At 68.7% G+C, this 57,671-nt stretch carries 53 protein-coding genes and 1 riboswitch (1 of these 54 running past the window's edge); of the genes, 14 read left to right on the forward strand and 39 right to left on the reverse strand.

Going from position 1 to position 57,671, the window contains the following annotated elements; translation table 11 throughout:
* Positions 1-284: 284 nt before the first annotated feature.
* From JOD27_RS42435 to JOD27_RS42445, 3 genes are all read right to left on the reverse strand, one after another.
* A complete protein-coding gene (locus tag JOD27_RS42435) occupies positions 285-659 on the reverse strand; it encodes a polysaccharide lyase domain-containing protein (RefSeq protein WP_204768057.1) in 375 nt (124 codons plus the stop codon).
* 104 nt (positions 660-763) lie between these two features.
* The gene (locus tag JOD27_RS42440; protein ID WP_204768058.1) at positions 764-2,110 is read right to left on the reverse strand and encodes a polysaccharide lyase 6 family protein; all 1,347 of its coding nucleotides are present in this window, start codon (positions 2,108-2,110) and stop codon (positions 764-766) included.
* Positions 2,111-2,154: 44 nt separating this feature from the next.
* Positions 2,155-2,589: an NUDIX domain-containing protein gene (locus JOD27_RS42445; protein ID WP_204768059.1), complete on the reverse strand. Its 435-nt coding sequence runs from the start codon at positions 2,587-2,589 to the stop codon at positions 2,155-2,157.
* Between the two features lie 74 nt (positions 2,590-2,663).
* Between JOD27_RS42445 and JOD27_RS42450 the strand changes: the two genes are divergently transcribed.
* From JOD27_RS42450 to rpsT, 4 genes are all read left to right on the forward strand, one after another.
* Positions 2,664-3,593: an SPFH domain-containing protein gene (locus JOD27_RS42450; protein WP_204768060.1), complete on the forward strand. Its 930-nt coding sequence runs from the start codon at positions 2,664-2,666 to the stop codon at positions 3,591-3,593.
* The gene (locus JOD27_RS42455) at positions 3,593-3,805 is read left to right on the forward strand and encodes a type II toxin-antitoxin system antitoxin (protein ID WP_204768061.1); all 213 of its coding nucleotides are present in this window, start codon (positions 3,593-3,595) and stop codon (positions 3,803-3,805) included. Before JOD27_RS42450 ends, JOD27_RS42455 begins: the two co-directional genes overlap by 1 nt.
* 267 nt (positions 3,806-4,072) lie before the next feature.
* A complete protein-coding gene (locus tag JOD27_RS42460) occupies positions 4,073-4,303 on the forward strand; it encodes a fibronectin type III-like domain-contianing protein (RefSeq protein WP_204768062.1) in 231 nt (76 codons plus the stop codon).
* Between the two features lie 123 nt (positions 4,304-4,426).
* Positions 4,427-4,693 (forward strand): 30S ribosomal protein S20, encoded by a 267-nt coding sequence (rpsT, locus tag JOD27_RS42465; protein WP_109642775.1) that lies wholly within the window; start codon positions 4,427-4,429, stop codon positions 4,691-4,693.
* A gap of 499 nt (positions 4,694-5,192) precedes the next feature.
* Here the strand turns inward: rpsT and holA are convergent, their stop codons facing one another.
* Complete coding sequence (gene holA, locus JOD27_RS42470) at positions 5,193-6,170, reverse strand: DNA polymerase III subunit delta (protein WP_204768063.1); 978 nt, start codon at positions 6,168-6,170, stop codon at positions 5,193-5,195.
* Positions 6,171-6,248: 78 nt separating this feature from the next.
* Positions 6,249-6,381, forward strand: a riboswitch (SAM riboswitch).
* A gap of 11 nt (positions 6,382-6,392) precedes the next feature.
* Here holA and thrC point away from each other — a divergent pair.
* A complete protein-coding gene (thrC, locus tag JOD27_RS42475; RefSeq protein ID WP_204768064.1) occupies positions 6,393-7,649 on the forward strand; it encodes a threonine synthase in 1,257 nt (418 codons plus the stop codon).
* A gap of 87 nt (positions 7,650-7,736) precedes the next feature.
* Positions 7,737-8,021: a hypothetical protein gene (locus JOD27_RS42480; protein ID WP_204768065.1), complete on the forward strand. Its 285-nt coding sequence runs from the start codon at positions 7,737-7,739 to the stop codon at positions 8,019-8,021.
* Between the two features lie 9 nt (positions 8,022-8,030).
* On the opposite strand, the gene JOD27_RS42485 is transcribed toward JOD27_RS42480, so the two are convergent.
* The 11 genes from JOD27_RS42485 to JOD27_RS42535 all read right to left on the reverse strand — a co-directional run bounded on the left by JOD27_RS42485 (position 8,031) and on the right by JOD27_RS42535 (position 18,232).
* Positions 8,031-8,228 (reverse strand): hypothetical protein, encoded by a 198-nt coding sequence (locus JOD27_RS42485; protein WP_204768066.1) that lies wholly within the window; start codon positions 8,226-8,228, stop codon positions 8,031-8,033.
* The gene (locus JOD27_RS42490; protein ID WP_307830645.1) at positions 8,165-10,777 is read right to left on the reverse strand and encodes a ComEC/Rec2 family competence protein; all 2,613 of its coding nucleotides are present in this window, start codon (positions 10,775-10,777) and stop codon (positions 8,165-8,167) included. The genes JOD27_RS42485 and JOD27_RS42490 overlap by 64 nt, the downstream gene beginning before the upstream one ends.
* A 386-nt stretch (positions 10,778-11,163) precedes the next feature.
* Complete coding sequence (locus tag JOD27_RS42495) at positions 11,164-11,847, reverse strand: ComEA family DNA-binding protein (RefSeq protein WP_204768067.1); 684 nt, start codon at positions 11,845-11,847, stop codon at positions 11,164-11,166.
* A gap of 87 nt (positions 11,848-11,934) precedes the next feature.
* The gene (locus JOD27_RS42500) at positions 11,935-12,828 is read right to left on the reverse strand and encodes a DegV family protein (RefSeq protein WP_204768068.1); all 894 of its coding nucleotides are present in this window, start codon (positions 12,826-12,828) and stop codon (positions 11,935-11,937) included.
* A gap of 20 nt (positions 12,829-12,848) precedes the next feature.
* Positions 12,849-13,562, reverse strand: a complete 714-nt coding sequence (gene octT / locus JOD27_RS42505; protein ID WP_204768069.1) for a diglucosylglycerate octanoyltransferase — start codon at positions 13,560-13,562, stop codon at positions 12,849-12,851.
* Entirely contained in the window at positions 13,559-14,164 is a 606-nt protein-coding gene (locus JOD27_RS42510) for a histidine phosphatase family protein (RefSeq protein ID WP_204768070.1), read from the reverse strand. Before JOD27_RS42510 ends, octT begins: the two co-directional genes overlap by 4 nt.
* Positions 14,165-14,172: 8 nt before the next feature.
* Positions 14,173-14,556 carry a ribosome silencing factor gene (gene rsfS, locus JOD27_RS42515; RefSeq protein WP_189258871.1) on the reverse strand — a complete coding sequence of 128 codons (384 nt, stop codon included), beginning with the start codon at positions 14,554-14,556 and terminating at the stop codon, positions 14,173-14,175.
* A 142-nt stretch (positions 14,557-14,698) separates the two neighbouring features.
* The gene (gene cspE, locus JOD27_RS42520; protein WP_204768071.1) at positions 14,699-14,902 is read right to left on the reverse strand and encodes a transcription antiterminator/RNA stability regulator CspE; all 204 of its coding nucleotides are present in this window, start codon (positions 14,900-14,902) and stop codon (positions 14,699-14,701) included.
* 85 nt (positions 14,903-14,987) lie between these two features.
* Positions 14,988-15,569, reverse strand: a complete 582-nt coding sequence (gene nadD / locus JOD27_RS42525) for a nicotinate-nucleotide adenylyltransferase (protein ID WP_239571524.1) — start codon at positions 15,567-15,569, stop codon at positions 14,988-14,990.
* 178 nt (positions 15,570-15,747) lie between these two features.
* Positions 15,748-16,917 (reverse strand): cytochrome P450, encoded by a 1,170-nt coding sequence (locus tag JOD27_RS42530; RefSeq protein WP_204768072.1) that lies wholly within the window; start codon positions 16,915-16,917, stop codon positions 15,748-15,750.
* Positions 16,918-16,933: 16 nt separating this feature from the next.
* A complete protein-coding gene (locus tag JOD27_RS42535) occupies positions 16,934-18,232 on the reverse strand; it encodes a glutamate-5-semialdehyde dehydrogenase (protein WP_204768112.1) in 1,299 nt (432 codons plus the stop codon).
* Between the two features lie 30 nt (positions 18,233-18,262).
* On the opposite strand from JOD27_RS42535, the gene JOD27_RS42540 reads away from it, so the two are divergent.
* The 3 genes from JOD27_RS42540 (at position 18,263) to JOD27_RS42550 (ending at position 21,659) form a co-directional block, all read left to right on the forward strand.
* Complete coding sequence (locus JOD27_RS42540; protein ID WP_204768073.1) at positions 18,263-20,347, forward strand: RecQ family ATP-dependent DNA helicase; 2,085 nt, start codon at positions 18,263-18,265, stop codon at positions 20,345-20,347.
* A 26-nt stretch (positions 20,348-20,373) separates the two neighbouring features.
* Positions 20,374-20,577: a hypothetical protein gene (locus JOD27_RS42545; protein WP_204768074.1), complete on the forward strand. Its 204-nt coding sequence runs from the start codon at positions 20,374-20,376 to the stop codon at positions 20,575-20,577.
* A gap of 128 nt (positions 20,578-20,705) precedes the next feature.
* Positions 20,706-21,659, forward strand: coding sequence for a PrsW family intramembrane metalloprotease (locus JOD27_RS42550; RefSeq protein ID WP_204768075.1), 954 nt, complete (start codon positions 20,706-20,708; stop codon positions 21,657-21,659).
* A gap of 36 nt (positions 21,660-21,695) precedes the next feature.
* On the opposite strand, the gene JOD27_RS42555 is transcribed toward JOD27_RS42550, so the two are convergent.
* Positions 21,696-22,409, reverse strand: a complete 714-nt coding sequence (locus tag JOD27_RS42555; protein ID WP_204768076.1) for an alpha/beta fold hydrolase — start codon at positions 22,407-22,409, stop codon at positions 21,696-21,698.
* Positions 22,410-22,450: 41 nt separating this feature from the next.
* Here JOD27_RS42555 and JOD27_RS42560 point away from each other — a divergent pair, with 41 nt between their 5' ends.
* Positions 22,451-23,641 carry a cytochrome P450 gene (locus JOD27_RS42560; RefSeq protein ID WP_204768077.1) on the forward strand — a complete coding sequence of 397 codons (1,191 nt, stop codon included), beginning with the start codon at positions 22,451-22,453 and terminating at the stop codon, positions 23,639-23,641.
* Here the strand turns inward: JOD27_RS42560 and JOD27_RS42565 are convergent.
* Positions 23,619-24,029 carry an anthrone oxygenase family protein gene (locus tag JOD27_RS42565; RefSeq protein ID WP_204768078.1) on the reverse strand — a complete coding sequence of 137 codons (411 nt, stop codon included), beginning with the start codon at positions 24,027-24,029 and terminating at the stop codon, positions 23,619-23,621. The genes JOD27_RS42560 and JOD27_RS42565 overlap by 23 nt on opposite strands.
* Before the next feature lie 81 nt (positions 24,030-24,110).
* On the opposite strand from JOD27_RS42565, the gene JOD27_RS42570 reads away from it, so the two are divergent.
* Positions 24,111-25,007, forward strand: a complete 897-nt coding sequence (locus tag JOD27_RS42570) for an AraC family transcriptional regulator (protein ID WP_204768079.1) — start codon at positions 24,111-24,113, stop codon at positions 25,005-25,007.
* Here JOD27_RS42570 and JOD27_RS42575 read toward each other — a convergent pair.
* Positions 24,992-25,372: a VOC family protein gene (locus tag JOD27_RS42575; protein WP_307830647.1), complete on the reverse strand. Its 381-nt coding sequence runs from the start codon at positions 25,370-25,372 to the stop codon at positions 24,992-24,994. The genes JOD27_RS42570 and JOD27_RS42575 overlap by 16 nt on opposite strands.
* A 69-nt stretch (positions 25,373-25,441) precedes the next feature.
* Here JOD27_RS42575 and JOD27_RS42580 point away from each other — a divergent pair, with 69 nt between their 5' ends.
* On the forward strand, positions 25,442-26,707 hold the full coding sequence (locus tag JOD27_RS42580; protein WP_204768081.1) for an MFS transporter: 1,266 nt from the start codon (positions 25,442-25,444) through the stop codon (positions 26,705-26,707).
* Here the strand turns inward: JOD27_RS42580 and proB are convergent.
* The 6 genes from proB to JOD27_RS42610 all read right to left on the reverse strand — a co-directional run bounded on the left by proB (position 26,700) and on the right by JOD27_RS42610 (position 34,270).
* Positions 26,700-27,827, reverse strand: coding sequence for a glutamate 5-kinase (gene proB, locus JOD27_RS42585; RefSeq protein ID WP_204768082.1), 1,128 nt, complete (start codon positions 27,825-27,827; stop codon positions 26,700-26,702). The genes JOD27_RS42580 and proB overlap by 8 nt on opposite strands.
* 4 nt (positions 27,828-27,831) lie before the next feature.
* A complete protein-coding gene (gene obgE, locus JOD27_RS42590; RefSeq protein WP_204768083.1) occupies positions 27,832-29,286 on the reverse strand; it encodes a GTPase ObgE in 1,455 nt (484 codons plus the stop codon).
* A gap of 206 nt (positions 29,287-29,492) precedes the next feature.
* A complete protein-coding gene (gene rpmA, locus JOD27_RS42595; protein WP_189258884.1) occupies positions 29,493-29,750 on the reverse strand; it encodes a 50S ribosomal protein L27 in 258 nt (85 codons plus the stop codon).
* A 14-nt stretch (positions 29,751-29,764) separates the two neighbouring features.
* The gene (gene rplU, locus JOD27_RS42600; protein ID WP_109642823.1) at positions 29,765-30,076 is read right to left on the reverse strand and encodes a 50S ribosomal protein L21; all 312 of its coding nucleotides are present in this window, start codon (positions 30,074-30,076) and stop codon (positions 29,765-29,767) included.
* A gap of 242 nt (positions 30,077-30,318) precedes the next feature.
* Entirely contained in the window at positions 30,319-33,315 is a 2,997-nt protein-coding gene (locus tag JOD27_RS42605) for a translation initiation factor IF-2 N-terminal domain-containing protein (RefSeq protein WP_204768084.1), read from the reverse strand.
* A gap of 229 nt (positions 33,316-33,544) precedes the next feature.
* A complete protein-coding gene (locus tag JOD27_RS42610; RefSeq protein ID WP_204768085.1) occupies positions 33,545-34,270 on the reverse strand; it encodes a TIGR03936 family radical SAM-associated protein in 726 nt (241 codons plus the stop codon).
* A 205-nt stretch (positions 34,271-34,475) separates the two neighbouring features.
* Here JOD27_RS42610 and JOD27_RS42615 point away from each other — a divergent pair, with 205 nt between their 5' ends.
* Complete coding sequence (locus JOD27_RS42615) at positions 34,476-35,894, forward strand: S8 family peptidase (protein ID WP_307830648.1); 1,419 nt, start codon at positions 34,476-34,478, stop codon at positions 35,892-35,894.
* Positions 35,895-35,980: 86 nt separating this feature from the next.
* Here JOD27_RS42615 and JOD27_RS42620 read toward each other — a convergent pair whose 3' ends face one another.
* From JOD27_RS42620 to JOD27_RS42635, 4 genes are read right to left on the reverse strand one after another with little or no spacing between them, the layout of a single operon-like run.
* Positions 35,981-37,942 carry a TIGR03960 family B12-binding radical SAM protein gene (locus JOD27_RS42620; protein ID WP_204768086.1) on the reverse strand — a complete coding sequence of 654 codons (1,962 nt, stop codon included), beginning with the start codon at positions 37,940-37,942 and terminating at the stop codon, positions 35,981-35,983.
* A gap of 42 nt (positions 37,943-37,984) precedes the next feature.
* On the reverse strand, positions 37,985-38,830 hold the full coding sequence (locus JOD27_RS42625) for an ABC transporter permease (protein ID WP_204768087.1): 846 nt from the start codon (positions 38,828-38,830) through the stop codon (positions 37,985-37,987).
* A 1-nt stretch (position 38,831) separates the two neighbouring features.
* Positions 38,832-39,605: an ABC transporter permease gene (locus tag JOD27_RS42630; RefSeq protein WP_204768088.1), complete on the reverse strand. Its 774-nt coding sequence runs from the start codon at positions 39,603-39,605 to the stop codon at positions 38,832-38,834.
* On the reverse strand, positions 39,605-40,519 hold the full coding sequence (locus JOD27_RS42635) for an ABC transporter ATP-binding protein (RefSeq protein WP_307830650.1): 915 nt from the start codon (positions 40,517-40,519) through the stop codon (positions 39,605-39,607). The genes JOD27_RS42630 and JOD27_RS42635 overlap by 1 nt, the downstream gene beginning before the upstream one ends.
* A gap of 55 nt (positions 40,520-40,574) precedes the next feature.
* Here JOD27_RS42635 and JOD27_RS42640 point away from each other — a divergent pair, with 55 nt between their 5' ends.
* Positions 40,575-41,159 carry a GNAT family N-acetyltransferase gene (locus tag JOD27_RS42640; protein WP_204768089.1) on the forward strand — a complete coding sequence of 195 codons (585 nt, stop codon included), beginning with the start codon at positions 40,575-40,577 and terminating at the stop codon, positions 41,157-41,159.
* Between the two features lie 163 nt (positions 41,160-41,322).
* Here the strand turns inward: JOD27_RS42640 and ndk are convergent, their stop codons facing one another.
* From ndk to JOD27_RS42695, 11 genes are all read right to left on the reverse strand, one after another.
* Positions 41,323-41,733, reverse strand: a complete 411-nt coding sequence (gene ndk / locus JOD27_RS42645; protein ID WP_030468130.1) for a nucleoside-diphosphate kinase — start codon at positions 41,731-41,733, stop codon at positions 41,323-41,325.
* 141 nt (positions 41,734-41,874) lie between these two features.
* Complete coding sequence (locus tag JOD27_RS42650; protein ID WP_204768090.1) at positions 41,875-43,320, reverse strand: MFS transporter; 1,446 nt, start codon at positions 43,318-43,320, stop codon at positions 41,875-41,877.
* Between the two features lie 40 nt (positions 43,321-43,360).
* A complete protein-coding gene (locus tag JOD27_RS42655; protein WP_204768091.1) occupies positions 43,361-43,843 on the reverse strand; it encodes a MarR family winged helix-turn-helix transcriptional regulator in 483 nt (160 codons plus the stop codon).
* Positions 43,844-43,892: 49 nt separating this feature from the next.
* On the reverse strand, positions 43,893-49,328 hold the full coding sequence (gene pulA, locus JOD27_RS42660; RefSeq protein ID WP_204768092.1) for a pullulanase-type alpha-1,6-glucosidase: 5,436 nt from the start codon (positions 49,326-49,328) through the stop codon (positions 43,893-43,895).
* Between the two features lie 94 nt (positions 49,329-49,422).
* On the reverse strand, positions 49,423-50,292 hold the full coding sequence (locus JOD27_RS42665) for a hypothetical protein (RefSeq protein ID WP_204768093.1): 870 nt from the start codon (positions 50,290-50,292) through the stop codon (positions 49,423-49,425).
* A gap of 18 nt (positions 50,293-50,310) precedes the next feature.
* The gene (locus JOD27_RS42670) at positions 50,311-51,462 is read right to left on the reverse strand and encodes a hypothetical protein (RefSeq protein ID WP_204768094.1); all 1,152 of its coding nucleotides are present in this window, start codon (positions 51,460-51,462) and stop codon (positions 50,311-50,313) included.
* A gap of 21 nt (positions 51,463-51,483) precedes the next feature.
* Entirely contained in the window at positions 51,484-52,506 is a 1,023-nt protein-coding gene (locus JOD27_RS42675; protein ID WP_204768095.1) for a glycoside hydrolase family protein, read from the reverse strand.
* A gap of 16 nt (positions 52,507-52,522) precedes the next feature.
* Positions 52,523-54,034, reverse strand: coding sequence for an alkaline phosphatase D family protein (locus tag JOD27_RS42680; protein ID WP_204768096.1), 1,512 nt, complete (start codon positions 54,032-54,034; stop codon positions 52,523-52,525).
* 102 nt (positions 54,035-54,136) lie between these two features.
* Complete coding sequence (locus JOD27_RS42685) at positions 54,137-54,538, reverse strand: DUF4233 domain-containing protein (RefSeq protein ID WP_204768097.1); 402 nt, start codon at positions 54,536-54,538, stop codon at positions 54,137-54,139.
* Complete coding sequence (gene folC / locus JOD27_RS42690; RefSeq protein WP_372441802.1) at positions 54,535-55,872, reverse strand: bifunctional tetrahydrofolate synthase/dihydrofolate synthase; 1,338 nt, start codon at positions 55,870-55,872, stop codon at positions 54,535-54,537. Before folC ends, JOD27_RS42685 begins: the two co-directional genes overlap by 4 nt.
* 5 nt (positions 55,873-55,877) lie before the next feature.
* On the reverse strand, positions 55,878-57,671 hold the 3' portion of the coding sequence (locus JOD27_RS42695; protein ID WP_204768098.1) for a valine--tRNA ligase. Its footprint extends 834 nt past the window's final position; 1,794 of the gene's 2,628 nt are visible here — the last part of the coding sequence; its start codon lies off the right edge, out of view; the stop codon is at positions 55,878-55,880.

Below are 57,671 nucleotides of genomic sequence, written 5' to 3' on the forward strand. Positions count from 1 at the left end.
GGCCTCTCAGAGGCTCTTTGTCCCGGCTTGTGCCCCGCTCGTTCCGGTTTTGATTTCCGGCCCGTTCCGCGCTGGCAGAGAGAACATTACACGGGCCTGTTTCGATCTCCAAATCGGGGGGTCATGGTAGTCGCGAAACGTGCGACCACCAGGACAAACGCCCGAGTCAGGGTGCGGAGACCCCGACGTCCGACGTCGTCAGCGGCTTCCGGGAAGCCGTCGAGCTGTACTCGTCCGCCCCCACATCAGGCTTGCCGACGCGCGACTGCGGGTCGAAGTCCGCGTCACCTACGAGTACGTACCTGCGGAGCTCTCGATCGCAGTACTGCTGGACGACAGGCGCAGCAGTCCATTGGAGTCACGCACCAGAGCGGGGCACCGCTCTGGTCGCCGTTGAACGTGGTGCGGGTGATGCGGGTGCCTTCAGCCTCGGCCGGCACCGACAGGGAGCTGGTGCCCGAGAAGACGAAGCCCTCGATGGTCACGCCATGCACCGCGCCGAACTCGAAGCCGCCGGTGCTGAACACCGCGTCGCCGACGGGTTGGGCCGCGATGCCGGTGTTCGACCTCGTGATCTTGATCGGCTTGTCGACGCGGTGAACGCCGTTGGCGAGCACGATGCGCTGGCCTGGGCGGGCCGAGTTGATCGCGACCAGCATGTGATGGCACGTGCGGCGGTGAGCCGAAAGTGCTGCGCCTTCCGTGCAGATGGCCCCGTGTTCTCCGATGCCTGCCCCTGGAGGCAGACATCGGAGAAACAGCGCTACGGCGCCGAAGGTCCCACGTCGGCCTTCGTGAGCGGCTTGCGGATCGCGGACGTGCTGTACTCGTCCGCTCCGACGTCCGGCTTGCCGGAACGCGCCTGCGGGTCGAAGTCACGCGTCACGTAGGAGTAGGTGCCGACCGACGCGTCGATGGCCGGGCTGCTCGACGCGAGGCGCAGCAGCCCGTTGGCGTCACGCACGAGCTTCGGGTCCGCGGACTTGTAGCCGGACGCCGGCATGCTGCCGCCCGTACCGCCCCAGATGAGGTTGCCCTCGTACTTCACGACCGATCCGCTGTGCATGGACACGACACCGCCGGACGAGCCCTTGATGATGTTGTTCGCGAGCACGCAGTCCTTCGGCTTGAAGTTGCCGCCGTCGCTGTCCACGACCTCACCGGTGCCGATGAGCGTGTTGAACGCGACCGTCACGCGGTCCGGCCTGTCGTGTTCCTTCGAGGTCGGGCCGCTGTCCGCCTCGCTGCCGGAGCCGAACACCATCGCGCGGTCGCGGGTGTTCTCCACGTAGTTGTTGTAGATCTTGTGGTCGTTGCCGTGGAACCGGATGCCGCTGTTGAACAGCAGGTTGCCCTCGACGGTGGTGCGGTTGCCATGGCGCAGCACGATGTACCCGCGGCTGTCGCGGATCGTGTTGTAGCGGACCGTGTTGTCCGAGGACTTCACGGAGATGGCCTCGGAGTCGCCGTCCGCCTTCTCGAAGAGGTTGTACTCGACGATGGCGTTCGCGGACTTCGACTGCTTGTGGCTGTAGCCGAGCCGGATCGACTCGCCGCCGTTCGAGCCGGAGAACTGGTGGTTGTAGAAGTAGTTGTGGTGGATCCAGGTCCGCTTGGCGATGTCGCTGCCGGGACCGGTGATCTGCAGGTACACGCCCTCGTTGGTGCGGTTCGAGAACGTGTTGTGGTCGACCTGCACGTCGTCGGCGCTGACGCTGAGCGAGGCGCCGTCCTTGTTGCCGTTGTAGGTGTTGCGGGTGATGCGGGTGGCCTGCGCCCCAGGTGGCACGTCCAGCGTGCTCGTGCCGTCGAAGACGAAGCCCTCGATGGTGACGTTCTTGACGGCGCCGAGTTGGAAGCCGCCGCTCGTGAACACCGTGCCGCCGACGGTCCGCGCGGCGATGGTGATGCCGGACTTGGTGATCTTGATCGGCTGGTCGGCCAGGTACACGCCGTCGGCGAGCACGAGGCGTTGACCGGGCCGGGCGGTGTCGATCGCGGCCTGGAGGGAGGACACGTTCGAGACGCCGACGACAGCCGCGTACGCAGGGACTTCGACGAAGGACGACAGCAGGGCGACCGCGCCGACTGCGGCCAGTGATCGGATCATTCGCCAACTCCAAGTAATGGGTCGTCGGCGGCGGCAGACCTAAGTTACCGCAAAATCCCTGCAGGTGGAGTAGTTCGATACAAGCCAAGGGCCGTATCGACCGAGCCAAGACGATCCAGTTGTCCGATGTCTGCGAGCGGGAACCACTGGGCGAGGTCGGTCGTACCACCCACCTCGTGCCGGAGCTCGCCACCGACGATCCGGACCTCGTACATGATCCGGAGCGCGTGGTAGTCGCGATCAGGCTCCTCGCGGAACTCCGAGTCGATGCCGAGCAGCCGGAGCACCTCGACCTCGTACCCCGTCTCCTCCTCGAACTCCCGGATCACCGCGTCGTAGGGGTGCTCACCGTGGTCGAGGCCGCCGCCAGGCAGGATCCACTGCCTGCCCTCACGTGCGATGAAGCGCGCGAGCAGGATCTCGTCGTTGTCGTTGACGCACACTCCGTATGCGGCCACACGCTGCCTCTTCTCCCTCATGTGGATCAGCCTAGGTGTGGCGATCATGGCGAAAAAGTGATATCACTTAGCTACTACTTCGATAGGGGGTCTGGATGAGCGCGATCGACACGAAGGTGCACATGCCGGCGCCTGCCGTGCGGGAGAGGCACGCACGGGAGCTGCCCGGTCTACCGATGTTCTTCGCAGGACTGGCGGTGTACGCGGTGGGTGTGCTGGTGCTCGTACGGGGAGTCATGGAGGCCGCGGACAGCGGAACGGACCCGTCAGCCGGGGTCATGATCACCGGCGTGCTGGCGCTCCTGGCGGCGTCGCTGATCATGAAGGGGCTGTTCACGGTCGCACCCGGTGAGGCGCGCGTGCTGCAGTTCCTCGGCCGCTACGTGGGCACGGTGCGCACGGACGGTCTGCGGTGGGCGAACCCGTTCACCACACGGGAGAAGATCTCGACCAGGATCCGCAACCACGAGACCCAGACGCTCAAGGTCAACGACGCGGACGGCAACCCGATCGAGATCGCCGCAGTTGTTGTGTGGCAGGTGGAAGACACTGCGCGCGCACGGTTCGAGGTGGACGACTTCGTGCGGTTCGTCGGCATCCAGACCGAGACCGCCGTACGGCACATCGCGACCAGCTACCCGTACGACAGCCACGAGGAAGGCGGTCTGTCGTTGCGGGAGAACGCGGACGAGATCACCGAGACGCTCGCGATCGAGATCTCCGCACGCGTGCAGGCCGCGGGCGTGAAGGTGATCGAGTCACGGCTCACCCACCTCGCGTACGCGCCGGAGATCGCGCAGGCCATGTTGCAGCGGCAGCAGGCTTCGGCGGTCGTGGCGGCCCGCACGCGGATCGTCGAGGGCGCCGTCGGCATGGTCGAGCTCGCGCTGCAACGGCTCGCCGAACAGGACGTCGTCGAGCTCGACGAGGAACGCAAGGCGGCGATGGTGTCGAACCTGCTCGTCGTCCTGTGCGGTGACCGCTCCACTCAGCCCGTGGTGAACGCAGGATCGCTCTACACCTGATGGCTGACCGCAAGAGCGTTCTGCTCAGGCTCGATCCGGCGGTGCACGACGCGTTGAGCAGGTGGGCGAACGACGAGCTGCGCAGCACCAACGCGCAGATCGAGTTCCTGCTGCGGCGTGCGCTGGCGGAGGCGGGCCGGCTGCCCAAAGAGGCAAAGAAGATGCCTCGGCGCGGCAGGCCACCCAAGGAGCCCGACCAAGAGACGGACTAGTGCGCACGGTGGAATCGATGACAGACCTCCACACATCTGACGCACGAGCGCTCGCGTCGGCTCTGCAGGGGTCGCTGGAGGAGGCCAGGAAACTGGTCTCCGACGGCGCGGAGTCGACGCTGGTCCGGCGGTGCACGACCGCAGCTTCGGACTCGGGCCCGGCGACTGCGCGACGTCGGGAACGTTGGTGTCCGTTGATCGTCGCGACGGCGTGGTGAAGTTCACGGTCGCGAACACGGTGGGCGTGCGGGCACCGTCGTCGTGCCGGTGTACGTGCGGGAGCCTGCCTCCCCCGTTCTGGCGCCGGACGCCCGGATGGTGGGCTTCACCCGCTTGGAACTCGCTGCGGGACAGTCGAAGCAGGTCGAGGTGTCGTTCAAGCTCTCGCAGCTGGCGCTGACGGTGGGCGACGTGGACGGCGATGGCGGGCGGCAGGTCGCCCGAAGCGGCTACGAGGCCGTGGTGGGCGCGGAGGAAGCCGCGTTTACGGTGCGCTGAGCTGGCCTGATATCCTTCGTCGTCGTGAACGCGCGGCGCTCCGCCGTGGAGGAGAGCCAGCTCTCGCTGGTGCCGACCAAGCGCGTCACGAACTCCGGTTTCGACACAGAAGGGTGATGTCGCATGGCGAACATCAAGTCCCAGCTCAAGCGGATCAAGACCAACGAGAAGGCGCGCCTGCGCAACAAGTCGGTCAAGTCGTCCCTCAAGACGGCCATCCGCAAGTTCCGCGAGGCTGCCGAGGCCGGTGACAAGGCGAAGGCCCTGGAGCTGCTGCAGGACGCGTCCCGCAAGCTCGACAAGGCCGCCACCAAGGGTGTCATCCACCCGAACCAGGCCGCCAACAAGAAGTCGGCGATGGCGCTGCGCGCGAACCAGCTCGAGGGCTGAGTTCTCGCTCGGTTCCAGCCTCTGAGAAGGGCCCGCTCTCCGTTGAGCGGGCCCTTCTCGCTGTCTCGGTGGCGACGCGGGTTCGGCTCGTGACAGCTTCCGAGGATGAAGCTGCCTGGCTCGGCGACACGATCGCGTACAAGCGCATCGCCGTGGCCACCAACCGGGCCATCGCGCAGTTCTCGTCCGGCAGCTGTCGCGAGCGGTTGACGCTCGCGGTCGCCCGCGAGCGTCGTGGCCGGTCAACGCGCCGTTCGAGGTGTACCCGCGGGTGCGCGATGATCTTCAACCTGACGTCCGAGGTGCTCACCGGCTCGGGGCTGGTTCGAGGGCTCGCGGCACGGCGACGCCTGGAGACGATCTTCGGCGGGTGGGTGGCGCAGTCGAGGCCGGCTACGAGATGCCGTGGAACCGCCGGGATCATCCCTTTCCGGCGGACGGACTGCCGTCGGGTTGACCGGCAGGCGTTGACCCACCTGATCGGGATCCGAAGGCCTGATCAGCGGCGGCCGTGCGCCGCCACGATCTTGAGCACCGCGCGCTCCAGCGCGTAGTCGGCGTCGGCCGCCACGCCCTTCACGTCGGCGTTGAGCCCCGCGACCACCTGCATCGCGTCGGCCAGACCCGACTGGTCCCAGCCGCGGGCCTGGGCCTGCGCCTTCTTGATCTTCCACGGCGGCATGCCGAGCGGGCCTGCCAGGCTGAACGGGTCGGCGCGGCCCACTGCGGACACGCGCGCGACGGTGCGCACCGCGTCCGCCAGGGCGTCCGCGACCAGCACGTGCGGCACGCCCAGCTGCATGGCCCAGCGCAACGCCTCCATCGCGCCCGCGCGGTCGCCGGTCACGGCCTTCTCGGCGACCGCGAAGCCGGTCACCTCCGCCTTGCCCTGGTGGTAGCGGCGGATCTCGTCGACCGTCACCTTGCCGTCGGTGTCGGAGACGAGCTGGGACGCGGCAGCGGCCAGCTCACGCAGGTTCGTGCCCACGGCGTCGATGAGGGTGGCCACGGCCTCGGCGTCGATCTTGCCGCCCGCCTGCCGCACCTCGTTGCGCACGAACGCCTCGCGATCACCGGGCTTGGTGATCTTGGGGCACTCGGTGACGGCGGCACCGGCCTTCTTCAGTTGTCCCGGCAGGTCCTTGGCCGCCTTGCTGCGGCCGCCGCCGGTGTGCACGACGACGAGCGTGACCCCGTCCGCGGGCGACTTGACGTAGGAGAGGACCGTGTCCGCGATCTCCTTGCTGATCTCCTGCGCGTTCTGCAGGACGATCACGCGACCCTCCGCGAACAGCGACGGGCTCACCAGTTCGGCCAGCTCGGGAGGCGTGAGATCAGTCACCTGCACGCGGGTCAGGTCGGCGTTCGGATCGGCCTTGCGTGCGGCCTCGAGAGCCGCCCGAACAGCCCGTTCGACCAGCAACTCCTCCTCGCCGACGACGAGGTGCAGTGACTCCGGTGCGCTCACGCTCCGCATCCTCCCACGTCCCGGATCGTGGACGTTGGTGGCTGAGAAACGGACAGTTGCCGTAGCTTGGTCACCACAACTGAACACCGCTCATCCAGAGGGGCAGAGGGACCGGCCCGAAGAAGCCCCGGCAACCGGCGTCAGCGCTGTAGTGCATCACAACGCGCAGACGATCACGGTGCCAATTCCGACCCGTTCGATTTCGCGGGAAAGATGAGGAGATACCTCGCGATGACTGCTGTCTCTGTGCCCACGAGCACCACCTTCGACCTCGGCCCCGCCCGTGCACTGCTGTGCCGTGAGTGCGGAAATGAGACTCCTCTCGCTCCTGAGTACGCCTGTCTGGAGTGTTTCGGGCCGCTGGAAGTGGCCTACGACTTCGGCAAGATCCGGCGCGAGGACATCGAAGCCGGCCCCAGGTCGATCTGGCGCTACCGCGGCCTTCTCCCCGTTCCGTCCACTGTGGAGCAGCACCCGAACACCGAACCCGGCGGCACCCGCCTGGTCGAGGCCCACAACCTCGCCAAGGCGCTGGGCGTGCGCAAGGTCTGGGTGAAGGACGACACCGGCAACCCCACCCACTCCTTCAAGGACCGCGTGGTCGGCGTCGCACTCGCAGCGGCCCGCGAGCTCGGCTTCAAGGTGCTGGCCTGCCCGTCCACCGGCAACCTGGCGAACGCGGTCGCCGCGGCCGCAGCCCGCGCGGGCTGGCAGTCCGTGGTTCTCATTCCCTCCTCTCTCGAGCGCGCCAAGATCCTGATGAGCGCCGTCTACGAAGGCGCTCTGGTCGCCGTCGACGGCAACTACGACGACGTGAACCGCCTCGCCCAGGAACTCGCCGCGGAGCACGAGGACTGGGCGTTCGTGAACGTGAACGTCCGCCCGTACTACGCGGAGGGCTCGAAGACCCTCGGCTACGAGGTCGCAGAGCAGCTCGGCTGGCGCCTGCCCGACCAGATCGTGGTGCCCATCGCGTCCGGTTCGCAGCTCACCAAGGTCGACAAGGCGTTCCGCGAGCTCGGCCAGCTCGACCTCGTCGAAGCCACCCCGTACCGCGTGTTCGGCGCCCAGGCCACCGGCTGCAGCCCGGTGTCGGCCGCCTACAAGGAAGGCCACGACGTCATCCGCCCGGTCCGCCCGGACACCATCGCCCGCTCGCTGGCGATCGGCGCTCCGGCCGACGGCCCGTACGTGCTCGACGCGGTCCGCCGCACCAACGGCGCCATCGAGGACGTGACCGACGAAGAGGTCGTCGAGGGCATCAAGCTCCTCGCCCGCACCGAGGGCATCTTCGCCGAGACCGCCGGCGGCGTGACCGTGGCGACGGCGAAGAAGCTGATCGAGTCGGGCCAGCTCGACCCGGACGGCGAGACCGTGCTGCTGATCACCGGCGACGGCCTCAAGACCCTCGATGCGCTCGGCGACACGATCGGTCCGCGCGCGACGGTGCCGCCGTCGGCAGACGCCGTCATCAAGGCGCTGGCTTAACCACCTCCTTCCGGTCCGGGGACGCGCCCGCGTCCCCGGACCGCGTTGTACCGCGCGACGGTCGCTCGTTCCTGTCATGCTCCGGGCATGGAGCTTCCGGAGCCCTGGACGGTCGTGGACGACGAGACCAGGACCGCGCTCGAGGATCAGCTGCGAAGGGAAGTCGCCGACGGCCATCCGCTCTTCGGCAAGCCGGTCACGGCGGTTGCCCGCTGCGATCGGTGCGACGAGGTGTTGTACACCGTCGAAGAGGAGCCCGCGTGGTTCGCACAGGTCCATCTCACGTGGCGACGAACTCCGGACACCCCGCCGTGGCCACGGACAAAGCGACTGCCCTCACCGCTGGCCGGGAATCTCCTCGACCACCACTGAACCGGTGTGTCAGAAGGAGATCGCTTCCGACTGCATCCAGGCCGTGCGCGGAAAGCGTTGCAGGCCTTCCATCACGTGCGGCCCGAACGGCTCGACGTCCGCGCGCCACGCCACGATCCGTTGCGGCCACGGCGATTCCGCCTTCAGCAGGTTGTAGTGGTAGTTGCGCCAGTCATGCGGCGCGATCCGCAGCGCGTCGTCGAACACATGCTCCGAGACGAGGTCGTACGCCTCCTCCGGCCTCGTGGCCTGGGTGGGTGGCAGCACGTGCGTGACCTTCGCCCGGTAGGTGACGGCTCGGGTGCCGTCTTCGAGTGTTTCGCAGATGTAGTAACCGAAATCGGGTTTGAGCTCGTCGTGCGGCCACGGCGTCGCCGAGTAGTTCGGCTGCCACATGGCCCACGCGAGTCCAGGCGTGCCACCGGGAACCGGGTAGCGCGCGTTGTAGAGCCTGATCCAGACCATCCTCTTCTCCTTCGTACTGTTCGATTCCCCGGCAACACCGCCAGGTCTCCGTTCTCGTCCGTGCGCAGCACCAGCGCACCTCCCGCCCGCAACATGTCGATCACGTGCGGGCTCGGGTGCCCGTAGCGGTTGCCCGCGCCGACACTCACCAGCGCCACTCGTGGCCGCACGGCCTCGAGAAACGCGGGCAGCGAGTACCGCGAACCGTGGTGCGGCACCTTGAGCACCTCGGCCCCGAGGTCCCGCTCCCCCAGCAACGCCGACTGTCCGGCCAGTTCGACGTCACCGGTGAGCAGCACCCGGCCTGCCCTGGTGTGTGCCTTGAGCACGAGCGAGTAGTCGTTGATCGTCGTGTTCGCGTCTCCTGCCGTCGGCGGGCGGCGCGGGCCCAGCACCTCCATTTCCAGTCCTGGCCAGGCAAACCGCTCGCCTGCCTTCGGTTCCACCACCCGCACACCACGGCTGCGGGCTTGAGCGCTGACCTCCTTCCACGCCCACGCGGGCTCCTTCAGCGGGCCGACCGCCACCGCGCCCACCGCACGCCCGGTGAGCACCGCGGAGAGGCCCTGAACGTGATCGGCGTGCAGGTGCGTCAGCACGACGAGCGGAATCCTCTTGATTCCCAACGTCTTCAGGCAGCGGTCGACGACTCCGGGGTCGGGCCCGGTGTCCACCACGACCGCGCGGTCGGCGTCGTCGGTCGCCAGGACCAGCGCGTCACCCTGGCCCACGTCACAGCTGACCACCTTCCAGCCGTCCGGCGGCCACGCCGGCGCCACGATCTTCATCGGCACCAGCACCACGAAGCCGCCGATCAGCACCGCGACGACCAACGTCCGCGTCTTCTTGAGGCGCAGCAACAACACCACCGCTGCCACGACCACGACCAACGCGATCGCGCCGACCCAGCCGTCTGGCCATCCCACGGACGCTCCGGGCACGGTCGCCGCCTGCCGCCCGACCTGGATGAGCCACGTCACCGCAGGTCCGGCGACGTGCACGAGCAGTTCGGCTGCCGACTTCCACAGCGGCGCGACGGCTGCCGCCGCCACACCCAGCACCGTCGCCGGTGCGACCGCCGGGCCCGCGACCAGGTTGGCCACGATCGCCACGAGGCTGACCTGACCGGAGATCCCTGCGACCAACGGCGCCGTCGCGAGACTGGCGGCCGTGGGCACGACGATCGCCTCGGCGAGGCCGTTGGGCACGCCATGCGCTTTCAGTGCCCGCGACCACTTCGGCGCCACCAGCACGAGCGCCGCCGTGGCCACCACGGAAAGTGCGAACCCCGGATCGCCGCCCAGTGCCGGGTCGAGGAAGACCAGCACCAGGACTGCCGTTGCGAGGCTCGGGAGTGTGGACCGGCGACGACCCAGCACCAGCGCCAACAGAGTCACAGCACCCATGACCGCGGCTCTGAGAACGCTGGGCTCGGGGCCCGCCAGGACCACGAACCCGACCAGCGCCGCCATCGCTGTCCCGGCCGCTGTGCGCGGACCGGCCCTGAACCGCCTGGCCAGCAGGTAGACCGCGCCGCACACGATGGCGAGGTTCGCGCCGCTCACCGCCAGCAGGTGGGAGAGGCCCGCGGTGCGGAACTCGTCGACCACGCGCGGCACCATCCGGTCGCTGTCGCCCACCACGAGTGCCGGGAGGAGCCCGGCTTCCTCGTCGTCGAGGACCGCGCTGGCTTCTCTCAGGCCGTCGCGGAGGTGATCTGCCCAGCTCTGCCAGATCGGAGGTGGCTGAGGGTCGATCGGCGGGCCGCGCACTCGGAGCAAAGCCGACGTCAGATCGCCACGTCGAGGTGGAGCGAGCGTGCCTTTCGCTGTGACCTTCTGACCTGGCAACAGGTTTCGCCACTTGTCCACGGGGGCCAGCAGAACCAGGTGGGCGCCGTTCGCGGTAGCGGTGATGACCACGTGGTCGACGCCCGCCTGGCGGCCGCCGAAGCCCGCGGCTCTGATGCCTCTGGGTCGGGTGCTGAGCTCGACCGTGAGGGTGGTGGCACGGCCTTCATCGGCGGCCAGGCGGAGTGGGTGGGTTTCGGCCTTCAGGACGTTGCCTCCCACCCAGGCTGCGGCCAACGGGCCGGAGATCAGCAGGGCTATGGCGCACGTTCGGGTCCACCACGCCCGCCGCCACGCCGCCAGGCCGACGGCTCCCGCTGCCAGGCCGGTGAGGACTGCCGCCTGCCAGCTCAGGAAGAGACCGGCGACGGCGGTGGCCCACACGGCTGTCGCGGCTGGGACCAGGCGGTAGTCGTGGGTTATCGGGTGTCTGCGGACCACTGCGGCCTCCTTCGTCCGGTGGGAGGTCGCAGGTCGGGGCTTGGGCTGCCTTGGCAGGTGATGCGGACAGATCGCATGACGAGGCTCCTGTTGGTGGCCGAGCTAGGTGATGACCGCCGCACACAGGCGGCAGGGTGGTTTCCTCACTGGCGGTGGGGCCGGGAGTGGAGTCGGGGCTGGGAAGGACCGCAGCAGGTACCGGACCGCGCCAGCCAGCAGACGGGGACGGCGGCGGCGTTTCGGGGTGCGGGCGCGGTGGAGCGGGAAAGCGAGCTCGATCCGGCAGGGCGGGTGGTTGCGGTCTGCCGGGGGCGGAGCCGGGTTCGTCAGGTGGTGGAACTGGGCCTTGGTGCGGACGTAGAGGGACAAGGCCGTGGCGGCGAAGGTCATGTGTGGACCAGGTCGGCCAGCTTGGCGAGTTTGGAGTCGCCTATGCCTTCCACCTCGCGGAGTTGATCGACCGAGGCGAACGGGCCCTTGCGGGTGCGACGATCGACTATGCGCTGGGCCGTCACCGGGCCCACGCCGGGAAGGGCGTCCAGTTCGGAGGCCGTGGCCGAGTTCAGGTCCAGCTTGGACGGCACGGCTGCGGGCGCGGCCGGAGGTGGTATGCCCACGGCTATCTGCTCGCCGTCGGCGAGTTTGCGGGCGAGGTTCAGGGCGTGGAGATCGGCGCCCGGCTTGATGCCACCGGCCAGCCGGACGGCGTCGGCCACTCGGGCGCCGGACGTCACCGTCACCAGGCCTGGCGTCACCACCTCGCCGATCACGTTCACCACCAGCTCCGGAGCCGGGGCCGTGGTGCTCACGAGGGCCATCGCCGGGGCCTGTTCCGCCGCAGGGCTCTGCCACCAGCTGCCCAGGCCGATCACGGTGCAGGCGACGGCGATGCCCAGGGCCAGGAGACCTCGGCGGGGAACTCGGGGCAGGCGGAAGCGGCGGCGGGGTGTGCCGTGTTCGTCCGAGTCTTCCGAGCGTGCGTAGACCAGGGTCGGGTCGGCGCGGACCTTGGCGGCCAGGGCGGCCAGGCGTTCGCTCGGGCTGTCGGCCGGGTGGGGGCGGGGGAGCATGGGGGCGACGTTACGGAGCGGGACGGGTGGGATGACCGGGTTGGCTCCGGGGCTGTGGATTACTCGCGGGTTGTGGACAGGTCGCGATCACTCGGGGCTTGGAGACGGGGAATTGTCGGGGGTCTGTGGGAGGATGTCCGGTCCTCCTGGCAGCACCACCACGCCCAGCACCCCTGGGCCCGTGTGGGCGCCGATCACCGCCCCGACCTCGGAGATCACGCACCCCGTCGAGCCGGGCAGGCGTTCGTCGAGGCGCGTGGCCAGTTCGGCGGCGCGTTCGGGAGCCGCCAGGTGGTGCACTGCCAGACCCACCGGGCCGTCGCCAGCCGCGGCCGCCGCCAGGTCGACCAGGCGGCCAACGGCTCGGCTCATCGTGCGGACCTTCTCCAGGGGCACGATCCGGCCGTCGTCCATGTGCAGCAACGGCTTCACGGCCAGCGCGGTCCCCACCAGCGCCGCCGCCGTGCCGATCCGCCCGCCACGGCGCAGGTGCTCCAGGGTTTCCAGGCAGAAGAACATCCGGGTCTGAGCGGCAGCGGACGAAGCCGCCTCCTCCACGGCAGCGTGCGAACGTCCGTCAGCAACGGCCGCACACGCGCGCAACACCGCGAAACCGAGCCCCATGCCCGTCGAGCGCGAGTCGACCACCCGAATCCGGGACGAGTCGACCTCCTCGGCAGCCAGCCGCGCCGCCTCCCACGTCCCAGAGAGCTCACGAGAGAGATGCACGGACACGATCGCGTCCGACGACGACAGAACGTCCCGGTACACGGCAGCCATCTCGCCAGGCGTCGGACGGGACGTGGTCACGCGGCGATGCTCGGCAAGAGCACTCGCCAGCTCGAAAGGACCGAAGTCGACGCCATCGAGGCGTCCGGCACCGTCCACCGCCACGTGCAGCGGCACCACGGTGATCGAATGGCGCTTCGCGAACCCCTCGGGCAGGTATGCCGTGGAGTCGGTGACGATGGAGATGCGCACGAGCGACGAGCCTACGGGGCTCACTCCTCCGAAGGACTCAACGCCACGGACGAGATGAGAGCAGCCATCGCCTTCCCCACCAGCTCGTGCCCCTCCCAGCCCCAGTGCATCCCGTCCGGATTTCCGGCGCCCGACCGCACGTGCTCCCCGATCACGGCAGGCAGATCCAGCAACGGCACCCCCGCACGTGCGGCCCAGCCACGCACAGCGGCAACCGCAGCCGCGTGCCCGTCATGCACAAACCGGTACGTAGGAGCCCGATGCACCGACGGCACGATCCCCACCGCCGGCATCTTGTACTCGAGATTGCGCACCGACCGCAGCATGTCCCGCAGATATCGCGCAGTCAGCGCCGGAGGCAACGCCACGCGCGCGTAGGGCGCCAACAGCGGCTGAACGTCCAGATAACGCGCACGCACCCACCGCCGTAACCAGTCAGGCCGCACATAACGCAGCCCCTCACGCAGATACGTGGGCAACGGCGACGGAAGCGTGTCCATGCTCCCCACCGCGAACACCAGAACATCGGTGCGCGGCAGCAACGACCAGATCCGCGGATCCCCGGTCAGCGCCCACCAGGCGTCCCGAGCCGTCCACCCGAACCCGGCCGCGAGCTCCGCCGACCCACCCAGCTCAGCGGCGCAGATGTTGTGCCACAGCCGCGGATGATCAGCGGGTAACGGCCCGGAAGGCCCGAAGAACGACAGCGAGTCCCCGAGGACGAGCAGTCTCAACGCGTGGTGCCCGCGTTGTACGACGTCAGCCGCCACCGTTCGTTGCGGCGAGTGAACACCGTCCAGTGGCAGTTCGAGATGCCGCCGAGCTGCGACCAGGTCTGCACCGGCAGATCCAGCAGCCGCCCGGTCAACGCGCTGATCAGGCCACCGTGCGCGCACAGCATGACGGTGCCGGTGAACTCCGCGTCCACCTCGTGCACGACCTGGATGGCCCGTTCGGCCACCTCGACGCGCGACTCGCCGTCCGGCGGCGTGTAGGTGGGGTCCGTGCGCCAGATGGTCACCGCACCCGGCCACTCCTGCTCCACCTCGGCCAGGTTCAGCCCCTGCCACTTGCCCAGGTGGGTCTCGCGCAGCCGTTCGTCGATCCGCAGCGGGATGTCCGTGGACGACGCGAACACACCGGCGGTGTTGCGCGCCCGTTGCAGGTCGGAGGCGACCACGATCTCCGGTTCGAACCCGGCGAGCACCGGAACGGCGAACCTGGCCTGGTTCAAGCCGGTCTCGGTGAGCGCCGAGTCCAGATGACCCTGCAGACGACCTGTCGCGTTGTAGTCGGTCTCACCGTGCCGCCACAGCACGAGCCGGCTCAGGGCCATCCTCTACCTCATTCAGCCGTGGACTCGGCGGGGACGTCCGCTTCGAACTCGATGCGCGGGCAGTCCTTCCACAGCCGCTCCAGGCCGTAGAAGCTGCGCTCCTCCGTGTGCTGCACGTGCACGACGACGTCCACGAAGTCCAGCAGCACCCAACGGCCCTCGCGAGCCCCTTCGCGGCGCACCGGCTTCGTGCCGGCCTCCCGCAGCTTCTCCTCGATGTTGTCGACGATCGCGCCGACCTGCCGCTCGTTCGGAGCGGACGCGATCACGAACACGTCAGTGATCACGAGCTGGTCGGAGACGTCGAGCACCATCACGTCGTGCGCCTTCTTGTCGGCCGCTGCGTTCGCCGCGACCAGCGCCAGCCGTCGTGCCTCGTCGGTGGCTGCCACGTCACTCCTCTGACTTCCGGCGAGCGTCGTTACGCCCGCACGAGTTACTGAGGGTACCGGCGACCGCCAACCGTTACTTCGCACTCACGCATGACGAAGGCCACCCCAGCGCCCTGGGGTGGCCTTCACCTGCGCCGAAGCTTTAGAGCGGAACGACCTTCTGGGCCTGCGGACCCTTCTGGCCCTGTCCGACCTCGAACTCGACCTTCTGGTTCTCCTCGAGCGAGCGGAACCCCTTGGACTGGATCTCCGAGTAGTGCACGAAGACGTCAGCCGAGCCGTCGTCGGGGGCGATGAAACCGAACCCCTTCTCGGCGTTGAACCACTTCACGGTGCCTGTAGCCAAAGCCTTGCCTTTCACCAACCAGCAACAACGCGATGATTGTTGCTCCCCGAGACCGCGGATGCACGCGAAATCCACCCAAACGTGGTCACGACTCGGAGTACAAGCCCGTTTTGGCGATGTACTGGACCACACCGTCTGGGACCAAATACCAAACCGGCTGGCCGGAAGCGGTCCGCGCGCGGCAGCCGGTGGACGAGATGGCCATCGCCGGGACCTCGACGAGCGACACGGCTCCTGGCGGCAGGTGATGGTCGTTCAGCGTGTAACCCGGACGGGTGACCCCGATGAAGTGGGCCAGCTCGAACGCGTCCGCGGCGCGCTTCCACGACAGGATCTGCTCCAGCGCGTCGGCACCGGTGATGAAGAACAGGTCGGCGTCCGGGTACTGCTTCTTCAGGTCCGTGAGCGTGTCCACCGTGTACGTGGGGCCGTCACGGTCGATGTCCACGCGACTGACCGAGAAACGGGGGTTGGACGCGGTGGCGATGACCGTCATCAGGTAGCGGTCCTCGGCGGGTGACACCTCGCGCGACGACTTCTGCCACGGCTGCCCCGTCGGTACGAAGATCACGCGATCCAGGTCGAACCTGGCCTGTACCTCGCTGGCGGCCACGAGGTGGCCGTGGTGGATGGGGTCGAACGTGCCACCCATGACGCCGATGCGCATCAAAACAGCGTAGACGGGCGCGGACCGCTCCCATGGTCCAGCGCCCGTCGTGCTGATCACACCGGACGGCCCTGGGGGAGGACGGGCCGTGCGGCGCGCGGCCCACCCCGAAGCAGAGCCGCGCAATGGAGGAACGCACGCCCCCACACTCCATGACGCGGGTCTGCCAAGATTTTTCTCACCAGGCCGCCACGAGCTTCAACGGGCCCCTGACCAGCGATCCCTTGCGGAACTCGACCGGTTCGACGAGCCGCAGACCGGGCATCCGGCGCAGCACCGTGCCGAGCGCCACCTGCAGCTCCATCCGCGCGAGCTGCGAGCCGAGGCAGAAGTGGATGCCGTGCCCGAACTGCAGGTGCTGGCCCACCTCGCGGTCGAGGTCGAGCTCGTCGCCCTTCGCGTACACGGACTCGTCGCGGTTCGCCGACGACACGACCACCAGCAGGGCGTCGCCTTCCTTCACGAGCACGTTGCCGACCTGGACGTCCTCGGTCGCGATGCGTGGGAAGCCGGCGCCACTGCCCAATGGGATGAACCTCAGCAGCTCCTCGATCGCGTTCGGAAGCGTGTCGGGGTTCTCCCGCAGGCGCTTCACGGCGTCCGGGCGCTCCAGCAGGGTGACGATGCTGTTGGCAAGCATGTTCGCCGTCGTCTCGTGGCCCGCCACCAGCAACGTGATGCCGAACCGGACGAGTTCGTCCTCGGTCAGCCGGTCGTCGTTGTCCCTGGCCGCGACGAGTGCGCTCATCAGGTCGTCCGCGGGCTGTTCGCGGCGTTTCGCGACGAGGTCGGTGAAGTAGGCGTGCAGCTTCAGCATGCCGTCCATCGCCTCTTCCGGCGTGTAGCTGCCGATCGTGGAGAGAACCTGGTCCGACCACCTGCGGAAGTCCGCGCGGTCCTCGAACGGCACGCCGAGCAGCTCGCAGATGATCGTGATCGGGAACGGCATGGTGAAGCCCTCGACGAGGTCGCCGGGGTTGTCCATCCGGTCGAGGAGCTCGTCGGTGATCTGTTGCGCGCGTGGACGCAGCTCCTCGATCCGCCGCACCGTGAACGCCTTGGACACGAGGCGACGCATGCGCGCGTGGTCCTCGCCGTCGTGCGTGAGGATCGATCCACCGGGTGCGATGAGGGGCTGCATCCTCGGTACGTCCTGGTTGACCGTTCGCGCTCGGCTGAACCGGGGGTCGCTCAGGACGAACTTGGTCTCTTCATAGGACGTGACGAGCCAGCCCTCTCCGCCGTACGGGTACGTCACGCGCGTGACGGGCTCTTCACGCCGCAGACGTTCATACGTCGGATCGAGGGCCAGGCCGTCGGTTTCGGAGAACGGGTAGGTGGGAGCCATGCCTCCGAACGTAGAGCTATCCCTTCGGGCGCGTGTGACCTTCGCCCCAGACGACCCATTTAGAGGACGTCAGCTCGGCCAGGCCCATCGGACCGCGGGCGTGCAGCTTCTGCGTCGAGATGCCGATCTCCGCGCCCATGCCGAACTCCGCGCCGTCCGTGTACGCCGTGGAGGCGTTGACGAACACCGCCGCCGCGTCCACCCGCGTCGTGAACTTCCGTGCGGCCGCGACGTCGTTCGTGACAATGGCCTCGCTGTGGCCGGAGCCGTACGTCGCGATGTGCTTCACCGCCTCGTCCAACGAGTCGACGACCTTCGCGGCGATGTCGAGGCTCAGGTACTCCGTGCCCCAGTCTGCCTCGGTCGCTTCCAGGACGTCGGGCTGACCGGCGAACGTCGTGTCACCGTGGATGACCACGCTCTCCTGCTGCAACGCCTTCGTGATGCGCGGGACGAACTCGGCCGCGACGTCCTTGTGCACCAGAAGGGATTCCGCGGCGTTGCACACGCTCGTGCGCCGGGTCTTGGCGTTCAGGACGATGGCCTCGGCCATGTCGAGATCGGCGTGCGCGTCCACGTACACGTGGCAGTTGCCGACGCCGGTCTCGATCGCGGGAACCGTCGCCTGCTCCACGACGGCGTTGATCAGACCCGCGCCACCGCGCGGAATCACCAGGTCGACCAGGCCGCGCGCGGTGATGAGGTGCGTCACGGAGGCGCGGTCGTGGCACGGCAGGAGCTGCACGCAGTCGGCCGGCAGGTTCACGCTTTCGAGTGCATCGCGCAGGACGGCGACGAGCGTGGTGTTGGAGTGCTCGGCGGTCGAGGAACCCCGCAGCAGCGCGGCGTTGCCCGACTTCAGCGCGAGACCGGCGGCGTCGACCGTGACGTTCGGGCGACCCTCGTAGACCATGCCGACGACGCCCATCGGGACGCGGACCTGCTTGAGCTCCAGGCCGTTCGGCAGGATGCCGCCGTTGAGCACCTGACCGACCGGATCAGCCAGTCCCGCAACGGTTTCCAGGCCGACGGCGACGCCCTCGATGCGGGCTTCGTTCAACGTCAGGCGGTCCAGGATGTTGTCCGGCAGTCCTGCCGCCCTGCCCGCTTCGAGGTCCTTCTGGTTGGCCTCGATGATCTCTGGCGCGCGCCGGCGGAGAGCGGCGGCCATCTCGTGCAGCGCGGCGTCCTTGCGCTCACGGGTGGCGAGGACGAGTTCGTCGGCGGCGACGCGGGCGCGGCGGGCTGCTGCGTGCACCTGGTCGCGCAGGTCATCAGTCACGCCACACAGCTTACGACCTGCGACAATCACAATTGTCAGACCCGCCTGGCAAGCTTGCTCCCCATGGACGACATCGCGCTGCGAGAACTGGCGGAGGAGCGCCTCCGGGCACTGGCGGGCCCGGAGGCGGTGCTGCGCGAGGACCAGTGGACCGCGATCCACACCCTCGTGGCCCAGCGCCGCAGAGCTCTCGTCGTCCAGCGCACGGGCTGGGGCAAGTCGGCCGTGTACTTCATCGCGACGGCGTTGCTGCGCCAGCTCGGTGAGGGACCGACGGTCATCGTCTCGCCACTGCTCGCGTTGATGCGCAACCAGATCGACGCGGCGGCGCGGGCGGGCGTGCACGCGGTGACGATCAACTCGGCCAACACCGACGAGTGGGACGCCGTGCAGGAGCAGGTCGCGGCGGGCGACGTCGACGTGCTCCTGGTGAGTCCGGAACGGCTGAACAACCCCGATTTCCGCGATGCCGTGCTGCCCTCGCTGACCGCCTCCGCGGGCATGCTCGTGGTCGACGAGGCGCACTGCATCTCGGACTGGGGCCACGACTTCCGGCCGGACTACCGCAGGCTGCGGACGCTGCTGACGGAGCTGCCACCGGGCGTGCCGGTGCTGGCGACGACGGCGACGGCCAACGACCGCGTGGTCCACGACGTCACCGAGCAGCTGGGGCTCGGCGCCGACGAGGGCACGTTGGTCCTGCGCGGGCCGCTCGACCGCGACAGCCTGCGTCTGTCGGTCGCTCTGCTGCCGACCGCCGAGGCGCGCCTCGGGTGGCTCGCGGAGCAGCTCGACCGGCTGCCGGGCTCCGGCATCATCTACACGCTCACGGTCGCGGCGGCGGACGACATCGCGGCGTTCCTGTCCTCGCGCGGCTTCCCGGTGGCCGCGTACTCGGGCAAGACGGAGCCCGCCGAACGTGAACGCGCCGAGGAGGACCTGCTGAACAACCGGGTCAAAGCGCTGGTCGCCACCTCTGCTCTGGGCATGGGTTTCGACAAGCCGGACCTGGGGTTCGTCGTGCACGTCGGCGCGCCGTCCTCCCCCATCGCCTACTACCAGCAGATCGGCCGGGCGGGTCGCGGCGTCGACCGCGCCGAGGTGATCCTGCTGCCCGGCCACGAGGACCGCGACATCTGGGCGTACTTCGCGTCGCTGGCGTTCCCGGCGGAGGTCGTGGTGCGCCAGGTGCTGTCCGCACTGGCCGGCGCGGCCAAACCGCTGTCGACGGCGGCGCTGGAGCCGATGGTCGAGCTGTCCCGCGGCCGGCTCGAGGTCGTGCTGAAGGTGCTGGACGTCGACGGTGCCGTGCGGCGTGTGCGCGGGGGCTGGGAGGCGACCGGCCGCCCGTGGGAGTACGACGGCGACCGGTACGCACGCATCGCCGAGGCGCGCAGGGCAGAGCAGCAGGTGATGATCGACTACGTGCGCACGTCGTCGTGCCGGATGAGGTTCCTGCAGGACCAGCTCGACGACCCGACCGCGCACGACTGCGGCCGCTGCGACAACTGCACGGGCGAGCGGTTGTCGCTGGACGTCTCGGAAACCGCGGCGGGCGCGGCCCGCGAACGCCTGCTGCGACCCGGCCTCGACGTGGCGCCGCGCAAGATGTGGCCCACCGGCATGGCCGCGATCGGGGTCTCGTTGTCCGGCAAGATCGGGCCGTCGGAGGTCGCGGCGACGGGCCGGGCGCTGGGCCGCCTCACCGACATCGGCTGGGGCACCCGCCTGCGCGACCTGCTCGCCGACGGTACCGACCGCGAGATCCCCGACGACGTGTTCGCGGCGTGCGTGAAGGTGTTGTCGGCGTGGGACTGGGACGACCGGCCGGTGGGCGTGGTGACCGTCGGTTCGCGACGCCGGCCTGCTCTGGTCGGCAGCTTCGGCCAGCACATCGCGTCGATCGGCCGGCTGCCGTTCCTCGGCACCGTGTGGCTCGGTGAGTCGACGCACCGAGCCAACAGCGCCCAGCGCCTGGCCGGGCTCGTGCGGTCCGGTGAGACGCCGGACGTGTCCGGTGTGGACGGTCCTCTGCTGCTGGTGGACGACCACATCGACACGGGCTGGACGATGACGGTGGCCGCTCGGATGCTCAGGAAGGAGGGGGTGCCTGCGGTGCTGCCGTTCGCGCTGGCCGTCACCAACTGAGGAACGGCACCGGCATCGGCGCTCTGGTGCTCGAGGTCGCCAACGAGACTGTGGAGCTCAAGGCCGGCAACGGCCAGGCGAGCCGACTGACGTACCGCGGCATCAAGAAGTTCGACTACGACGTCGCGCTGTCGTTCTCGAGCGCTGATCGGCAGTGGGCGGCTCAGACAGCACGGTGCGGGCGGCCTACGAAGCGCTGGCCGACCTCAACGACACCAACTACGTCCTGATGGCGGACGGCGACACAACGACCGCTGTTGCACATCTCGAACCGGTACCTGCTCGATTCGACATCGTCGCAGGCGAATGACCCGGCCCCGAGTTGTCTCGGTCGTGGCCGAGCGAGAAACTCCAGTGCATGATCACGCCTGGAACGGCCACGCCTCGCACCGGCAGGTCGTGGTTGCGGATGTTCTTCGTGGGGCTGGTGCTGTGGGTGGCGACGGTGATGATCACCTACATCACCGGCAACGCCAACCTGATTCCGACGATCGTGCTGCTGGGCAGTTTCCTGGTGCCGGCGACGTTCGTGGTGTGGGCGTTCGAGCACCGTCACTCCGGCGAGGTGACCGGGGAGATCGTGTTCCGGACGTTCGCGGTCGGTGGTGTGCTGGGCGTGCTCGGGGCGTCGCTGCTGGAGACGTACCTCCTGCATCCGTCGCCGTGGCTGTTCGTGGGTGTCGGGCTGATCGAGGAAGCGGTCAAGCTCGGCGCGCTGGCCTTGCTCACGCGGCACCTCGTGCACAAGTCCGCGCGGGACGGGCTGGTGCTCGGGGCCAGCGTCGGGTTCGGGTTCGCCGCGTTCGAGTCGGCCGGGTACGCGCTCACGGCCACGTTGACCGAGAACGGGCTGTCGTTGATGGACCTGGTCACGACCGAGCTGCTGCGGGGCTTCCTCGCTCCGTTCGGGCACGGGCTGTGGACGGCCATCCTCGGCGGGGTGTTGTTCTCGCGCAGTGTTCGCGAGCACTTCATGCTCACGCGGGGGCTGTTGTGGGCCTACCTCGGGGTGTCGTTGCTGCACGCGCTGTGGGACTCGATGAACAGCATCGCCATCGTGGTCACGTTGGTGCTGACGGATCAACCGTGGCAGGAGCAGGCGTGGGATGCCGGGTACATGCCGCAGCCGACGCCGACGCAGGTGCAGCTGTTCACGGTCTTCACGTGGCTCGGGCTGATCCTGATCTCGGTCGTCGGCCTGGCCTGGCTGGCGCGCCTGGTGCGGGCGTCGCGCCGGGAGTTCGCGCCGGTGCACGGGTATCCGCTGCGTACTGACGCGCGGTGGTGGCCGGGAGGCCACCCTCCCCGGTGAGAATGCGATCCCACGGGTTGGCGACGCCGCCGGGAGTCATCCGGCGAGGAAGCTCAGCACGGCGTCGCGGAACTCGGCCGGACGCGTGCTGTGGACGCGGTGGCCCGCGTCGATCGTGATCAGCTTCGCGTGCGGGATCCCCGCGGTCAGGTCCTCCAGGCGGTCCAGGGGAACGTGGCTGCGCGGGCCGCCGCTGATCACCAGTGTCGGGGCCTTGATCGCGGCCAGGCCGTCCCACCACAGCGGGTCGGGAGCGCGCAGTTGCGTCAGGATCTGGGGGACCATGCGGCGGTCGAAGGCGCGCAGCAGGCCTTGCAGCGCGAGGGTCAGCGCCACGCCTCGCTTCGGTGGGCGGGGCTCACCTGAGCGGGGTGGGGGTGGTGGGTCTTCCAGCACCAGTTTGCGGACGCGGTCTGGACGGCGGCCTGCCAGCAGTGCCGCGATGTGGGCGCCCAGGGAGTGGCCGATCAGGTCGAACTCGGCGATGTCGAGTGCGTCCAGCACGCCGATCACGTCGCGTTGCACCGAATCCAGACGGTAGTCGCCGGTCCGGGCGCTGGTGCCGTGGCCGCGCAGGTCGGGGGCGATCACCAGGCGGCCCACGGACACCAGGTCGCGGGTCAGGCGGGTCCACGTCGCCGAGTTGCTGGCGAGGGCGTGGAGCAGGACGGCCGGTGAGCCTTCCAGTGGGCCGTCCAGACGGTAGGCGATGGTCACACCGCCGACGTTCAACGTGGGCAGTGGAACCATTGCTGACCGTCCCCCCGGTGCGGTGTGGCACTGTCGTTGCCATGATTCCGGACGTCGTGCGGTTTCGGCAGGCCGATCTACTTTCCGGTCTGTACCGGCGGTTCGGGCCGGTGGTGCGGATGGGGCCCTACACCTACCTGCTCGGGCCGGAGGCGAACCGGTTCGTGTTCGCCAACTCCGAGCTGTTCGAGGTGGAACGGGCGTTTCAGGTGCTGGTGCCGGTGGACGGGCCCACGTCGTTGATCGTCAGCGACGGTGAGGACCACAAGCGGCGGCGCCGGCTCGTGCAGCCGGCGTTGGTGCACCGGCAGATCGCGAACTACGTGCCGGTCATGCGGGCCAACGCCGAGGCGGCGCTCGACGCGTGGCGGCCTGGGGAGGTCGTGGACGCCTACCAGGAGTTCCGAAGGGCGATCCGGCGCAGCACGATCCACGCGTTGTTCGGCGAGAAGCTGGCGCGCGAAGCGGACTTCTTCGGGGCGCACCTGCAGGTGCTGATCAACCTGATCGACCACAACCCCGCGGTGGTCACGTGGCTGCGGCGGACGAAGGCTCCTGCCTGGCGCAACGCGATGAGGGCTCGGCGGGCCGTGGACGCGCGGGTGTACCAGGCGATCGAGGAAGCGCGGCAGAAAGCGGCTGACGACGACCACGTGCTCGCGTCGCTCGTGCGGGAGAAGGACGGGCTGAGCGATCTCGAGGTGCGCGACCAGGTCGTCACGCTGATCGCGGCCGGGTACGAGACGACCAGTGGCGCGATGGCGTGGGCGGTGTTCAACCTGTTGCGGCACAACGGGGTTTGGGAACGCGCGCGAGAGGACGACGACTATCTGGCCAATGTCGTCAACGAGACGTTGCGGCTTTGTCCACCGGCGGTGGTGTCGGCGCGGGTCGCGGCGCAGCCGTTCGAGTTCGGCGGGAAGAAGATCAAGCAGGGCGCGTTTCTGTTGTACAGCCCCTATGTCACGCATCGGCTGGCCGAGGTGTGGCCGGATCCGCTGCGGTTCGACCCCGACCGCTGGGAACGCAAGCCCGCGCCGCACGAGTTCCTGCCGTTCGGCGGCGGTCCGCACCGGTGCATCGGCGCCGGGCTCGCCACGACGGAGCTGACCGTGATGCTGAAAGCGTTGCTGCAAAGGCCGAAACCGGAGCTGCTCCCCCAGCGCATCACGCCGACGAGCGTCGCCGCGATGCGTCCGAAGCGCGGCCTCAGAATCCGAGCAGCAGGGTGATCGTCGAGGCCAGGCTCGCGAGGCCGCGCACGTGGTTCCAGATCGTCCACTTGCGCAGGTATTCCGGCCAGTAGGCATCGTCGGTCCGCTCCAGACGGTTGTTCATCGGCACGTTGACGAACATCGTCAGCAGGAACGAACCCACGAGGTAGAGCAGGCCGCCCGCGATCCGGCCCTCGAAGACCTCGATACCGCACAGGATCACGTTGCCGGCGAACACCAGCAGGAACACCGGGTTCTGGATTCGCACGTTAATACGGCGCATGGCATCGCGGGCGCGTTCGGACGGCAGGTCCGCGAGACCCGGCATGACGGCGGCGGAGAAGGCGAAGAACAGGCCGGCCATCAGGCCGGACGCGGCGGCTGCGATCAGCGTGATTGTCCCCATGGCGCCAACTGTGGCTCGCGCAGGCCGGACTCTCAATGACAGTTCATCGCGCGCACTTGCTCGTTCGTCCAGACTGGGTGAATGACGGACGCGTTGGGCGAGGCGCTGCACCTGATGAGGATGTCCGGCACGTTCTACTGCCGGACCGAACTCACTGAGCCGTGGGGGCTGACGATGCCCGGCATGGCGGACTGCCTGTGGTTCCACGTGCTGACCAGCGGCCGCTGCGACATCGAGGTCGACGCCGAGATCACCACCCTCGAACCCGGTGACGTGCTGCTCGTACCGGGAGGCCAGGGACACCGCCTCTTCTACGGAGACGCGGAAACGCCGCTCGTCACGACGTTGCCGCACGAGTTCGAGACCGACAACTACGCGATCCTGCGACACGGCGACGGTGGGGCCGTCACGCATCTCGTGTGTGGTGCGGTCAAGTTCGACCACCCAGCCGCGAAGCACCTCATCAAAGTGTTGCCGCACGTGCTGTACGTGCGGCAGGCCGACGACATGCGCGCCACCATCGACCTGATGGCTGCGGAGGCTCGAAACCTCCGCCCCGGCGGCGAAGCGGTGATCACCCGGCTCGCGGACGTGCTGGTGATCCAGACGATCCGCTCGTGGCTCGCCAACGACCCGGCCGCACGCACCGGATGGCTGGGCGCGTTGCAGGATCAGCAGATCGGACAAGCGCTCGCGCTGATCCACCGCGACCCCGCGCAGCCGTGGACCGTCGAACGCCTGGCGCACCAGACCGCGATGTCCCGGTCGGCGTTCGCGGCGCGGTTCACCGATCTCGTCGGCGAACCGGCCATGCGGTACGTGACGCGGTGGCGGATGCACGTGGCGATGAACCGGTTGCGAGACCGGGACAGCACGGTAAGCGAGATCGCCCGCGGCCTCGGCTACGAGTCCGAGGCGGCGTTCAGCCGGGCGTTCAAGCGGGTCGTCGGGGTCTCTCCCGGTCAGGCGCGAGGCTGAAGCAGGTCCCAGCGGTTGCCGTAGAGGTCCTCGAAAACGGCGACGCGGCCGTAGACCTCGTCGCGTGGCGTCTCCAGAAAGCGAACACCGAACGCCGTCATGCGCGCGTGGTCGCGGTCGAAATCGTCGGTGTTGAGGAAGAACCCGACGCGGCCACCGGTCTGGTCGCCGATCCGCGCCTTCTCCCCCTCCGAAGAGGCCTGCGCCAGCAACAACGACGCTCCCCCGCCTGCCGACACAACGACCCAGCGCTTGTCGCCCTGCGGCTCGTCTTCCACCAACGTGAACCCGAGACCGTCCACGTAGAAGCGGATCGCCTCGTCGTAGTCGCGGACCACCAACGTCACCAAACCAAGAGAACGCACGCCCAGGAGTATCGACGAACCAGTTGAGACGTTCACCAGAGGCACCCTCGTCTGTGAGAAAGTGCCCATATGGCGGTGACCACCGAAACTCATCGACTGCCCGTGCGCAAGCTCGTCGCGGCCTCCGCCGGCAACGCCGTGGAGTGGTACGACTGGGGCATCTACACGGCGTTCAGCATCTACTTCGCCACCCAGATCTTCCCCAAGGGCAACGAGGCCGCGGCGTTGCTCAGCACGTTCGCGACGTTCGCGCTGGCGTTCTTCTTCCGGCCGCTCGGCGGCTATCTGCTCGGCCGGTACGCGGACGTCAAAGGCCGCCGCACCGCGATGCTGCTGACGATCGCGCTGATGTCCGGCGGGTCGGTCGTGATCGGGTTGCTGCCCACGTTCGAGCAGGTCGGCTGGCTTTCTCCGGCACTGCTGGTGCTCGCCCGCATCGCGCAGGGCATGGCGCTCGGTGGTGAGGTGTCCAACGCCTCGGCCTACCTCGGGGAGATCGCGCGGCCCAGCCACCGCGGGCGGTACTCGTCGTTCTTCTACATCTCCACCGGGGCGGCGGTTCTGGTGGCGTCGCTGCTCGGGTTCTTCCTCAGCCGCAACCTCGACGCCGCCGCGATGGCGTCCTACGGGTGGCGGGTGCCGTTCCTGATCGGTGGCGTGCTCGGCCTGATCGGGTTGTGGTTGCGGCGGGAACTGCCGGAGACCGAGCAGTTCGAGGAGAACCGCGCCAAGGCCGAGAAGTTGCGGAACCCCTTGCTGACCACGCTCAAGGAGCACCCGAAGGCGGTTGGTCAGCTCGTCGGGTGCACTCTGCTGTCGACGTTGTGCTTCTACACGTTCTTCTCGGCGCTGACGCCGTTCGCGGTGAAAACCAGGCACGCCAACGACTTCGACGTGTTCCTGGCGTTGTCGATCGCCACGGTGCTGTTCATCGTGTTGCAGTACCCCATGGGGTGGCTCGCGGACCGGTTCGGCCGCAAGCCGCAGATGCTCGTGTGGTCCGCCACGATGGCGTTGCTGATCGTGCCGCTGTCCTCGCTGGTGAAGCCGGGCCTCGCGAACCTGGTGATCGTGTTCTGCGTCGGGATCGGCCTCTACACGGCGATCACGTCGATCGCGCCCGCGGTCATGAGCGAGCTCTTCCCCACCGAGCTGCGCGGGCTCGGCATCGGAGCCTGGTACAACCTGACGGTCGCGCTGTTCGGCGGCACGGCGCCGCTGGTCATTCAGGCACTGCCCGGCACGACGTTCTTCTGGTACGTCGCGGCGGGCGCGGTGATCACGTTCCTGGTGATCCTCACGTTGCCCGAGACCAAGGGCGTCGAGCTCACCTAGCGAGCGGCACCAGGTCGTCGGCGTGCACGACCTCGCGGCGCTGCTCCTCCGGCAGGTCGTGGGTCTTGCGGCCGATCAGCGACGGCAGCTCCGCCGAGTCGTAGCAGACCACACCGCGGGCCACGACCTCGCCCGCGTGGCTGACCAGCTCGACGACGTCGCCTGCCTCGAAGTCGCCGTCCACACCCGTGATTCCGGCCGCCAGCAACGACCGGCGACGGCCCACGACAGCGGCGACCGCGCCGTCGTCGAGGTGCAGACGACCGTTCGCGTCGGTGGCGTAGCCGAGCCAGAAGCGGCGCGCGGTCAGGCGCGAACCCGTGGCGGCGAAGGCCGTGCCGACATCAGCGGTGGACAAGGCCCGGAGCGCGTCGGAGGCTCCGGCCAGCAGCACCGGGATGCCTGCGGAGGACGCCAGCCGTGCCGCCGCCAGCTTCGACGCCATGCCGCCGGTGCCGAGCCCGGACGCACCGGACGTGCCGGCCTGAACACCGTCCACATCGGACGCCCCGGAAACCTCGGAGATGCGCACGGCACCGGGCTTGCGCGGGTCGCCCGAGTACAGAGCATCCACATCGGACAGAAGGAACAACGCGTCCGCGCCGACCAGGTGCGCCACCAAAGCGGCGAGACGGTCGTTGTCGCCGAAGCGGATCTCGTCCGTGGCAACGGTGTCGTTCTCGTTCACCACCGGGACCGCGCCGAGAGCCAGCAGACGCGAGAACGTGCGCTGGGCGTTGCGGTAGTGGGCGCGGCGCACCACGTCGTCGGCGGTCAGCAGGACCTGGCCGACCGTCAGCGAGTAGCGGCCGAAGGAGTTCGCGTACGCGTGCGCCAACGTCAGCTGGCCCACGCTCGCCGCGGCCTGCTGGCTCGCGAGGTCGCGCGGGCGGCGGGACAACCCGAGCGGCGCGAGGCCCGCGGCGATCGCACCTGACGACACCAGCACGACCTGGCTGCCCGCGGAACAGCGGGCAGCCAGGGCGTCGACCAAGGAGTCGAGGCGGGCTGGGTCGAGGCCGCCTTCCGCCGTGGTCAAAGAAGAAGAACCGACCTTCACCACGATGCGGTTCGCCGAAGCGACCGCGCGCCGTGCGTGTGAGACCACGGGGGCCGTCACGGGCTTACTCCTCGTCGAAGAAGTCCTCGTCTGCGGAACCGGGCACGCGGCGGGCCTTCTTGGCCGCCTTGCGCTCCGTCGCACCGATGCGGTCGTTGCGCTCGAGGCGGGCGTCCGTGCCACGTCCGGTCATCGTCATCGCGATGCCCGCCGGAGTGGTCGGCTCCCAGTCGAACACCAGGTCGCCGATGGTGACCTGGCAGCCGGGGATGGCGCCCATCTTCACGAGCTGATCCTCGACACCCAGCCTGTTCAGGCGGTCGGCGAGGTAACCGACGGCTTCGTCGTTGGAGAAGTCGGTCTGACGGATCCAGCGCTCGGGACGGTCGCCCTTCACGATGAAGCCACCCTCGACCGAGGGGTCCTCGGTCACGGTGAACCCGGCGTCGTCGACGGCGGTCGGCCGCAGCACGATGCGGGTCGCTTCCTTGGCGGGCTGGGCCTCGCGGTACTCGCGGACGACCTCGGCCAGCTTGAACGTGAGCTCCCGCAGGCCTTCGCGGGACACCGTCGACACCTCGAACACCGGCAGGCCGCGCGCCTCGATCTCCGGGCGGACGATGTCGGCGAGGTCCTTGGCGTCCGGGATGTCGACCTTGTTCAGGATCACCACGCGCGGCCGGTCGGCGAGGTTGCCGCCCAGCGACGGGGTGTACTGCGCCAGCTCGTTCTCCAGCGCGTCGATGTCCGCCAGCGGGTCACGGCCCGGCTCGTACGTCGCGCAGTCGACGACGTGGGCGAGAACGGCCGTGCGCTCGATGTGCCGCAGGAAGTCGAGGCCGAGGCCCTTGCCCTGCGATGCGCCGGGGATCAGGCCGGGGACGTCCGCCATCGTGAAGACGGTGTCGCCCGCGGTGATCACGCCGAGGTTCGGCACCAGCGTGGTGAACGGGTAGTCGGCGATCTTCGGCTTCGCCGCGGAGAGCACCGAGATCAGCGAAGACTTACCGGCGCTCGGGAAACCGAGCAGGCCGACGTCCGCGACGGACTTCAGCTCCAGCACCAGGTCCCGCGTCTCGCCCGGCTCACCGAGCAACGCGAAACCGGGCGCCTTGCGGGCCTTGGACGCCAGCGCGGCGTTGCCGAGACCACCACGACCACCCGCGGCGGCGATGAGCGTGGTGCCCTCGCCGACCAGGTCCGCGACGACCTCGCCGTCCGGGGTCAGCACCACGGTGCCGTCCGGGACGCGCAGGATCAGGTCCTCGCCGTTCGCGCCGTCGCGGTTCGCACCCGCGCCCGCCTTGCCGTTGGTGGCGGAGGCGTGCGGGCGGAAGTGGAAGTCGAGCAGGGTGTGCACCTGCGAGTCGACGACGAGCACGACGTCGCCGCCCTTGCCGCCGTCGCCGCCGTCCGGGCCGCCGAGCGGCTTGAACTTCTCGCGGTGCACGGAAGCGCAACCGTTGCCCCCGTTGCCGGCGGCAGCGTGGATCACCACCCGGTCTACGAAGCGGGCCACGGAACTACTTCCTCTCGCTGGCTTTCATGGGTGCAACTACCACCCATGGATGACAGACAGTGTGCAGAAAAAACGAGGGGCGAGCCGGATGACCGGTGTTGACGCCCGACGGCCGACCTAGTGAAACAAACGAGCGACGTGGCCCGCGCATTCCGCGGGCACACGTCGCTCGGTCGATCGTTCTGACTACGTTCGGGAAACGGTCCTCAGACCGCGGCCGGAACGATGTTGACGGTCTTGCGACCACGCTTGGTGCCGAACTCCACCGCACCGGCGGCGAGGGCGAACAGCGTGTCGTCCTTGCCGCGGCCGACGTTGACGCCGGGGTGGAACTTGGTGCCGCGCTGGCGGATCAGGATCTCGCCGGCCTTGACGACCTGACCGCCGAACCGCTTCACACCCAGGTACTGGGGGTTGGAGTCACGGCCGTTGCGGGAACTGGACGCACCCTTTTTGTGTGCCATGAGAAGTCAGGTCCTCACTTACCGGTGATGCCGGTGACCTCGACGCGGGTCAGCTTCTGGCGGTGACCCTGGCGCTTGTGGTAGCCGGTCTTGTTCTTGAACTTGTGGATGCGGATCTTCGGACCCTTGGTGTGCTCGACGACCTTGCCGGTCACCGAGAACTTCTCCAGGGCCGCAGCGTCAGCGGTCACGTCGGTGCCGTCGACCACGAGCAGCGCCTGGAGGGAGATTTCGGTGCCCGGCTCGCCCTCGAGCTTCTCGACCTCGACGATGTCGCCGACAGCGACCTTGTACTGCTTGCCGCCGGTCTTGACGATCGCGTACATCAGGACGGAAGTCTCCTGCTACTCGATGGTGACGGGCCATGCGCCAACCGATCTGCGAGAGAAACCAGCAGAGGGGGCACACGACAGGACCCGTCGGATAACGGGCCGTCGACAAGGTTACGGGAGTGGGTACAGCCGGAGCAAACCGGGGTGCCCTGATCGCGTTCGTGCAGGCTGTGCCATCCCTCACACAGCAAAGCCGGGGCCGCCCGCAAGGCGACCCCGGCTTCACTGATCTCGCGTCAGTCCTCCTGGACCGGCGGTCCCGCTGGCCGCGACACGGCGCGGCGCCTGCGGGTGGTGGTCACCACCGGTGCGGGCATCTGGACCTCAGGCTGCTTCGGTACCTCGACGACGATCGGGGCGGGCACGTCGTGCACGACCGGCGCACCGGCGGCGCGCTTGGCGGCACGACGCCGCGGACGGGCGGCGGGAGCGGTCACCGGAGTGGCCACAGGAACCTCTGCAACGGGCGCTGCGGGCTCTGCGGCCACGACCGGTGCCTCCACCGCGGCGACGGCCTCAGCGGCGACCTCGGCCACCTCAGCGGCCTCCTCCGCGACCTCGGCGATCTCCTCGGCGACCGGCACCGGCTCGACGAGCTCCGGCGCCGCCTCGTCGATGACCTCGGCGGCAGGCTCCTCCGCCGAGACCTCCGCCGAGACCTCCTCAGCGACGACGGGGTCGACCTCGATCGGCTCCGGGTCCTCGGCGACCTCGTGCGGCACGTGACCGTTGAGCGCCTGCTCCTCGACCACGACCGCGTCGACGACGGCCTGCTGCTCCTTGTCGCGGCGACGACGACGGCGCCGACGGCCGCCGTGGCCCTCGTGCTCCTGGTCGGCGGCGACGGCGGCCTCGGAGGTGTCCTCCGGCTCACCCGGCTCGACGATCTCCGGAACGACCTCGGGCTCGGCCGGAGCCTCGGGGGCTTCGACAGTCGCCGCGGTGACCTCGGCAACCTCCGCCACCTGCTCCGACCCGCCCTTGTTGCGACGGGACTTGCGGCCACCGCCCTGAGCCTGCTGCTGGCCGCCACCGTTGCCACCGCCGTGCGAGTGCACGGGCTCGGTGGACACGACGACGCCGCGGCCGCGGCAGTGCTCACAGGTCTGGCTGAACGCCTCCAGCAGACCGGTGCCGACCCGCTTGCGGGTCATCTGGACCAGGCCGAGCGAGGTGACCTCGGCGACCTGGTGACGCGTGCGGTCGCGGCCGAGGCACTCGGTCAGGCGGCGCAGCACCAGGTCGCGGTTCGACTCCAGGACCATGTCGATGAAGTCGATGACGATGATGCCGCCGATGTCGCGCAGCCGGAGCTGGCGGACGATCTCCTCCGCCGACTCCAGGTTGTTGCGCGTCACCGTCTCTTCGAGGTTTCCGCCCGATCCCGTGAACTTGCCGGTGTTGACGTCGATGACCGTCATCGCCTCGGTGCGGTCGATGATCAGGTAGCCGCCCGACGGCAGCCAGACCTTGCGGTCCAGCGCCTTCATCAGCTGCTCGTCGATGCGGTACTCGACGAACACGTCGTTGTTGCCGACGTGCTTCTTCAGGCGGTCCTGCAGGTCCGGCGCCACGTGGCGGACGTAGCCGTCGATGACGTCCCACGCCTCGTCGCCCTGGACGACGAGCTGGGCGAAGTCCTCGGTGAACAGGTCTCGGACGACCTTCACCAGCAGGTCCGGCTCCTCGTAGAGCAGCGTCGGAGCCTTGGTGGAGGTGCTCTCGGACTTCTCCTTGATGACCTTCCACTGCGCCTGCAGACGCGTGACGTCGCGGGCCAGCTCCTCCTCGGAGATGCCCTCAGAGGCGGTGCGGATGATCACACCGGCGTCCTCGGGGACGACCCGCTTGAGGATGTCCTTGAGGCGCTTGCGCTCGTTGTCCGGCAGCTTGCGGCTGATGCCCGTGGCACCACCGCCCGGCACGTAGACCAGGAAGCGGCCGGGCAGGCTGATCTGCGTGGTGAGGCGCGCGCCCTTGTGGCCGACCGGGTCCTTGGTGACCTGGACCAGCACGGAGTCGCCGCTCGAGAGGGCCTGCTCGATCTTGCGGGACTTGCCCTCGAGACCGGCGGCGTCCCAGTCGACCTCACCGGCGTAGAGCACCGCGTTGCGGCCGCGGCCGATGTCGATGAACGCGGCCTCCATGCTCGGCAGCACGTTCTGCACGCGGCCGAGGTAGACGTTGCCCACGATCGAGCCGCTGCCCGACGACGTGACGAAGTGCTCGACCAGCACACCGTCCTCGAGCACACCGATCTGGGTGCGGTCGCCGCGCTCGCGGACGACCATCGTGCGGGCCACGGCCTCGCGGCGGGCCAGGAACTCGGCCTCGGTGAGCACCGGGGCACGGCGGCGACCGGCCTCGCGACCGTCGCGGCGGCGCTGGCGCTTGGCCTCCAGGCGCGTCGAGCCGCGGATGCTGCGGACCTCGCTCTGGGCGGCCTCGGAGTCGGCCTTGTCGTCGCGCGCGTCGCGGGACTCGCGGACGTGCACCACCGTGTTCGGCGGGTCGTCCTCGGACGTCACGTCATCCTCCGCGCCGGTCTTGCGGCGACGGCGACGGCGGCGACGGCGGGTCGAGCTCTCGTCGCCCTCGTCCTCGGTGGCCTCGTCGGCGGCGTCGGCCTCCGCAGTGGCCTCGGCCTCCTCGGCGCCTTCCTCGGTCTCCTCGCCGGCCTCGGCCTCAGCGCCCTTGCCGCGGCCACGGCCACGACGGCCGCGGCGACGGCGGCGACGGCCTTCGCCCTCGTCCTCACCCTCGGCCTCGGCGGCGTCGAGCTCGTCCGCGGCGATCTCGCCGACGGACTTCTCCTCCTCCGCCGGCTCCTCCTCGACGACGAACGGCGAGGCCTGCGCCTTGGGCCGTTCGATCGGCTGCGGAGGCAGGAAGACCGCGCTCGGCGCGGCGAAGATCGGCGCCAGCGCGGGCGCCTCGAACGCGGGGACCGCCGGGGCCTCGTAGTCCTCGGTGACCTCGCCGGTGACGACGTCATCCCAGTCCAGCAGGGTCTCGGCGACCTTCAGCGCGACGTCGCGGCTCACGCTGGACTGCGCGCTGCGGGCGACCTCACCGAGGTCGGCCAGCGCCGTCATCACGTCCTTGCTGCTGACGTCCAGCAGCTTCGCCAGTGCGTGCACCCGCAGCTTGTCCGGCAGATCCGCCAGCTCAGGGCGTGCGGATACCACACCCTGCCCGCCGGTTGCGCCGGCAGGCTTGTCCTTGTTCGACATGCAGCTCCTCCACCCCCGGGCGCGTCCCGTGAGGACGCGGCCGCGCAGGGGCCTCTCTTGTCTCTCTCCACCGCTGCTCGCGGCGGGAATCCTTGCCTCGCGCGCAGTGGCGTGGCGCCTCACCGGGCGCACGCTTGCGCAGGTCCCACGACGACGCTGCTGTCAGCGCCGCTCCTCCTGATGCGTCGCGGCTTGACCCAAAAGATCAAACACTGGCACCGCTCCTGTGTCAGGACTCTCTGTCCTGTTGGAGCGGGTCCACCAGCCCGCCTTCGTCGTCGAGCCGTCCCTGCGCCATCCGGATTGCTCTCGCAGGTACCGGCGGCACGAGGTCGGCGACGACACGAAGCGCATTCAGCACGTCGTCGGGCCGCACGGTAGGCGTTACCTGCCGGACGACCGTCATGAGTATCCCACACGGTTGTGACAATCCGGCCTCATCGTGTCCGGCGTCGCTCGAACGTGGTTCGACCAGCGCGGACACGACGGCCGGTCGGACGTCGATGATCTTCTTGCCGTTCTTGGTGAGACGCTCGACCTCCACCCGCTCCTGTGCGAGGAAGGCGCTCACCGCCTCCGCGAGCCGTTCCGGCTCGACCCCGTCGAGCTCGATCCGCCATTCGCTCGCGTCGATGCGCTCGGTGAGGTTGCCACCGTGCGCCTGCACGATGTCGACCACGTCGATGCCGGGAGGCAGCGCCTGGTCGAGCGCGATCTTGAGCGCTTCCGGGTCGACCCGTTCGACCACGGACACCTCGACGTACTCCGCCTCACTGGCGACGCCGGTCGGCGCGGCGCCGACCCATGACACCTTCGGGTGAGGGCTGAAGCCCTGCGAATATGCCATGGGTACGCCTGCCCTGCGCAGCGCGCGCTCGAACGTACGGGCGATGTCGCGGTGCGAGGTGAAACGCAACCTCCCCCGCTTGGTGTAACGGAGGCGCAGTTTCTGCACGGCTGCGGCAGACGGGTTGTTGGGCTGGTGGCGGCTCAGTGGTGCTCCCCGGTGGTGTTCCGACGGGTGAGCGGTCCCATCGGCGCAGGCTGTTCGTCCGGTAGGACGGTACCGTGAACGCGATTCAGAACGTTCAGCTTGTCTAGATCGTTGCGCGTGGCTACGGTCCGGCTGACTGGACGCCTTGCCAACCTGGAGGTCCCCGGTGCCTCTGCTCCACCGCGCACGGGCGGCGGCGATGACCGCGCTGCTCGCGGCCGGATGCATGGCGGCGTCCCTGCCCGCGGGTGCGGAGCCGGCCGCCGACTCATGCATCCAGCCGGGCCCGAACGTGCGCTACCTCGTGGTGTTCTCCCAGCTCACCACCCCTGAGGTGGCGAACACCGAGATCACGAGGGCCTGCGGCACCACGACCGTGTACTACCCGGAGATCGGGGTGGCCGTGGCCACGTCACCCGACCCGAGCTTCCTGAAGTTGATCGGCCCGCAGCGCGCGTACAGCGCCCAGGCCGAGAGCATCGCCAAGCGGTCGGTGAAGCGCAAGAAGGACGACACCGAACTGTTCCGGCCATCGGGGCAGCGCTCGAACGAGCAGTGGGACATGGATCTCATCAAGGCCCCTGAGGCCCACGCGATCTCCCGCGGCTCCAGCTCCGTGGTGGTCGGCGTGCTGGATTCCGGCGTCGACCCGCATCACCCGGACCTGGTCCAGGCGCTCGCGCCGGAGCTGTCCGCGGGCTGCCTGACCGGCAAGCCCGACCCCTCTCCTTCAGCGTGGTCCCCGACGACCTCCGCCCACGGCACGCACGTCGCCGGCACCATCGCCGCCGCTGACGACGGCCGCGGCACCACGGGCGTCGCACCGGGCGTGCGCATCGCGTCGGTGAAGGTCGTCGACGACGACGGGTTCATCTACCCCGAGTACGCGGTGTGCGGCTTCATGTGGGCCGCCGCGCAGGGCATGACCATCACCAACAACAGCTACTTCATCGACCCGTACCTGTTCACGTGCCAGAGCGAGCCAGGTCAGCGCGTGATCTACGAGGCCGTGCGGCGTGCCGTCGACTACGCGACCTCTCGCAACGTGCTGACGGTCGCCGCGGCGGGCAACAACGCGGCGGACCTGTCCCGGCCGGGGCGTGACTCGATGTCACCGACGAACGGCGACGCGCAGACGCGGCCGGTCGACTCGACCTGTGCCGTGCTGCCCGCGCAGCTCAAGAACGTGGTCGGGGTGTCGGCCGTGGAGTCGACCAAGACCAAGGCCGGGTACAGCTCCTACGGGCTAGGGGCGATCGACGTGACGGCGCCCGGTGGGGACACGCGGGCGCCCGGCGGGTGTGTGCTGTCGACCGTGCCGTCCGGGTACGACTACTCGTGTGGCACTTCGATGGCCGCTCCGCACGCGGCCGGGGTGGCGGCGTTGATCGCGTCCACCCACCCGGACACCGACGCCGTGTCGTTGGGGCGGATGTTGAACGCGCAGGCGGAAACCCTTGCCTGTCCCGCGGACTACGACCTCAACCGGACCGGTGTGCAGGACGCGTTCTGCACGGGCTACTCGGAGTACAACTCCTTCTACGGCCACGGGTTGGTCGACGCGCTGGCCGCCGTCACGAAGTAGGCCGCCACAGCTCGCACGAAGAGTACGCGGGGAGCTTTCGTACTCTTGGAGAGTACGAAAGGGCCCCGCGTGGCGTCAGCGGAGAGCTACGGGGTGAGGGTCGGGTTCTTCACTGGCGAGCCGACGCCGACCGGGGAGATCGGCAGCAGCTTGCGGCCCGTCGGGCCCACCTCGATGTCCGTGCCCATCGCCGGGCAGACACCGCAGTCGAAGCACGGCGTCCAGCGGCAGTCGTCCTGCTCGCGCTCGTCGAGAGCGTCCTGCCAGTCGGCCCAGAGCCATTCCTTGTCGAGGCCGGAGTCGAGGTGGTCCCAGGGCAGGACCTCCAACTCCTCGCGCTCACGGGTGGTGAACCAGGCGAGGTCGACGCCGAGCGGTTCCAGCTGTTCCGCGGCCTTGGTGGTCCAGCGGTCGTAGGAGAAGTGCTCGGTCCAGCCGTCGAACCGGCCGCCGTCGCGCCACACGGCCTCGATGACCTTGCCGACGCGGCGGTCACCACGGCTGAGCAGGCCTTCGATGAGGCTGGGCTTGCCGTCGTGGTAGCGCATGCCGATGTTGCGGCCGAGGCTGCGGTCGGCGTTGACGGCCTCGCGCAGCTTGCGCAGGCGGTCGTCGACCGTGTCCGGGTCGCACTGCGGGGCCCACTGGAACGGCGTGTGCGGCTTGGGCACGAACCCGCCGATCGAGATGGTGCAGCGGACGTCGTTGCGGCCACTGGCCTGGCGGCCGGCGCGGATGACGTTCTTCGCCATCTCCGCGATCTGCAGGACGTCCTCGTCCTCCTCGGTGGGCAGGCCGCACATGAAGTACAGCTTCACCTGCCGCCAGCCGTTGGAGAACGCGGCCGACACCGTCCTGATGAGATCCTCTTCGGACACCATCTTGTTGATGACGCGGCGCATCCGCTCGCTGCCGCCCTCGGGCGCGAAGGTGAGACCCGAACGCCTTCCGTTGCGGGACAACTCGTTCGCGAGATCGATGTTGAACGCGTCGACGCGCGTGCTCGGCAGGCTCAGGCCCGTGTTGGTGCCCTCGTAGCGGTCCGCGAGGCCCTTGGTGATCTCGGCGATCTCGCTGTGGTCGGCGCTCGACAGCGACAGCAGGCCGACCTCTTCGAAGCCGGTCGCCTCCAGTCCACGCTGGACCATCGCGCCGATGCCCTCGATGGACCGCTCGCGCACCGGACGGGTGATCATGCCCGCCTGGCAGAAGCGGCAGCCGCGGGTGCAGCCGCGGAAGATCTCGACGCTCATCCGCTCGTGGACGCTCTCGGCGAGCGGGACGAGCGGCTGCTTCGGGTACGGCCACGCGTCGAGGTCCATCGTGGTGCGCTTGAACACGCGGTATGGCACGCGGTCTCGGTTGGGCACGACGCGCTGGATGCGGCCGTCCGGCAGGTACTCGACGTCGTAGAAGCGCGGGATGTACACGCCGCCGGTCTCGGCGAGCCTGGTCAGCACCTCGTCGCGGCCGCCGGGGCAGCCCTCGGCCTTCCACGTCTTCACGATCTCGGTGATCTCGAGGACGGCTTCCTCGCCGTCGCCGAGCACCGCCGCGTCGATGAAGTCCGCGATCGGCTCCGGGTTGAACGCCGCGTGCCCGCCGGCGACCACGATCGGGTCGTCCTCGGTGCGGTCGGCCGCGTGGATCGGGATGCCCGCGAGGTCCAGCGCCGTGAGCATGTTCGTGTAGCCCAGCTCCGTCGCGAAGCTGATGCCCATCAGGTCGAACGCCTTCAACGGCCGGTGCGCGTCCACCGTGAACTGCGGCACCCCGTGCTCACGCATGAGCTTCTCGAGGTCCGGCCACACGGCGTAGGTGCGCTCGGCGAGCACGTCGGGCAGCTCGTTGAGGATTTCGTAGAGGATCATGACGCCCTGGTTGGGCAACCCCACCTCGTACGCGTCGGGGTACATCAACGCCCAGCGCACGGACGCCGCGTCCCAGTCCTTGACGGTCGCGTTGAGCTCCCCGCCGACGTACTGCACCGGCTTGGAGATCCGCGGCAGCAGAGGCTCCAACCTGGGGAAAACAGACTCGACACTCACGCTTCCAGAGTAACGGCCCCTGTGCTAGGCGCCGAATCGCGGTCAGTCCAGCAACAACGACCCCAGCCGCCTCGCCGCCACCACCGTTCCCACGGCCGCCAGCACCGCGAAATAGGCGACGTGGCCGAGCATGCCCCACCCGACGACGCCCAGCGTGAGCCCGCGCATCAGCTCGATGGCGTGGTAGAGCGGCGTCCACGTCACCACGGTCTGCAGCCAGCCGGGGTAGACCGACAGCGGGAAGAACGTCGTGGAGAACAGGAACATCGGCAGCACCGCGAGCTGCACCAGGTCGAAGTCCTGCCACGAACGCATGAACGTCGTCGCCGCCATGCCCACCGCCGCGAACGCGAACGCCACCAGCAGCGCCGCCGGCAGGGCGAGCAACGCCCACGGCGAGGCGATCAGCCCCATCGCGAGCATCACGCCGAGGAAGCCGGCCGAGTACAGCCCGCCCCGCAGCAACGCCCAGGCGATCTCGCCCATCGCGATGTCCAACGGCCCCATCGGCGTGGCCAGCATCGCGTCGTACAACTTGGCGTACTTGAACTTGAAGAACACGTTGAACGTCGCGTCGTACACCGCGCCGTTCATCGCCGACGCCGCCAGCAACGCGGGCGCCACGAACGCCGCATAGCTGACCGGCCGCCCGTCCGGCCCGGCCACCGACGCCACGAACTGCCCGAACCCCAGCCCCAGCGACCACAGGAACAGAATCGGCTCGAACGCCCCGCCGACGAGCACGAACCACCCGCGCCGGTTCACCAGCGCCGACCGTTCCACCAGCGTGCTGGCCCTGCCGCCGTACAGGCCGGGCGGGATGACCCGCCACACCAGCCCCACGCTGGCGGGCGCCGTCTTGTTCGCGGGATCGAGTGTCCGAGTCATGTCACACCGCCAGCCTGCGATAGAAGAACCGAACGGCGAAGAACAGCCCCACCGCGATCATGGCGACCAGGTAGGCGGTGTGCCCGAGCGCGGGCAGCAACCCGAGCGTCCCGAACGTCGCACCCCGCGCGAGCTCGATGCCGTGCCAGGCCGGGGTGAGCCACACCAGCGGCCGCAACCAGTCCGGCAGCTGGCTGACCGGGAAGAACGCCCCGGTGAACAGCGTCATCGGCATGAGCACGAAGCGGAAGATCGTGTTGAAGCTGTCCGGCTTGTCCAACGTCGCGCTGTAGGCGATCAACGGACAGCTGAACGCCAGCCCGGCGAGCGTGGCGAACAGGACGGCCAACCCGATGCCGGGCCCGTTGGCGGCTCCGAGCGCCACCGCGATGCCCACGAACACCACCGACCGCGCGAACAGCTGCGAGGCGATCCACATCACCTGCCCGTAGACCACCTGAGCAGGCGTGATCGGCGTGGCCACCATGCCGATGTACGTCTTCTGCCAGATGAACGACGACATGATCGCGTAAGTCGACTCGAACGTCGCACCCTGCACCGCCGTGATGACGACCAGCGCCGGCGCGAGGTACTGCAGGTACGGCACACCACCGATCAGCGCCGTCGACTGGACCTGCGACCCGAACCCGAGCCCGAGGGCGACCAGGAACAACAGCGGCGACAGAAAACTCGACACCGCCGTGGCCCGCCAGTTGCGCCGGTACCACAACCAGTGCTTCTCGAAGCCGAACCAGGAGGCCCTCAGGGTCTGCATCAGTCCACCAACGTCCTGCCGGTGAGCCTCAGGAACACGTCCTCCAGCGAACTGCGCCTCACCAAGCTCTGAATCGGCTGCACCCCGTGCTCGTGCACCTTGGCAAGCGTGTGCTCTCCGTCCTGCGTGTACAACAGCAACCGATCCGGCAGCACCTCGACCCGCTCGGCGAACCTCTCCAGATCCGGCTTCTCCGCCCCAGGCTGGAACCGCAGCTCCAACACCTCTTTGGTCGAGTACCGGTTGATCAGCTCACCAGGCGACCCTTCAGCCGCGATCCGCCCACCGTCCATCACCACGAGCCGATCGCAGAGCTGCTCGGCCTCATCCATGTAGTGCGTGGTGATGATGAGCGTGACCCCGTCCTGCTTGAGCCGGAACAGCCTGTCCCACAACAGGTGCCGCGCCTGCGGGTCCAACCCGGTGGTCGGCTCGTCGAGCAACAACAACTCGGGATCGTTGACCAACGACCGCGCAATGGTCAGCCGCCGCTTCATCCCCCCGCTGAGCGGCTCGACCTCCTGATCGGCACGGTCCGACAGCTGCGCGAACTCCAGCAACTCCACGGCCTTCTCGCGACACTGCTGCCGCGACATCCCGAAGTACCTTCCATAGATCTGCAGGTTCTGCCGAACCGTCAGCTCAAGGTCCAAGTTGTCCAGCTGCGGCACGACCCCGATCCGCGCCCGAATCCTGGGCCCGTCCCGCTCCGGATCCATGCCGAGGACCTTCAGCTCACCACCGGTGCGCCCCGACACACACGCGATCATCCGCATGGTCGACGACTTGCCAGCCCCGTTCGGCCCGAGAAACCCGAAGGCCTCACCACGCCGCACTTCGACGTCGATGCCACGAACGGCCGCAAACGTCCCGAAGTGCTTGGTCAGCGCCTTGGCCTCGACAAGATGCTCCACTCCCCCGACGTTAACGAACAGGTCCGACAATTTTCGACGCAATTACGATCGCCCCATGCCCGAGATCGAACTGCGGTGGCTGACAGAGGCCGACGACCGGCTGCGCACCGAAATCCACACAGTCGTGCACGACGTAGTCGCAGCAGGCGGCGCCGTCGGCTACCACGAACCACCCTCGTTCGAACGCATCTCCACCTGGCTCGACGGTGTGCTCAAGCAGGTCCGCGAGAACGACGCGGCCTTCGCCGCCGCCTCCGTCGACAACGTCGTGCAGGCAGTGGGTCTGTGGCGACGCGGCACCGCCGTGTTCCAGCACCGCGCAGAAATCCAGCAGGTCATGGCCCACCCGTCAGCGCGTGGCCTGGGCCTCGGCAGGCTGGTGGTGCAGGGCCTGGTGGACCGGGCCCGCGAAGCACGCATCGAAATCGTCAGGCTCGGTGTCCGAGGCAACAACCACGGCGCGATCGAGCTCTACGAGAGCATCGGCTTCCGCGAATACGGCCGCATGCCCAACGCCATCGCCGTAGGAAACGAACGCTGGGACGCGGTGGACATGTACCTACCGCTCGGCTACCCGGAGGGCACGATCCTGAACGGAGCGAGGCCGGGCGGCCTCGGCTCAAGCCCACGCCGATCCTGACCCACACCATTTGGCGTACCGGGCTGGTGGGTCCCGTCACGAGTCGTGCCCGATCGTCTTGCCGCGCCCAGGGAGGGGGACGACCACCCAAGCCGGAGCAGACCCAAACAGGCCAAGACAAACGGCCCCCAGGCCGAAGCCAGGGGGCCGCCGAATCCAACCCTCAGAGGTTGGGGAACCAGATCTTGATCTCCCGCTCAGCCGACTCGGCCGAGTCCGACCCGTGCACGAGGTTGTACTGCACCTCAAGCCCGAAGTCCCCACGAATGGTCCCGGGCGTGGCCTTCTCGACGGGGTCAGTCCCACCGGCGAGCTGACGGAACGCCGGAATGGCCCGAACCCCTTCCACCACGAGCGCCACCAGCGGCCCACCGGTGATGAAGTCGACGAGGTCGTTGTAGAACGGCTTGCCGTCGTGCTCCGCGTAGTGCTGCTCGGCGGTGGCACGGTCAGCGGTCCGCAGCTCCAGTGCGGCGAGCTTGAGCCCCTTGCGCTCGATGCGGGCGATCACCTCACCGACGAGACCACGCTCAACGCCATCGGGCTTGACCAGAACCAGGGTGCGCTCGGACACGACGCCAAACTCCTCAAAACAGGTACGGGAAGTGCCGACAGGGTAGCGAATATGACCGACACGCCGCGTTCGCCCTGCTGGAGACCATCAACCTGGACGACGCACCGAGGACGCCCGGATACGAGTCGAGCCGGCCGAGCACTAGTGCACGAGCACCGGCTGGTTCTCCTCGCGGTCGACGGTCACCTGCCGCAGCACGAACACCGCGAGGCCCAGAGCCACGGCCACCAGGGCGGCGCTGATCCAGAACGCCAGGTGGAAACCCGAGGTCAGCGCCTCCAGGCGGCCGACGCCGGACGCCAGCAGGCCGGAGGTGTGGGTGGTCGAGGTGGTGGCGAGCACTGCCAGGCCAAGAGCGCCGCCGACCTGCGCGGTCGTGTTCACCAGGCCCGAGGCCAGGCCTGCCTCGTCGTGCGCGGCGCCGGACATCGCCAGGCTCATCAGCGCCGGGAACGACAGGCCCAGGCCGATGCCCAGCGGCGCCACCGCCGGGAGGATGTCCGTGAGGTACGAGCCGTCGACCGGCACCTGCGTGAACACCAGCATGCCGACCAGCATGAACACGAGGCCCACGATCAGCATGTTCCGTTCGCCGAAGCGGGAGTTCAGGCGTGCAGACAGCGACACCGAGAACACCGCGATGGCGCCCGCGACCGGCATGAAGGCCAGGCCGATCTGCAACGGCGTGTACGACAGCACGAGCTGCATGTACAGCGTGCCGAGGAAGAACAGGCCGAACATGCCCGCGACCATGGAGATCTGCACCAGGTTCGCACCGGTCACGTTGCGGGAACGGAACACCCGCAACGGCAGCAGCGGCTTCGCAGCGGTCCGTTGCCTCACCACGAAACCGGCCAGCAGCGCCAGCGCCACCGCGCCCAGGCCGAGCGTCTGGAGCGAGCCGAAGCCGTAGTGCTCCGCCTTCACGATCGTGTACACGCCGAGCATCACCGCGGCGACGATCAGCAGCGCGCCCAGCACGTCCGCGCCCTCGCGCAGGCCGAGCCCCTCCGAGGAAGGAACCAGGCGGACAGCGGCCACCGCCGCGACGACGCCGATCGGGATGTTCACGAAGAAGATCCAGTGCCACGACATGGCGTCCGTGAGCACGCCACCGAGCAACAGGCCGATGGACGCGCCCGCCGCCGCCACGAAGCTGAAGATGCCGATGGCGCGCCTCTGCTCGTTCGGCTCGGGGAACATCGTCACGACCATGCCCAGCGTCACGGACGTGGCCAGTGCACCGCCCGCACCCTGCACGAACCTCGAGACGATCAGCATCTCGGAGCTGAACGACACGCCGCACAGCAGCGACGCGACCGTGAAGACGCCGAGGCCGATCAGGAACACCTTCTTGTGCCCGATCAGGTCGCCGAGGCGACCGGCGAGCAGCAGCAGACCGCCGTAGGCGATCAGATACGCGTTGACGACCCAGGCCAGACCGGCCTGGCCGAACTTGAGGTCTTCTTCGATCGCGGGCAGCGCGACGTTCACGATCGTCTGGTCGAGAACGATCATCAGCATGCCCGCGCACAGGACGATCAGCGCCAGCCAGCGCGCGTCCGTCTTCGGTCCCCCTGGAGTCATAAGAGGAACCGTAGCAGATAGTTTTGTACGGGACTATCTCTTACCCAACGGCATGACGCAGAGCACGCTTGCGCGGCGGCTTCTCGCACGGCACCGGAGTGCCCAACCGGCCTTCGACCAGCCTCGTCAGGCCGTTGACCATGCCGACACGCTCGTCGTCCGGCAACGAGCCCAGCACGCTGCCGACGACCTCCCGGTACATGTCGTCGGCCTTCGCCACGATCGCGCGGCCGGCCTCCGTCACGACCACGACACGGGCACGACGGTCGGTCGGCGACGGCTTGCGCTCGGCGTAACCAGCGGTTTCGAGCGCGTCCATCGTCACGACCATGGTCGTCTTGTCGATGTCGACGATGTCGGCGATCTCGGTCTGCGTGAGGTCCGCGTCCAACGCGTTGGACAGCACGCAGCGGGCTCGCGGAGTCAGTCCGATCTCCGCGAACCTCGCCGTAAGTTCGGTTTCCAGTGCGTGTGCCGTCCGATGCAGCAGCATCATCAGGTCAGTGCACCCCGTCGCGCCCATGGCACCACGATACCAAACTAGTCTAGAACCAAACTATTTCTCAGCGGAACTATCGCTCCAGTACGACGACCGAGCGAGCAGCCCCTGCCTTCTTCTCCCTGGTCAACGGCTTCCAGTCACCGGCAGGCAGCGCGACGGCCTTGTCCGTCGGGTACGGGTTGATCACCACGAGCAGGCCCCGGCGACCCGCGTCCACGTCCGGCCCGACCGTGTCGTCGATGTGCATGACGATCACGCCGGACTCGGCGGACGGGAACGACACCTTCTGCTGCACCAGGTCGGCGTTGCCGAGCGAGAACAGCGGCGACGACTGGCGGATCCGCAGCAGCTCCAGCGTGGCGTCCAACGAGGCCCTCATGTCCGCCGACGACGGCTTCGCCATGCCCAGCAACGGTTTCGCGTACGGCCACTTCGACTCGTTGTCGGCCTTGGGTGGCAGTCCACGACCGAAACCGTTGTCGCGCAACGACGGGTCGTAGGAGTTGAACCAGTCACCGGAGTCGAAGCTGTTGCGGTCCAGCGACTTCGAGCGCAGGAACTCGCTGCCCGCGTGCACGAACGGCCGTCCCTGCCCGAGCAGCACCGGCGCCAGCGCGACCGTCTGCATCCTCACTCGATCCGCCGCGGACGTCGAAGGCTTCAGCTTGTAGGTCAACGCGTCGAACAACGTCTCGTTGTCGTGCGCGTCGACGTACGTGATCGCCTCCAGCGGCTGCCCGGTGTAGCCGGCGGGCGTGCCGTTGTACTTCACGTCCCGCCCGGAGACCACGGGCCCGGCCGTCGACTGGAACCGGTAGGACGCCATGTTGCCCGCCATGCCCAGCTTCACCAGGTCGCTGTAGTTCTCCAGCCGCCCAGCCACATCGCCGTTGGCGGGCGAGGAGTTCACGTCCCCGGCCAGGCCGGAACCGAGGCCCTGCACGCGCGGGTCGTCGTCGAACGGACCGCCGCCGCGCACCGCGTCACGCAACCGGTCGCTGAACGTGCCGACGCCCGTGCCCGCCATGTTCGCCTGCGTGGCCTGCTCGAACCGGGCGTTGCCCGCGACCTCGCCGAAGTCCCAGCCCTCGCCGTAGATGCCGATCTTGCGTCCGTCCACGCCGTCCTTCTCCACGGTCAACGCGTCCAGAGCCGCCCGCACCGCCAGGATGTTCGCCTTCGGATGGTGCCCCATCAGGTCGAACCGGAACCCGTCGACCTTGTAGTTGCGCGCCCACCGCACCACGGAGTCCACGACGAGCTTGCCCATCATGGCGTTCTCGGTCGCGGTGTTCGCGCAGCATGTGGAGTTCGCGACCGAGCCGTCGAGGTTGAGCCGCTGGTAGTAGCCGGGCACGACCTTGTCGAGCACGGACGTCGGCGCGTCGCCGAACGCCGCCGTGTGGTTGTAGACCACGTCCACGACCACGCGGTTGCCGTTGTCGTGCAACGACTTCACCATCTCGCGGTACTGCTTCGACCGCGCCCAGCCGTTCTGCGCGTCCGCCGTGGCGTACGAGCCTTCTGGCACGTCGTAGTGGAACGGGTCGTAGCCCCAGTTGAAGCCGTCCTTCGCGGCCACCGCCCCCACGCACGCCTGCTGGTCCGGGGAGTCCGGAGCCATCGACGGCAGGTCGCACGCGGGTGTGGCCTGCTCCGAGCGCTTCTCGGGAATCGTCGCGATGTCGAACGTCGGCAGCAGGTGCACGGTGTCCATGCCCGCGGCAGCCAGCGCGTTGAGGTGCTTCATGCCCACGGAGTCGCGGTGCGTGAACGCCTTGTACGTGCCGCGTTCCGCCGCGGGGACGGACTGGTCGTTGATCGAGAAGTCCCGCACGTGCAGCTCGGTGATCGCGCCACCGATACCGCGCGCGACATCGCGGGACCAGCCCCGCGGCATCGTCCGGCCGTCCTTCAGGTCGGCGAACTGCGAGTGCGTCGAGTTCACCGCCAACGCGACCGAGTACGGGTCGGTGACCACGACCGTGCGCTGCCAGTCGGTGACCTCGAACTGGTAGTACCTGTCCTTCCAGTTGCCCTTGGCCGACCAGGAGCCCGACGCGTCGTCGCGCCTGAGGTCCACGACCTTGACCGGCTCGCCGGACGGCTGGTCGAACAACCGCAGCTTCACCGACTTGGCGGTGGGCGCCCACAGCCGCACGGTCACGCGGTCATGCTCGAAGGTCGGCCCGTACGTCAGTTTCGTTGCCTCAGCGGCATAACGGTCGTCCAGCACACCCGCGATCTGCACTCCGGTGCGGTGCCGGATCGCGCCGCCCGCGTCGACGTGCACGGCGGAGAGCTTGTCCCGCAACGCCTCGTCGACGAACCCGCGCACCGCGAACACCGGCTTTCCCTTGAGGTGCGGGAACTTCGCCGGTACCTCCTCGGTGGTCGGCGACAGCCGCAGCACCCGTGTGCCGTATTCGAGCCGGTAGCCGTCGGACTGGATGGCCGGCACGTCCCAGACGACCTTGTCCTTGGCGATCCAGATCGCCTTGGCCCTGGTCAGGTCGTCATCGGCGGCAGGGCCGGCGTTGGTCGGCAGCAGGTAGGTCTCCTTGCCCTGCAACTGCCACACCTCGTTCCCCTTCTGGCCCAGGTCGAGGAACTGGTCGGTTCCGGGGTCCTTGGTGTCGCCGCGGTGGACGATGTAGCTCAGGCCCGCGGCACCAGCCGCGAGCGGCACGGACCAGTACACGCCGAACTGGTCGCGCCCGTCCGGCACTCGCGACTGGTTCCAGCCCGGCGACGGCTCCGCGGACCCCGTCCAGTGGTACATGGTCCAGCCCGCCGAAGTACGTGTCTCAGCTGAGGCGGCATCCAATCCTGTGTAGTCGCCGTCCGCGCGGTGGTAGTGGATCACCGCCCGGTTCTCCGCGGCGGCCTTCGTAGCGTGCACCTTCCCACTGGCCACCCACGAGTGGCCACTGGTGAACTTGCCGGAAGCCTCGACGGTGGTGCCGCGCACGACGGAGAAGTCGGAGGTGGGCGGGAGTTCCGCAACGCCGCTGGTGAACGGCACGTCCGGTCGTCCGGCGACGCGCACGACGGCCCCGGTGGCGTCACCGAGGTAGTGCACGACCGCCTTGCCGGTGGCCTCCTGCTCGGACGGGTGCACCGGGGTCTGCCCCTGTTTCAGCCACACCTCGGGCGTCACGCTGGGATCGACGAACCTGTCGGCCGAGGTGTCCTTCTCGTCGCCCTTGTGCGCGATGATCCCGACGGACTTCGCGCCCGGCTTCAGCTTGATCCACGCGAAGCGCCCGTAGGCGTCCTCACCCGCGAACGGCAGCGGAGCGTTCCAGTCGACCGGCGTCTCGATGTCGCCCCACGCGTGCAGGCCCCAGCCGTCGTAGTTGTCCCGCTGGTAGTGCACGACCAGCCAGTCCGGGTTCTTCGTGCCCGGCTCCTGCACCGGCGGGGCGGCCACCAGCGACACGAACGCGCCGTCCGCGCCGATCTCGCCGGACTTCGCGACCACCCGCAGCTCGACCCGCTTGCCGACCGCCGCGCCAGGAAGTGCCGAAAGGTCAGCGAAAACCCGGTACGGAGCGGCGTCGTCGGTGCCGAGGATCGTCCAGTCCTGCCCTTCGACGCGGGCCGCGAAAGTGGCCGCCGCGTTGGGCGCGCCGATGCCGTCCGCGCGAAGCTCGACCCGCTTGTCCAGCACGGTTCCGGTGGCCGGAGCGACCAGCACGGGCGAGGGCTTGGAAGCCGCGACGTCGCTGGTTCCCTTGAGCACCAACGACGACAGCGCGGGCACGGTCACCGTGACGCGGCCGTTCTGCACCTGCGCGTTCTCGAAGGCGGTCGAGGACACGGGAATCGTCACGGTCGCGGGCGAGGTGCCCGCGTTGGCCACGACCAGCTTCTCCCGGCCGAGGATGCGGCTGAACGCGAACACGTCACCGTCGGCGTAGCGCAGGACCTGGTTGCCGTCACGCCACACCGGGTCCTGGTCGACCTGCGCGGCCAGCGCCTTGAGCTGTTGGTAGAGAGGGTGCGAGGTGTTGTAGTTGTCCTGCGCGCCGGTGCGGTCGGAGCCGATCAGCTTCTCCGCCCGGTACTCCGGTGTCCGGGAGGCGAACATGTCCTGCCGCGCCAGCTTGTCGCCGCCCGTGCCGGCGAAGCCCTGCTCGTCGCCGTAGTAGACGACCGGGTTGCCGCGCCACAGGTACATCAGCGTGTTGCCGAGCTTGAGCCGTTGCAGCAGCTCGTCGTCGGAGATGCCCGGCCGGTCGTTGCGGATCATCCACGCGACCCGGCCCATGTCGTGGTTGCCGAGGAACGTCGGCAGCGACGAGGCGTTGGAGTCGGCGTCGGTGTAGCGGTCGTCGTCGAGCAGCACCTCGCCGAGCCGCTGGGAACCCCTGCCGGACAGGAAGCTCACGGCGCTGCTCTGGAACGGGAAGTCGAGCGTGGCCTGCATGCGCCCGGTCGTCGTGTACTTCGACGTGTTCTCCGGTGACGAGTCGAAGACCTCGCCGAACACGAAGAAGTCCTTCTTGCCCTTGCGGTTCGCGTACTGCTTCACGTGCGGGGCGAGCGCCTGCCAGAACTCGAGGTTGACGTGCTTGACCGTGTCGACGCGGTAGCCGTCGATGTCGAGCGTGTCGATCCAGCTGGTGAAGATGTCCTTCATGCCGTTGACCACGCGCGGGTGCTCGGTCATGAGGTCGTCGAGGCCGGAGAAGTCGCCCTGCTCGCTCGACTCGCCGGTGAACGTCGAGTCGCCGCGGTTGTGGTAGAGCGTGGAGTCGTTGAGCCACAACGGAAACTTGGTCGGGCCGTCCTTGACCGGCGTGTACGGGAAGGACTTCTTGGCGTCGAGCTTCGGGAAGTCCTTGCGACCCGCGTAATCGGCGATGTCGAACGCCTTGCCGTCGGCGTCCAGGTATGGCTGCGCGCCCGTGGACACGTACGCGGTCTTGCCCTCGGCGTACTTGATCACGTCGGCGGTGTGGTTCGCGACGATGTCGAAGAACACCTTGATGCCACGCCGGTGCGCGTCGCGGATCAGGTCGCGCATCTCCTGCGTGGTGCCGAAGTGCGGGTCGAGCTTGGTGAAGTCGACGGTCCAGTAGCCGTGGTAGGCAGCGGAATCGCCCTGCACCCAGCGGTTGAGGAACATCGGCGTCATCCAGATCGCCGTGATGCCCATGCCGTCGAGGTAGTCGAGCTTCCCGCGCAGGCCCTTGAGGTCGCCGCCGTGGTAGAAGCCCTTGTCGGCCGGGTCGAACCCGTTCTCGGCGCTGGTCGAGCGGCCGCGGTCGTTGCTCGGGTCGCCGTTCGCGAACCGGTCGGGCATCACGAAGTAGAAGCGCTCACCCCGCAGGTCGTCGCGCTTGGGCGGCAACGCGAGTTTCACGTCCCCGTCGCGCACACCGGGCGCTATGTCCACCACCTCCCCCACGGCCAGGCGTTGCTTCGGTTGAGCAACGGCCTGGACCGGTGTGAGAGGCAGCAGAACCAATGCAGCGAGCGCGGCGACGACCCGACGCATCGCGACCTCCTTGTCGCAACTTCTTGCAGGGTTGCTGCACGAAACCACGACAAACGGCGGGAAACAATACGTCGGACTCTGCAAATATTTGCGATCAGCGCGTTGGCCGGTGGTACGTCGGCACCACGTGCAGCGGGTGGATCCCCCAGTCGTTGATCGCCTCCAACGCCAACGGCCCGAGCCCGATGACGTTGCTCGCCGACGCCGGTCCCTCCAGCGTCGGAAGCCCGTTGAACGACGTGTTCGTCGACGGCGCCGGCGAGGCGGAGGCAATCGCCTGAGGGTCGTCGTCGAAGAGGCCCATCACCGCGAGCAGCACGTACGGGTCCTGCTTCAGCTCGTTCTCCAGCCGCTCGACGTAGATGTACTCGCCGCGTTTCGCCGCGCCGAACACCGCCCGGCCGAGCCGTTCGAACGACTCCTTGCACGCCTCCGGCGTGGCCGCGGCCATCGCCTCCTCCGCCGACACCCGCACCAGCGTCGTCTTGCTGCCCTTCGTCGAGCCGTCCTGGCCGTAGCGGTGGGGAATCAGCGTGTCGCCGGTGCGCGGGTCGATCAGCAGGACGTCACGGAACCGATGTCCTGGCGAATGGGTGCGCGCCATGAGGCCGAACCCGATCCAGAACTCCAGCTTGTCGTCGGGCAGGCGCCAGTACGTCCGCTGCTCGCCCTGCCGCAACGCGATGTAACCGCCGACGGCGATGCCCGGCACCGCCTGCACCGGCGTGCCGGTGAACATCGCGCGTGCCTCGTCGGTGAGGCTCTCCGGAGTGCCCTGCGACTCGATGCCGTCGCCGTAGCGGTTGAAGGTGATCGCCATCTCCAGCGGGTGCGGCCCCCACTCCAGCATCGCGGACAGCGCCAGTTCGCCGATGCCCTGGACCGTTTCCCGCGAGACCGGCGCGTTGATGCCGGAACTGCCCTTGAACGGCGTGTTCTCGGACGGCGTCGGCTTGCACGACACGAGGACGATTTCCTCGTCTTAGTGGTTCTGCAGAGCCATCATCGCGAACGGCTCGACCCGCTCGCCCTGGTTCACGACGGGTTCGAGGGTGAGGTACTCCCGGCGGCCGTCCGCCACCTCGATCATCCGGCCGACCCAGCGGTAAGCCTCCTTGAGCGCCTCGGGCGTGACAGCCGCGTGGGCCTCTTCCCTGCTGACCGGGATGAGCTGGGTCTGGACGCCGAGCGAGGCCCCGTCCGTCATGAACCGGTCCATCATCAGCGCCTGGCCGGTCCGCTCGTCGATCATGATCACGTCGCGGAAGCGGCCCTCGCTCAGCGGGGAGCGGGACAGGGTGCCCCTCGCCAGCCTGCTCTGGAGGTGACCGTCGGGGAGCTTCCAGTACGTCATGCGTTCGCCGATCTGCAGGACGACGTGGCCGCCTACCGGTACGCCGCAGACCGCCGTGGTGAGCTGGGCGTTGAAGATCGCGGCGACCTCGGGAGGGAGGTCCTGGGATGGCGGGGCTTGGGGCGGCGGAGCTTGCGGCGCGGCCTGGGGCGGTACTGCCTGAGGCGGCAAGGCTTGGACCGGAGCCGGGACGTTCGGCCGGAACGGCGGCAGGGCGGCGAACAGCGGGTCCAGCCGTCCGGTCCGCACGACGTGGTGGGCCCAGGCCCGTGCGCGGGAGAGCGGGTGGTCGGGGAACCTGCTGTCGAACCGCGGGTCGTCGCCCGCGTGGAACGGCAACCGGCCCTGCAGCTGCGGCGCGTACGGGTGCGGCATGACCCACCGCTCGAACCCGACCTCGGGCGCGAGCACTCCCTCGCGCGTGCCCGTGACCGGACCTTCCACCGCGATGAGCTGCAACACCGCGCTGCAGGTCGCCTTCGGCACCGTGAACGAGCACAGGAACGCCTGCCCGGCAGGCCGGTTCGGCAGCGGCACCTTGATGATCCGCAGCAGTGCGGGCACACCGGCGAGCTGGACGACGTGCGCCTCGATGAGGCAGCCGTCCTGGCCGTGGATCACGGCGAGGTCGTGCCTCAGCTTGCGCAGGTCGTCCAGCCCGGCCGGCAGGTCCGGGACCAGGTTGTAGTAGGTCAGGTTGACGCGGTCACCGTTGGTGGGGTGCGACCAGTTGCTCTGGTCCTGCTGCTGGAAACCGGCGGTGTCGAACGAGATGGGCACCCACCGACCCTATGGTGATCTTCAGATGGACGTGGTCGCTTTCCACAGCTCGTACGTGTAGAGCGACGCGGGATGCGGACCGACGAGCCCCACGGTGTAGACGGCCGTCACGGAGTTCGAGGACGGCAGCGTGCCGTACACCGTGCGCACCAATCCGGCGTTGTGGTTGCGTGGGTAGCCGGTCTGGTCCTGGCCGATGGTCCCGATCGACGTCCACGTGCCCTTGCCCGCCCACATGTCCCCGCCGCGCAGGGCAACGACCTCCACCCGTTCCGAGATGAAGTCCGGATGCCCGACCGGCCGCGGACCGGCTTCGCGGATCGCGACGAACCTGTCGTTCGGCGGGTCGTAGGCGACGTCGAAGTTGTGCAGACCGCGGTCGGCCAGGCCGTCGTTGGTGATCGGCACCTTCTGCCTGACGACCGGGTTGCTCATGTCGCCCAGGGTCAGGTGCCGGAAGTACGCCTGCGTCCTGCCGTCACCACCCTCGGTGTAGAACAGCATGATCTCGCCGGTGTTCGGGTTGATCGTCGTGGCGCTGGGCTGGCCGGCGCCCCACGCCTGCGGGTCGCTGAACGGCGTGCGCACGATCGGCTCCGGGTACTTGACCCACGGGCCGCCCAGCGCGTTCGCGAAGGCCACGCCGATCTGGTTGCGCGAGTTGGGCAGATCGGTGCCCAGGAAGAACATCACGTACCGGTAGGCGGTCCCGCCGTAGTTGACGTTCGCCGCCACCACGGTGGGGTCGCAGACGTGCTGCGAGTCCCAGCCGGAGCCGGGACGCACGACGTCGTGGTCCTCACCGCCGATGCGGGTGAAGAACACGTGGTCGTCGATCTGACCGTTCACCTTGTTGTGGCAGGTGTAGACGTACGTCTGCGCGCCGTCGGCGATCACCGACGGCGCGTAGGCGTACATCTGGCGCCCGCTCGGGGCGTAGAACGGTTCTGGCGTGCTCCACGACGCGCCGGAGCCCGCCGACGCGGACGTGGGCACGACGAGAAGGGCGGTGAGGGCCACCGCCACGGCTGCTTTGCGCATCATCCCCCCAGATGAGTGTTCAGCGTTGTGCCCTCAACGTAGTCGACCACAGCGACTTTCCGGTGGCGTCACGCAGCCACACCGTGAGCTCGTGGCGGTTCGCCTGCACCTCGCCGAAGTGCTGGAACCCGTCCAGCGGTGAGGTGTTGGGGGCGGGCGGCGCGTGCACGAACAGGGCCTGCGGGCCGAACGTCGGGTCGAGCGTGTTCGGGCCGAACGCACCGGCGTGTGCCGGGCCGGACACGAACTCCCAGAACGGGTCGAAGTCGCCGACGGCCGCGCGGTCCGGGGAGTAGTGGTGGGCGGCGGTGTAGTGGACGTCCGCGGTGAGCCACACGGCGTTCCTGACGCGGCGCTTCTGGAGTTCGCGCAGCACCCAGGCGATCTCGTGCTCGCGGCCGTTGGGCGCGCCCGGCAGGCCGTTCGCCACGCCCTCGATGTCGGTGCCGTCCGGGACGGTGAGGCCGATGGGCAGGTCCGCGGCGATGATCTTCCACGTGGCGGTGCTGCGGGACAGCTCGCGGACGAGCCACTGGGCCTGCTTCGCGCCGAGGATCACGCCCGGCTGGTCCCTGGGCGAGGTGTTCTTGTCCTTGTAGGTGCGCATGTCGAGCACGAAGATCTCGACGTTGCGGCCGTAGGCGAACTTCCGGTAGACGCGGCCGTCGACAGCGCGCTGCCGGTCGATCGGCATCCACTCGTGGAACGCCTGGAAAGCCCGCTGCGCCAGCACGTCGACGCGCTTCTCGGTGTACTGCGGCAGGTCGAGGATCTCGCCGGGGTACCAGTTGTTGAGCACCTCGTGGTCGTCCCACTGGGCGAAGATCGGGACCTGGGCCGCGAAGCGCTTGAGGTTCTCGTCGAGCAGGTTGTAGGCGAACTGGCCGCGGTACTCGTCGAGGGTTTCGGCCACTTTGGACTTCTCGGGCGTGACCACGTTGCGCCAGATCCTGCCGTCCGCGAGGGTGACCGTCTCCTTGAGAGGGTTGTCGGAGTAGACGCTGTCACCACTGTGGACGAAGAAGTCGGGGCGGCGGTCGGCCATGGCCTTGAAGATCGGCATGCCGCCGAGGTCAGGGTTGATGCCCCAGCCCTGGCCGGCGACGTCACCCGACCACACGAACCGCACCTCGTCGCGGCCGAGCGGGGCGGTGGTGAAGCTGCCGGTGACGGGCTCGCTGCAGGTGCGGCCGTCCAGGTCCTCTGCCGTGACGCGGTAGTGGGCGGTGCGGCCCGGCAGCAGGTGGCCGACCCTGACCTGGCCGGTGCCGCCCGTCTCCGGCGTGAGCAGCGGGCCGCGGATGTGGCGGGAGAAGCGGAAGTCCGGGTCGTTGGACACCTCGACGAGCATCCGCGCCGGACGGTCCGCTCGGGTCCAGACGATGGCGCCGTCGAAGGTGACGTCACCGGACTGCACACCGTGGGTCAGAACCGGGCGGCCGGTCTTCGCGAGGCCGATACCCGTAGGCACCAGCGCCGCTGCCGTGCCGAATGCGCCTGCCTTGAACAACGTGCGACGGTCGAAGGTCATGCGCGGTTTCTAGCCGCCCGTTCTGACCGACGGCCGAACCCGAGATGAACTTCAGCAGCGCTCGTCGGTCCAGCCCGACCGGTAGGTCGGCCGGGTTCTTGATCACTCAGCCTGTTGCTGTTGCTGCTGCGCGGGGAGGCGACCCTCGGCCATCCGCTTGAGCAGGTCCTTGCGCAGCCACAGCATGTAGATCCACACCAGCCCGAAGATCACGCCGATCACGCCCATCGCGGGCAGCAGGAGCCAGGTCGCGATCAGCAGCACGTGCAGCGCCACGACGGCCGGGATGGCCCAGGGGCGGCGGACGAAGGCGCACATCGCGATGAACACCGCGATGAAGCCGAAGGCCGTCCAGCCGACCAGGGTGCCCACGCCGCCGTGCAGCTTGGCGATCACCGGCAGGGCCAGGGCCACGACGATGACCTCGAGGATCAGCGTGCCGGCCATGATGCCGCGGAAGGCCTTGAGCGGGTCCTTCTTCAGAGGGGCCGGGGACGTGGTCATGCCGGCTCCTTTCCGAACAGGGCACGGGCCTCGCCCGCGGTGACGACCGAGCCGGTGACGATGACTCCGCCGCCGGACAGTTCGTCCTCGGTCAGGTGGATGGCTTCCTCGATGGCGTCGTCGAGGCGCGGGCGGACCTCGAAGCGGTCCTCGCCGAAGATCGGGACGGCCAGGCCTGCCAGCACGTCGGGGTCCATGGCGCGCGGGGACGAGTTGGTGGTGATCACCAGTTCGTGCACGACCGGTTCCAGCGCCGAGAGGATGCCTTCCGCGTCCTTGTCGGACATGACGGCCACGACGGCCACGAGCTTGCGGAAGCCGAACTCCGAGTCCAGCGCGCGGGCCAGGGCCGCGGCGCCGTGCGGGTTGTGGGCGGCGTCCACGAAGATGTTCGGGGCCGACTTCACGCGCTCCAGGCGACCCGGCGTGATGACCGACGCGAAGCCCTCGCGGATCGCCTCCACGTCGAGCTGACGGTCGGCTCCGGCGCCGAAGAACGCCTCGACGGCGGCCAGGGCGAGAGCGGCGTTGGCTGCCTGGTGTTCGCCGTGCAGGGGCAGGAAGATGTCCTCGTAGACGCCGCCCAGGCCCTGCAACGTGATCAGCTGGCCGCCCACGGCCACCGAGCGCGAGACCACGCCGAACTCGCTGCCGAAGCGCGCGACGGTGGCGTCGACGGACGCCACGCGTTCGAGGATCACCTTCATCGCTTCGGGGGTCTGCTCGCCGACGACCGCGACGGAGCCCGGCTTGATGATGCCGGCCTTCTCAGTGGCGATGTCCTCGATGCGGGTGCCGAGGTAGTCGGTGTGGTCGAGGCCGATCGGCGTCAGGACGGCGATCTTCGCGTCCGCGATGGACGTCGCGTCCCACGTGCCGCCCATGCCGACCTCGACGACCGCCACGTCGACGGGAGCGTCCGCGAAGGCCGCGTAGGCCATGCCGGTGAGCACCTCGAACTTGCTCATCCGGATCTCGGACTGCGAGTCGACCATCGCGATGTACGGCTCGATGTCGCGGTAGACCTCGACGTAGCGGTCGGGGCTGATCGGCTGGTTGTCGAGGCTGATCCGCTCGGTCGCGAGCTGCAGGTGCGGGCTCGTGTAGCGGCCGGTGCGCAGACCGATGCGCGTGAAGAGCGCATCGGTCATACGCGACGTCGACGTCTTGCCGTTGGTTCCCGTCAGCTGCACGACCGGGTAGGTCGTCTGCGGGTCGCCCAGCACGTGCGCCAGCGCCCTGATCCGGTCCAGCGACGGCTCGAGCTTCGTCTCGGGCCACCGCTGGTTGAGCTCGTTCTCGACGTCGAAGAACTCGTCGAGGTTGATGTCCACTGTGCTTACGCCTCCGGCAGCGCGGCCAGGCGCTCGTTGATGCGGGCGATCTCGGCCTCGGCCACGGCCTTGCGCTCCTCGATCTTGGCCTTGACCTCGGCGGGCGCCTTGGCGAGGAACGCCTCGTTGCCCAGTTTCTTCGTCGTGCCCTCGAGCTCCTTCTGCGCTGCGGCGAGGTCCTTCGCCAGCCGCTTGCGCTCGGCGGCGACGTCGATCGCGCCGGACAGGTCCAGCTCGACCTTCACCGCGCCCTTGGGCAGACCGACCTCCAGCGTGGCCGAGACGGTGAACTCGTCGCCCGGCTCGGTCAGCCGCGTCATCGCGCGGACCGCGGGCACCTGGTCGGTCAGGCCGACGCAGCACGCGCCGCGGACCTTACCCGCGACCTTCTGGCCCGGCCTGAGGCCCTGCTCGGAACGGAACCGGCGGATCTCGGTGGCCAGCTTCTTCAGGCCCTCGACCTGGGCCGCGGCCTCGGCGTCGCGCTCGGCACCCGACGCGGACGGCCACGACGCGACGACGAGCGACTCGCCGCCGGTCAGCGACGTCCACAGCGTCTCGGTGATGAACGGGATCGCCGGGTGCAGCAGGCGCAGCAGGACGTCGAGGACGTGACCGAGGACGGACTGCGTGGCCTCGGCGCGGCCGTCCGCGATCTGGACCTTCGCGATCTCCAGGTACCAGTCGCAGAACTCGTCCCACGTGAAGCTGTACAGCGCCTCGCAGGCACGGGAGAACTGGAACGCCTCGAAATTGGAGTCCACAGTGGACACCAACGCGTCGAGCTCGTCGAGGATCCAGCGGTCGGCCGCCGTCAGCTCGGAACGGTCCGGCAGCGGACGCGCCACCGTCGCACCGTTGGCGAGAGCGAACCGAGCGGCGTTCCACAGCTTCGTGGTGAAGTTGCGCGAACCGGCCGCCCACTCCTCCGCGACGGCCATGTCCGAACCGGGGTTCGTGCCGCGCAGCAGCGTGAACCGGGTGGCGTCGGCGCCGTAGCGCTCCATCCAGTCCAGCGGGTCGATGCCGTTGCCCTTGGTCTTCGACATCTTCTTGCCGTACTGGTCCCGGATCAGGCCGTGCAGGAAGACGTGGTCGAACGGCTGGACGTCGTCCATCGCGTACAGGCCGAACATCATCATCCGGACGACCCAGAAGAACAGGATGTCGTAGCCGGTGGACAAAACGCTGGTCGGGTAGAACTTCTCGAGGTCCTCGGTGGAGTCCGGCCAGCCCAGGGTCGAGAACGGCCACAGGCCCGACGAGAACCAGGTGTCGAGGACGTCCTCGTCCTGACGCCAGCCCTCACCCGTGGGCACCTCGTCGTCCGGTCCGACGCAGACGACCTCGCCGTTCGGGCCGTACCAGACCGGGATCCGGTGGCCCCACCACAGCTGACGCGAGATGCACCAGTCGTGCAGGTTGTCGGTCCAGTCGAAGTAGCGCTTGTTCAGCTCCGCCGGGTGGATCTTGGTGCGGCCGTCGCGAACGGCGGCAGAGGCGGCGGCGGCGATGCCCTCGACCTTGACCCACCACTGCAGCGACAGGCGCGGCTCGATGACCGTGTCGCACCGCGAGCAGTGGCCGACCGCGTGGACGTACGGCCGCTTCTCCGCGACGATCCGGCCGTCCGCGCGCAACGCGGCGACGATCGCCGGACGGGCCTCGAACCGGTCGAGCCCCTCGAACGGGCCGTGCGCGGTGATGGTCGCGCGGCCGTCCATGATCGTGAGGTTCGGCAGGTTGTGGCGCTGGCCGATCTCGAAGTCGTTCGGGTCGTGAGCGGGCGTCACCTTGAC

Origin of the sequence: Lentzea nigeriaca (assembly GCF_016907955.1) — a bacterium.
In the GTDB taxonomy this organism is placed as follows: Bacteria; Actinomycetota; Actinomycetes; order Mycobacteriales; family Pseudonocardiaceae; genus Lentzea; species Lentzea nigeriaca.

Coding starts and splice junctions, on each gene's coding strand:
- JOD27_RS42435 (WP_204768057.1), bottom strand. CDS start 659: ATGCTGGTCGCGATCAACTCGGCCCGCCCAGGCCAGCGCATCGTGCTC.
- JOD27_RS42440 (WP_204768058.1), bottom strand. CDS start 2,110: ATGATCCGATCACTGGCCGCAGTCGGCGCGGTCGCCCTGCTGTCGTCC.
- JOD27_RS42445 (WP_204768059.1), bottom strand. CDS start 2,589: ATGAGGGAGAAGAGGCAGCGTGTGGCCGCATACGGAGTGTGCGTCAAC.
- JOD27_RS42450 (WP_204768060.1), top strand. CDS start 2,664: ATGAGCGCGATCGACACGAAGGTGCACATGCCGGCGCCTGCCGTGCGG.
- JOD27_RS42455 (WP_204768061.1), top strand. CDS start 3,593: ATGGCTGACCGCAAGAGCGTTCTGCTCAGGCTCGATCCGGCGGTGCAC.
- rpsT (WP_109642775.1), top strand. CDS start 4,427: ATGGCGAACATCAAGTCCCAGCTCAAGCGGATCAAGACCAACGAGAAG.
- holA (WP_204768063.1), bottom strand. CDS start 6,170: ATGCGGAGCGTGAGCGCACCGGAGTCACTGCACCTCGTCGTCGGCGAG.
- thrC (WP_204768064.1), top strand. CDS start 6,393: ATGACTGCTGTCTCTGTGCCCACGAGCACCACCTTCGACCTCGGCCCC.
- JOD27_RS42480 (WP_204768065.1), top strand. CDS start 7,737: ATGGAGCTTCCGGAGCCCTGGACGGTCGTGGACGACGAGACCAGGACC.
- JOD27_RS42495 (WP_204768067.1), bottom strand. CDS start 11,847: ATGCTCCCCCGCCCCCACCCGGCCGACAGCCCGAGCGAACGCCTGGCC.
- JOD27_RS42510 (WP_204768070.1), bottom strand. CDS start 14,164: ATGGCCCTGAGCCGGCTCGTGCTGTGGCGGCACGGTGAGACCGACTAC.
- nadD (WP_239571524.1), bottom strand. CDS start 15,569: ATGCGCATCGGCGTCATGGGTGGCACGTTCGACCCCATCCACCACGGC.
- JOD27_RS42530 (WP_204768072.1), bottom strand. CDS start 16,917: ATGGCTCCCACCTACCCGTTCTCCGAAACCGACGGCCTGGCCCTCGAT.
- JOD27_RS42540 (WP_204768073.1), top strand. CDS start 18,263: ATGGACGACATCGCGCTGCGAGAACTGGCGGAGGAGCGCCTCCGGGCA.
- JOD27_RS42550 (WP_204768075.1), top strand. CDS start 20,706: ATGATCACGCCTGGAACGGCCACGCCTCGCACCGGCAGGTCGTGGTTG.
- JOD27_RS42555 (WP_204768076.1), bottom strand. CDS start 22,409: ATGGTTCCACTGCCCACGTTGAACGTCGGCGGTGTGACCATCGCCTAC.
- JOD27_RS42560 (WP_204768077.1), top strand. CDS start 22,451: ATGATTCCGGACGTCGTGCGGTTTCGGCAGGCCGATCTACTTTCCGGT.
- JOD27_RS42565 (WP_204768078.1), bottom strand. CDS start 24,029: ATGGGGACAATCACGCTGATCGCAGCCGCCGCGTCCGGCCTGATGGCC.
- JOD27_RS42570 (WP_204768079.1), top strand. CDS start 24,111: ATGACGGACGCGTTGGGCGAGGCGCTGCACCTGATGAGGATGTCCGGC.
- JOD27_RS42580 (WP_204768081.1), top strand. CDS start 25,442: ATGGCGGTGACCACCGAAACTCATCGACTGCCCGTGCGCAAGCTCGTC.
- rpmA (WP_189258884.1), bottom strand. CDS start 29,750: ATGGCACACAAAAAGGGTGCGTCCAGTTCCCGCAACGGCCGTGACTCC.
- rplU (WP_109642823.1), bottom strand. CDS start 30,076: ATGTACGCGATCGTCAAGACCGGCGGCAAGCAGTACAAGGTCGCTGTC.
- JOD27_RS42605 (WP_204768084.1), bottom strand. CDS start 33,315: ATGTCGAACAAGGACAAGCCTGCCGGCGCAACCGGCGGGCAGGGTGTG.
- JOD27_RS42625 (WP_204768087.1), bottom strand. CDS start 38,830: ATGACTCGGACACTCGATCCCGCGAACAAGACGGCGCCCGCCAGCGTG.
- JOD27_RS42630 (WP_204768088.1), bottom strand. CDS start 39,605: ATGCAGACCCTGAGGGCCTCCTGGTTCGGCTTCGAGAAGCACTGGTTG.
- JOD27_RS42640 (WP_204768089.1), top strand. CDS start 40,575: ATGCCCGAGATCGAACTGCGGTGGCTGACAGAGGCCGACGACCGGCTG.
- JOD27_RS42650 (WP_204768090.1), bottom strand. CDS start 43,320: ATGACTCCAGGGGGACCGAAGACGGACGCGCGCTGGCTGGCGCTGATC.
- JOD27_RS42655 (WP_204768091.1), bottom strand. CDS start 43,843: ATGGGCGCGACGGGGTGCACTGACCTGATGATGCTGCTGCATCGGACG.
- pulA (WP_204768092.1), bottom strand. CDS start 49,328: ATGCGTCGGGTCGTCGCCGCGCTCGCTGCATTGGTTCTGCTGCCTCTC.
- JOD27_RS42675 (WP_204768095.1), bottom strand. CDS start 52,506: ATGATGCGCAAAGCAGCCGTGGCGGTGGCCCTCACCGCCCTTCTCGTC.
- JOD27_RS42680 (WP_204768096.1), bottom strand. CDS start 54,034: ATGACCTTCGACCGTCGCACGTTGTTCAAGGCAGGCGCATTCGGCACG.
- JOD27_RS42685 (WP_204768097.1), bottom strand. CDS start 54,538: ATGACCACGTCCCCGGCCCCTCTGAAGAAGGACCCGCTCAAGGCCTTC.